A 55463-nucleotide genomic window follows, 5' to 3' on the forward strand; every position below is an offset into this window, starting at 1 on the left:
GCGAATGGCGGTATGCGGGCAACCGCCGGTCTCGACGCCCATGATGCGCTCCTGCGGCAGCGCGCCCGCCACCGTCAGCAGCCTGGCGTCTTCCTTGGTGTAGATGTCGTTGGTGATGGCGCAGAGATCGTAGGTGTCGCGCATGCGCTTGCAGAGCACCTCCATCAGCGCGGTCTTGCCGGAGCCGACCGGGCCGCCGATGCCGACACGAAGCGGGCCATGGGGAGAGCGCGACATCTTCTAAAATCCCTTGAGCAGCAAGACAGGTTAACCGGCCGGAGCGGCGCGACAAAGCGGCGAATGGTCGTGCAAGTCGCGCGCCGCGCTCACGAGCGGAACAGCCGCGAATATTGCGTCTCATGACGCAGCGAGGCGATGTCGGAGCGCAGGGCGCAGCCGCCGAGATCGTCGAGCGTCGCAGGCTCGGCCACTGCCGCCGCCGCTTGCACGGCGGGCACCAGCGCAGCCGTGATCTTCTGCCCGTCGGTCTGGCCGACGATGCCGAGCCGGACGGAGGCCGAGACCAGATTGGCGACGAAGGCGAGGCCGTATGCGTCGAGCGAGGCCAGGAGCGGCACCCCGTGGCCGGCGCTCGCAACCGCGACGGCGACCGGATAGGCGACATCACCGTTCCAGACGGATTTGAGACGATCGATGGCGGCGCAGGGCCAGGCGGCACGGACAGCGGCGACGAAGGCATTGCCCTGGGTCACCGTCTCGAGCCGGCGCTCGGCGGAGTTCGCCAGCGCCAGAGCGAGTTCCGCTATCTCGACCAACGCGGCGTCGTCGCTGGTCCCGACCGCGCGCGCCGTGCAGGCGAAGAGGATCAGGTCGTTACGCAAGGAGCCATGGGCGACGAGCGCATCGAGCCAGTCGCGCAACGTCGCCGCGTCATGTAGATCGCCGCTTTCGAAGGCCCACTCCAGGCCGTGCGAATAAGCGAAGGCGCCGACCGGGAAGGACGGCGACAGCCAGACCATCAGGGGCAGATGGGCTGCCATATATGCGCTGCTCGATGCCCGCGCCGCTCAATGATCGTGCGTGTGGCCCTTGTGGCCGTGCTCGGCGCCATGCTTGTGGCCGTGGTCGTGATGGCCATGGTCGTGGCCGCAGCCGCAGGCGTCGCCATGCGCGTGGCTGTGGGCGTGAGCTTCGGCATGGCTGTGCGCATGGGCGTGATCGTGATCGTGATCATGGGCCGCGTGATCGTGGCCATGATGGGCGTGGTCGTGATGGGCGTGGCTGCCATGATCGTGGCTGGGATGGTCGCAATTGGCGAGGTCGTGGTCATAGGCGCCGCGCTCGGGCTGGAACGGGCGCATCACCGCCATCATCGCGCAGCCCTGCCCGCGCACCATCTCGGCCAGGACATGATCGTTCTCGATATAGATCGCGTCGGCGCTGATCTCGGCCGGCGTATGGCGATTGCCGATATGCCAGGCGACCCGCATCAGCCGCAACGGGTTTTCGGCCCGGATCTCGAGCAGGCTCTGCGGCGCGGCCTTGACCAGCACGAGCCGGCCGTCCTCGAGCTTGACGGCATCGCCGTCGCCGAGCGCGGTCGCCTTGTCGAGATCGAGCAGGATGTCGAGGCCGCCATCGCCCTTGAGCGCGAGGCGGCGGCGGTTGCGGTCATCATGGTCCAGCGTCAGCGTATCGACGACGCGGTCTTGCCTGACGGCGGCCTTGCGAACGACGGAGGTGGCGCGAAGCATGATGAGACGTCCGTGACAGGTAAGGGTCAGAGGCGGTCGATCGACCGCGGTTCGACCACTTCGATCACCGCAGGCGCCGTGACGCAAGCCCTCGCCGTCTCCAGAAACGCCACGACATGCGGCAAGCGCATGTGCCGATCGATGTCGGCGCGCGTCTCCCAGCTTTCGAAGGAGACGAAACGGCCGGGTTGGGTGACGCTTTCATGGAGGTCGTAGGCGAGGCAACCCTGTTCATGGCGGGTCGCAGCGATGCACTGCTCGGCGGCGGCAACAAACACGTCGCGCGCATCGAGGCGCACCTCGGCACGGGCGATGACGATAAAGGGATCAGACACTCAGACAGGCTCCGAAACGCAACGGGCATGGATGCCTGTCTACGCCGCAAGCCCCTCGGCGGATGCAGACAAGCTCCGTTTCGGGCTACCCCGCACCGCTGCGCCCTTATCGGGGCAGCGACTTCACCTCGGTGTCGAATTTCTTCAGCAGGCGCGATCGCTCGGCCGGGGAGCCCCAGCGCGCGGTGTCGTAATCGATCAGCTTCATCTCGGAGAATTTCGGCGCGTCGGGCGAGAGTGCCGAATTCCGGTTCGAGGGAATCGAGTTGATCTTCAACTTGGCGTTGATGTTCTGCGCCTCGGGCGACAGCGTGAAATCGACGAATTTGCGCGCGGCTTCGGGGTTCTTGCCACCCTTGATGATCGAGACCGAGCCGGTCTCGTAGCCCGTGCCCTCGCAGGGAGCGACGGTCTCGATCGGCGCGCCCTGCAGCTTCTGCGTCAGCATGTCGTGGATGAAGGCGATGCCGACGGCGGTCTCGCCGAGCGCGGTCGCCTTGACAGGCGCGATGCCCGACTTGGTGTACTGGTTGATGTTCTTGTGCAGGGCCTTGAGGTATTCGAAGCCCTTCTCCTCACCCAGCCGCTGCACGGTGGTGGCGAGGAAGACATAGGCGGTTCCCGACGAGTTCGGATCGGCGATCTGAACCTCGTCGCGGAGTTTCGGATCGAGCAGATCGGCCCAGCATTTCGGCGCCGCGATGCCACGCTTCTTGAGAAGTTCGGTGTTATAGCCGATGCCGAGCGCACCGAGATAAATCCCGCTGGTGCGGAATTTCGACTGCTCGGCGTGGCGCTGTGCCCAATCGAGCAGTTCCGGCAGCTTCGGCGACTTGTATTCGTCGAGCAGGCCTTCGTCGGCCGCCTGCAGATGCGGCTCGCCCGGCCCGCCCCACCAGACATCGCCGCGCGGATTGCCGGCTTCCGCCTTGACCTGCGCATAGACCTCGCCCGTGCTCTTGCGCACCATCGCGACCTTGATGCCGGTCGACTTCTCGAACATCGATGCACCCTCGCGGCACTGCTCCTCGAGGATCGAGCAATAGACCGTGACCTCGCCCTGAGCAGACGCCGGCGACGCGGCGGCGAAGCCGAGCGCAAACATCGCGGAGGCGGCAAGGAGCCGGGCGGCGCAGCGTCGATCCATGGCGTTCATCCCAGTTGGCATTGTTTTGCCGACTAGAAAGCTGGCGCCCTCGACCGTGTCAATGCCACGGTTTCGTCAGCTGTCCCGTGTCCCGTCCGGCAGGGCATCGATCGCTTCATCCGCGCCCTGGTCGCGCTTCAGCACGCCCTCGCGCAACACCTTCGTCGCGGCCTCGGCCTTCTTCTCGGGCGAGGTCGTCAGCGGGGCCGTTTCCGGTGTCGCCGTCAGCCCGACCTTGTTCGGCTTCTGGCCGTCGTTACGAGCGCTGGCCGCGAAGGTGGCGAGCGCCTCGGGTTGCTGTCCCTTCGGACCGGCGGGTTTCTCGTTGGCCATGGCGAACCTCCCCTGTTCTGGCAGAGGAGGAACGTGCGGCCTACCAAGCTGTTCCGTGCCGCCGGGCTCAGAACAGGAAGTAGCGCTGCGCCAGCGGCAGCTCCTTCGCCGGTTCGCAGACGAGTAATTCGCCGTCGGCCACGACCGCGTAGGTCTCCGGATCGATCTGGATGTCGGGCGTGGCGTCGTTATGGATCATGCTCTTCTTGGAGATGCCGCCGCGGGTGTTTTCGACCGCGACCATCTCCTTGTCGGTGCCGAGCCGCTTCTGGAGGCCGTTGGCGATCGCGGCCTGCGAGACGAAGACCAGCGAGGTCGAGGTCACGGCCTTGCCGAAGGCGCCGAACATCGGGCGGTAATGCACCGGCTGCGGCGTCGGGATCGAGGCGTTGGGGTCGCCCATCGGCGCGGCCGCGATCATGCCGCCCTTGATGACGAGATCGGGCTTGGTGGCGAAGAAGGCCGGCGACCACATCACGAGATCGGCGAGCTTGCCGATCTCGACCGAGCCGATATGGCGCGAGATGCCATGCGAGATCGCCGGATTGATCGTGTATTTCGCGACATAGCGCTTGGCGCGGAAATTGTCGGCGCCAGTGCCGATATCCTGGGCGAGAGCGCCGCGCTGGACCTTCATTTTGTGAGCGGTCTGCCAGGTGCGGGTGATGACCTCGCCGATGCGGCCCATGGCCTGTGAATCCGAGGACATCATCGAGAGCGCACCGAGATCGTGCAGGATGTCCTCCGCCGCGATGGTCTCCTTGCGGATGCGGCTCTCGGCGAAGGCAAGGTCCTCGGGGATCGAGGGCGACAGGTGATGGCAGACCATCAGCATGTCGAGATGCTCGTCGAGCGTGTTGACGGTGAAGGGCCGCGTCGGGTTGGTCGATGACGGCAGCACGTTCTCCAGCCCCGCGACCTTCATGATATCGGGCGCATGGCCGCCGCCCGCGCCTTCGGTGTGGAAGGCGTGGATGGTGCGGTTCTTGAAGGCCTTGATCGTATCCTCGACGAAGCCGCTCTCATTGAGCGTATCGGTGTGGATCATCACCTGGACATCGTAGTCGTCGGCAACCGAGAGGCAGTTGTCGATCGCGGCCGGCGTCGTGCCCCAGTCCTCGTGCAGCTTGAGTGCGCAGGCGCCAGCCTCGACCATCTCGACCAGCGCTCCCGGCAGCGCCGCATTGCCCTTGCCGGCGAAGGCGAGGTTCATCGGGAAGGCGTCGGCGGCCTTGATCATCTGGCCGAGATGCCAGGGGCCCGGCGTGCAGGTCGTCGCCAACGTGCCATGGGCGGGGCCCGTGCCGCCGCCCAGCATCGTGGTCAGCCCGCTCATCAGCGCATCCTCGATCTGCTGCGGGCAGATATAGTGGATGTGGCTGTCGAAGCCGCCGGCCGTGATGATCTTGCCCTCGCCGGCGATGACTTCGGTGCCGGGTCCGACGATGATGGTTTCCTGCGGATCGAAATTGCCGAAGCCGGCCTGGATATCGGGATTGCCCGCCTTGCCGATCGCACAGATGCGCCCTGCCCTGATGCCGATATCGGCTTTCACGATGCCCCAATGGTCGAGGATCAGCGCATTGGTGATGACGGTGTCGACCGCGCCGTCGGCATTGCGGACCTGGGACTGGCCCATGCCATCGCGGATGACCTTGCCGCCGCCGAACTTCACCTCCTCGCCATAGGTGGTGAAGTCCTTCTCGACCTTGATGACGAGTTCGGTGTCGCCAAGCCGCACCGTGTCGCCGGTGGTGGGGCCGAACATCGCGGCATAGGCATTGCGCGGATAATTGAAGGGCATCGTCTCGTCTCCTCGAGGCAGGCCAGTCTTGGAGGCAGATCAGGGTTTGGGCGGCTCAGAGCTTGGGGCTACTCAGAGCTTTCCCATCACCTCCTGGCGAAAGCCGTAGACCTCGCGCTTGCCGGCGAGCGCGACCAGCCTGACCTCGCGGGTCTGGCCCGGCTCGAAGCGCACCGCCGTTCCCGCGGGAATGTCGAGCCTGAACCCCCTCGCCCGGTCGCGCTCGAAGGCAAGCGCCGGATTGGCTTCGAAGAAGTGGTAGTGGGAACCGATCTGGATCGGCCGGTCGCCGGTGTTCGACACCGTCAGGCTCAGGCTCTCACGGCCCTCGTTCATGATCAGGTCGCCGGGCAGCGTCGTGACCTCGCCGGGCTTCATCGCATCAGAAGCGCCGCGGATCGGTTCGTGCACGGTGACGAGCTTGGTGCCGTCGGGAAAGGTCGCCTCGACCTGGACGTCGTGGATCAGCGCGGCGATGCCGTCCATGACCTGGTCGGCGCTGACGACATGGGCGCCGGCCTGCATCAGCTCGGCGACGGACCTGCCGTCGCGCGCGCCCTCGACGACGAAGTCGGTGATCAGCGCGACGGCTTCCGGATAGTTCAGCTTGACGCCGCGCTCCAGCCTGCGCCGTGCCACGATGGCAGCCATGGCGACGAGCAGCTTGTCCTTTTCGCGCGGCGTCAGATTCATTGCTTGCCCTTCTCTTCGTCGTCGGAGATCTCGTCTTCGGAGACCTCGTCCTCGCCGTCTTCATCCTGATGCTCGTCTTCGTCGTCCTCGACGCCGAAATCGGCATATTCATAGGCGAAGACGATCTCGCCCGTCGCCGGATCGAAGGCGCTGGAGGTCGAGTCCTCGAACGCCTCGATCAGCATCTCGGCATCGTCGGGGCCGTCGACGTCGAAGCGGCGCACCGCATCCTCGCCTTCGCCACTGAGCGCCAGTTCAATGGCCCAGCCCCGCGCGCCGGTGTCGTAGATGCATTTCAGACCCTGGATCGCCAGCATGATGCTCTCCTCAAGTTGACCAGGTGCGCGGCAGCGCACGGCCGGTCAGTTGCCCGAGCAGCGTGACGAGCACGCGACGCAGCGCCTGGGCATCGGGGGAAAGCAGGCGGATCACCAGAAGGTCGGAGACGATGCCGGCGCCGAGCTCGACAGCGTCGGCAGGCTCGTCGGCGGCCAGCGCGCGGATCTGCTCCAGCCTGTCCTGAAGAGCAGAGCCGGCGGCGATGATCGTGGCGGCGGCGCGGGCACCGGCGCCAACCGCCCGCCGCGCCAGCGTCTCGGCAATCGCACCCTCCAGCCGCACATCCTCGGCGAAGACGAGCCTGCCCTCACGGCGGATGCGCCAGCGGTCGCGCAGCGCGCCGCGCAGCATTGCCTCGCCCATGGCGCTGCGGCCGAAAAAGACGGTTTCGCAAGCGACCAGCCGGGCATCGGAGGCAAGATCCACCGTGAGGCTGCGGGCAAGCCGTGCGCCGGAAAACAGGATGCTCTCCTGCGGCAGCCATGCGAGAGCGGCTCCAACCCCGACCGTCAGGCGCGTCTCGATGCGCGTATCAGAGGCCTGGCTGCGATAGATCTTCTCGGCCGCCTGGGTCGTGATGACCGCGTCGCTTCCGGGGTCGAGCACCGCCTCGACCCGCATGGCGTCGCCGCCGGCCATGCCGCCGCCGGTGTTGATCAGAACGGCCTCGCTGGTCGCGTCGAAGGTTGTCGGGAAGCGGGCGCGATAGCCGCCGGATTCCGCGAGATCGAGCCGGTGGGTCTGCATACCGACGCGCCCGAATCGCAGCCGGACCCCGCCTGCGGCGCGGACATAGGCTGGGAGAAGCGGGTCACTGGCTGCCGGAAGAGGCGGCGCGAACATGAAGACATCCGGACGGACGGGGCGGGATGGGCGAAACCCCGCCAATCTTCCGCGCGCCCGTTTGCCGGGCAAGGGCTTCGGTTGCGTCTCGCGCCCAAATTATAGGCAACCGCGAAGCGGCAACCGCGCTCAGCCGCGCCCTGCCAGGAAGGCCTCGATCTCGGCGCGATGCGGCGCACCGGCACGCCCGCCGAAGCGGGTGCATTTGATCGCAGCAGCCGCCGAGGCAAACCGGATCGCGGCACGCTCGCCTTGCCCTTCCGCCAACCCCAACGCGAAGGCGCCGTGCCAGACGTCACCCGCGCCGAGCGTATCGACGGTCTCGACCGCGAAGGCCGGTGCGTGGACGAGTTCGCCGTTCTCGACGAAGAGCGCGCCCTCCTTGCCCAGCGTGACGGCGAGCCAGGTCGGCATGTCCCGCGCCACCCGGGCGAGGCCGGTGCGCGGGTCCTCCTCGCCCGAGAGCTCACGCAGCGCCTGGGCGCTGAAGGCGACATGGCTCGCCGTGCCGACGAGATCGGGATGGGGCGGCTTGCGGTCGCCGTCGAGGACGCCTGGCACGCCGGCTTCGCGCGCCAGCCGCAGCGCGGCAAGCGCCCCTTCGCCCCAGCGGGTGTCGGCGAGCACCGCGCCCGCACCGTCGGGCAGTGCGGACGGCAGCCAGCCGGTCTCCTCCGGCATCGCCGGGTCGGAATAGGAGATGACCATACGCTCGCCCGCGGCATCGACCAGGATCGCCGAGACCGGCGAGCGCAGGCCGGGCAGGCGCCGGGCGAAGCGCGTTTCCACCCCCTCGCCCGCCAGATCGGCGACGATCTGGTCTCCGGCCAGGTCGTCGCCGAGGCGCGTCGCCAGCCAGCAGCGGCCGCCGAGCCGGGTGATCGCGACGGCTGCATTGCTGGCGCAGCCGCCACCGACGACAGCGAGGTCCCGGGAGCGGTATTTCTCGCCGCGGGTCGGCATGGTCTCGACCTTGTAGACATAGTCGAGCGTCGCGATGCCGAGGCAGAAGACGCCGGTCATGCGCGGGACGGCGGAAGTTCGGGCCCGAAACGGACGCCGTCGATATCGGTATGGATGAAGTCGTTGCCCTTATAGGCGAGCTTGAGACCGGCCGTCCGGGCAGCAGCATAGGCGAAGCAATCGCCCATGTTCAGGCGGGCTGGATGGCCCGTGAGATGATGGTAGCGGGACGCGCAGACATGGGCTGCCCTCATCGCCGGCGCGCCAAGGTCCACAATCTCGCCCTTCACGTCCTCGATGAATTCAGTAACGGCGGCGAGAGCCTCATCAAACGTCGCTCCCTGCCCCGCCAGCCGGGCCGAGGCCTCGAACACGGCCAAAGCGGAGCATCTGATCCTCGGGGACAAGGCGATCGCTTCGAGCGCGGCGTTCCCCTCCTGCTCCCTGAGCAGGACGGCCAGGATCACCGAGGCATCGAGAAACATCAGGAGTCGCCATACTCGCGGTCGAAGAACTCCTTGTGGGACAGTCCATCATCCCTGAGATCGAATTTCGCGAGACGAGCGCGCGCCTTCTCCGCGGCCTCGAAGACGAGTTTGCGCCTTTCGGCACGCCGCTCCAATTCAAGGCGCACGGCAAGACCGATCGCGCCTTGAAGCGTCAGACCATCCTGTTCGGCGAGTTCGCGGACATCGCGATCGATCTGCGTATCCCGGACGAGGATTCCCATGACCAGCTCCATGATATCAGAATTGATATCATGGGCTGATATCAGGCGCAATCGATCCCGATCACCACACCCCGGTGTTCGGCATGCTCGACCACGGCTCTGCCGGCGGCTTCGGATCGCCCTTCTGGAGGATCTCAATGGAGACGTTGTCGGGCGAGCGGACGAAAGCCATGTTGCCGTCGCGCGGCGGGCGGTTGATCGTCACGCCGGCCTTCATCAGCCTGTCGCAGGTGGCATAGATGTCGTCGACCTCATAGGCGAGGTGGCCGAAATTGCGGCCGCCGGTGTAGACCTCCGGATCCCAGTTATAGGTCAGCTCCAGCGTGGGGCGGCCGCGGCTGCCTTGCTCGCGAACGCTCTCGGCCTCGTCGGACCCGGCGAGGAAGACCAGCGTGAAGCGCCCCTTCTCGTTCTCGATGCGCCGGGTTTCGACCAGACCGAACTTGGTCACGTAGAAATCGAGCGAGGCATCGAGGTCGGTGACACGCACCATGGTGTGGAGATATCGCATGCTGAAGTTCCTCTCAGGCCAGCCTCGAGGGGCCGGGTTCGTTCTGGCAGGGGCCCGCCGAACCGTGTCGGGTTGATCCTACCGCTGAATCGGGCGAAAGCATCGCCGCTCCCGAACACAATTCCAAGAAGCAGGCGCGCAGGACAGGCCATGACCGCAATGCACGACGGCACGGAGACGGCGCGCATCCGCGCTACGCCGGCCGAGATCGCGCAGATCAAGCAGCGCGCCGCCATTCTCTCGGTGATGGCGACATTGCTGCTGACAGGCGCCAAGATCGTCGGCGCGATCCTCTCCGGCTCGCTGGCGCTGCTGACGGATGCGCTCCAAGGCCTGATCGATGTCGGCTCGACGCTGTTCACCTGGTTCGCGGTGCGGGTTGCCGACAAGCCGGCCGATGACGAGCACCATTACGGCCATGGCAAGGTCGAGGCGCTGGCGGCGCTGGTCGAAACCGCGATCCTGTTCACGCTGGCCGGCGCAATCCTCTGGGAGGCCGGCAGCCGGCTCTGGGCCGGGCTCGTCGAGCACGTCCAGGTGACGCCGCTGGTGATCGGCATCATGCTGCTCTCGATGACCGTCGACGCGATCCGCTGGCGCTCGCTGACGAGGGTCGCGAAGGAGACCGGCAGCGAGGCGCTCTCGGCGGAAGCGACGCATTTCTCGGCCGATTTCGTCGGCTCGGCGCTCGTGCTGGCGGGGCTCGTAGGGGTCTGGTACGGCGTGGCGCGCGCCGACACCATCGCCGCTTTCGCGGTCGCCGCGTTCACCGCGCTCTCGGCCTACAGGCTGGGGCGCCGCACGCTCGACACCCTGCTCGACGCCGCCCCCCGCGGCGCGAGCGAACGTTTGCGCGAGGCGGCCGAGGCCGTGCCGGGCGTCGTCGGCGTCAACTGGCTCAAGATCCGCCCCACCGGCGGACGCATCAATGGCGAGATCGGCATCAGCGTGTCGCGCACACTGCCCCTGGAACGTGTCGCGGCGATCCGCGAGGCGCTGGGAGCCGCGTTCCAGGCGATCGAGCCCGGTGCCGAGATCGCGGTCACGACCGATCCCGTGCAGGTCGACGACGAAACCGCCCTCGAACGCGTCCTGCTGATCGCGCTCAAGCTGAAGATCCCGGTGCATCACGTCACCGTTCACAGCATCGGCCAGCGCCTCTCGGTCAGCCTCGACATGGAGGTCGAGGCCAGTCTTCCTCTCGGCCAGGCGCATGAGATCGCGAGCCGCCTCGAGGCCGCGATCCGGGCCGAATTCGGCGGCGAGACCGAGGTCGAGACCCATATCGAGCCGATGGAGACCAGCACGCATAGCGGGCACGACGCCGCCTGGGATACGGTCGAGGACATCGGCAAGGCGCTGGCGGCCGAGGCTACGCAGCTCGGCGGGCCGATCCACGACATCCACGGCGTCAGGGTGCGCCAGACCATGAATGGACTCGTGGTGAACTATCATTGCCGGGTCGATCCGGCGCTCGACGTGGCGTCGGTTCATGCTGCCGTAGACCAGATCGAGCGTGCGGTCCGGATCGCGCGGCCGCAGGTCTGCCGCCTCGTCAGCCATGCGGAACCGGCGATCCGGGGCGCCGCAAGCTAGCCACAAGCCCCGCCCTTTCAGCGCGCCCACCGGCAGGTTACAGACAAGGCGAGCTATCCAGCCCGCCCAGACGCCCTTTTGCCCACACGCCGCTTGCCAGAGTTTTCCATGCGCGCCGAAGATACCCCGCTGATCCGCCTCGAGGACTATCGCCCGTCCGACTGGCTGATCGACACGGTCGATCTCGACATCCGCCTGCACCACAACAGGACGCGGGTGCGGTCGCTGCTGAGCCTGCGGCCGAACCCCGCCGGTCGGCCGGATGCGCCGCTCGTGCTGGACGGCGACGAACTCTCGCTCAGCGCGCTGCGGCTCGACGGGCTTTTGCTCAATGACGGCGCCTACACCGCGACGCCGCAGGCGCTCACCCTGCATGCGCCGCCGCGCCGCCGCTTCACGCTGATGATCGACACCGAGGTCGACCCGTCCGCGAATACCAAGCTGATGGGGCTCTATCGCTCCTCGCGGGTCTATTGCACGCAGTGCGAGGCGGACGGCTTTCGCCGCATCAGCTATTTCCTCGACCGCCCCGACGTGATGTCGGTCTATACGGTGAGGCTCGAGGCGGCGAAGATGTCGGCGCCCGTGCTGCTGTCGAACGGCAACCTCGTGGCGGCCGGCGAGATCGCCGGGGGTGAGCGCCATTTTTCGGTCTGGCACGACCCGCACCCCAAGCCCGCCTATCTCTTCGCCCTGGTCGGCGGCGCGCTCGACCATGTCCGGCAGGACTACGTCACGGCCGATGGCCGCAGCGTCGAACTCGCCGTCTATGTCGAGCCCGGCAAGGCCGACCGCGCCGGCTGGGCGATGGATTGCCTGGTGCGCTGCATGCGCTGGGACGAGCGCGTCTTCGGTCGTAACTACGATCTCGACGTGTTCAACGTCGTCGCGGTCTCGGACTTCAACATGGGGGCCATGGAGAACAAGGGCCTCAACATCTTCAACGACAAATACGTTCTCGCCGATCCGCAGACGGCCACCGACGGTGACTACGCCTCAATCGAGGCGATCATCGCGCATGAGTATTTCCACAACTGGACAGGCAACCGCATCACCTGCCGCGACTGGTTCCAGCTCTGCCTGAAGGAAGGCCTGACCGTCTTCCGGGACCAGGAGTTCTCGTCGGACGAGCGCTCGCGGCCGGTGAAGCGCATCGCCGATGTCCGCACCCTGCGCACGACGCAGTTCTCCGAGGATGCCGGCCCGCTCGCCCATCCGGTCCGGCCGCGCGCCTACAAGGAGATCAACAACTTCTACACGCCGACGGTCTACGAGAAGGGCGCGGAGGTGATCCGCATGCTCAAGGTCCTGATCGGCATCGAGGCCTTCCGGGCAGGCATGGATCTCTATTTCGCGCGTTGCGACGGCAAGGCGGCGACGATCGAGGAATTCCTCGCCTGCTTCGCGGAAGCCTCGGGCAAGGACCTGACCCAGTTCGCGCGCTGGTACGAACAGGCAGGCACGCCGACCATCATCGCCTCGGGACGCTACGATGCGGGGGCCCGGAGCTTCACGCTCGACCTCGCCCAGACCACAGCGCCGACGCCGGGCCAACCCGACAAGCAGCCCGTGGTGCTGCCGGTCACGCTCGGGCTAATCGGCCGGGCGGGCGACCTGCCGCTGAGGACGACGTCGGCGGCCTATGCCGGCGACGGGCTGATCGTACTCGACCAGCCATCGCTCTCGGTGACGTTCAGCGATCTGGACGAACAACCCATTCCCTCGCTGCTGCGGGGCTTCTCGGCGCCGGTCAGGCTCGAGCTCGATCTCGCGGATGCCGACCTGCTGCGGCTGTTCTCGGCCGACAGCGATTCGTTCAACCGTTGGCAGGCCGTGCAGACCGTGGCGAGCCGCGCGCTGGTCGGCGCCGGCCGCAATACTGCCAAGCGCGACGCCCTCGCCGCGACCGCCGGCGAGCTTGCCGAGGTGCTGATCCCCTTCCTGCGGGATCAGGCTCCGGCCGACCCGGCCTTCGCGGCGCAGGTGCTGCGCCTGCCGGCCCAGGCCGACATCGCCCGCGAGATCGGCCAGGCTGTCGATCCCGATGCGATCCATGCCGCCCATCGCGGCCTCTCGGCAGAGATCGGCCGACGGCTCGGACCGCATCTTCTCGCCTTGCACGAGACCCTCGACACGAAGGCGCCCTATCGACCCGATGCGGCCTCCGCAGGCCGGCGCGCCTTGCGCAACGAGGCGCTCGGGCTGATCGCGCTGACGTCGCCCGAGGCGGGCGCGCGCCTCGCCGAGGCGCAGTTCGCCGCCGGCGACAACCTGACCGACAGGCTGGCGGCACTGGCGGCGATGACGCTGGTGCCGGGTGAGTCCCGCGAGGAGCTGATCGGCCGCTTCGCGAAGAGCTATGCCGCCGAGCCTCTGGTCCTCGACAAATGGCTGATGGCGCAGGCTCTGATCCCGGAGGCGGGCACGCTCGACCGCGTCAGGGGCCTGATGCAGCATCCCGCCTTCTCGCTCGGCAACCCCAACCGCATCAGGGCGCTGATCGGCGGCTTCGCGGCCAACCTGACGCAGTTCAACCGGCCCGATGGCGAGGGCTACGGCTTCGTGGCCGAGATCGTGATCGCGCTCGACCGCACCAACCCGCAGGTCGCCTCGCGCCTGCTCGGTTCGTTCAAGAGCTGGCGCATGCTGGAGCCCGGCAGAAAGGCGCTGGCGGAGGCCAAGCTCGCCATGGTGGCGCAGACGCCTAACCTCTCGCGGGACGTCGCCGACATCGCCGAGCGCGCCCTCGGCTGAAGAGGTTAATGCGCACCTGTCCAGAAGGTTAACGTTTCATTACCCGCGCAGGATTCATTGGATAGAGCGATACAACCGGAGCGCGAATTCGCGCATCTGGATTCAACTCAAAGCTAGACAAAGCCGCTCCCGCGGATTCAACTGAAAGTGATTCGCGGGGATGCGGCACGTCTCCCGATCTACTCACGGTAAAGTATCCGAAGGGGGACGGGCATGACGCGTGCCAACGCGGGCTGCGCAACTGTGCGCGCAGACACGATTCTGGGGGTCGCCAGATCGCTGACGCATCCGCTCTATCAGCGGTTCGAGAGCCTCGAACCGACTCTCCGTACCGTGATCCCGGGCCTCGTCGCCCTCTTCATCGTCATCCTGGCGGCAGGCGCCGCGCTCCAGACCTCCGCCATGCGCGAGGATGCGCTGCTCGACGCCGCCGGCGACATGGATCTGGTCTCGGCCCTGCTGGCACGCGACCTCGACAACGGGGCCAGCACGGGCAAGGCTCCCGCCGCGGTCCTCGCCGCCCTCGCCTCCCGCCACCTCGCTGCCCATGGCCGGATCGTCCATGTCAGCGCCGAGGACGGCCATGTCGTCGCCAGCGAACCCGTCATCGGGCAGACGCAGCGCACCCTAGTCGATTTCCTCGGCCAGACCCAGCCGCTGACGGCCTTCGGCGACCGCGCCGGCGTGATGCGGATCACGCTCCCCGGCGGCATGGAGGTCTTTGCCACTGTCCGGAATCTCGCCTCGCCGCTCGGCCAGGTCGCCGTGCTGCAACCTGTGTCGCGCGCGCTCTCGACCTGGCAGCAGCGCCGTGGCGGGCTCGCCCTGCTCTTCGCCGCCGCCGGCGTCGTGCTGACCGCCATCACCGTCGGCTTCGTCCTGCAATCCAGGCGGGCGCGCGCCGCCGACGAGGACTGCGACTGCGTCCGCGAGCGCATCGACACGGCGCTCAACCGCGGCCATTGCGGGCTGTGGGATTGGGACCTCGCACGGGGACGAATCTACTGGTCGGATTCGATGTACGCCATGCTCGGCTATGACCGGGCCGGCCAGTACATGTCATTCGGCGAGGTCAGCGGCTTCATCCATCGCGACGACGTCGATCTCTATGCGCTCGCCGACGCGATCAGCCGCGGCGAGGCCACCCATCTCGACCAGGAATTTCGCGTCCGCGACAGTTCGGGCAACTGGATCTGGCTCAAGGCCCGAGCCGAGCTCGTCACGGATCGCCGCACCCACTCGCAGCATCTCGTCGGCATCGTCGTCGACATCTCCGAGCAGCGCCGCATGGCCGAGCGCACCGCGACATCCGATGCCCGGCTGCGCGACGCCGTCGAGGCGATCTCGGAGGCCTTCGTGCTCTGGGACGCCGATAACCGCCTCGTGCTCTGCAACGCCAAATACCAGCAGCTTCACCGGCTCCCGGCAGAACTGGCCCAGGGCGGCGCCAGCCATGACGAGATCATGATGCTGAGCGCACAGCCGAACATCGACCACGAGCCGATGCGCTCGCTGCGCAGCAGCGACGGGGCTTCGTCCTATGAGGCGCGCCTGTCCGACGGACGCTGGCTCCAGATCAACGGCCGGCGCACCAAGGATGGCGGCTCGGTCTCGGTCGGCACCGACATCACCAAGCTGAAGCAGCAGGAGGAGCGGCTGACGCAGTCCGAGCACCAGCTCCTGATGCATGTCACGGACCTCAAGGCCTCGCGCCAGAAGCTGGAGACGCAGGCACAGCAGCTCGCCGACCTGGCCGAGCGCTATCTCGAGCAAAAGGCTGCGGCGGAAAGCGCCAACCGCGCCAAATCCGAATTCCTGGCGAATATGAGCCATGAGCTGCGCACGCCGCTGAACGCCATCATCGGCTTTTCCGAGATCATGCAGAACGGCATGTTCGGGCCGCTCTGCGAGAAATACACCGACTATGTCCAGGATATCCGCTCCAGTGGCGGCTACCTGCTCGGCATCATCGACGACATCCTCAACATGTCGCGTCTCGAAGCCGGCAAGGTGCATCTGGAGACGTCCGACATTTCGCTCGGGCTCGTCATCGACGAGGTGGTTCGCAAATCGCAGGACGAGATCGACCGCAAGCGTCTCCAGCTCAGCATCGAGGGTACGCGCGACGCCCATCTCGAGGCCGACCCGCACGCGCTCTACCAGGTCCTCGGCAACCTGCTCGACAACGCGGTCAAGTTCACACCGGAAGACGGGCAAGTCGCCATCCGCATCCGGCAGGTCCCGGGCGCGCTGAACATCTTCGTCGAGGATACCGGCATCGGCATCCCCAAGGAGAAGATCGACCGCATCGGCCGGCCCTTCGAGCAGGTCGAGGGCGATTTCACCCGCAGCTACAAGGGCTCGGGGCTCGGCCTCGCCATCGCCCGTTCGCTGACCGAGCTGCATGGCGGCTCGCTGCGTCTGCGCTCGGCGATCGGCGCGGGCACCATCGTCATGGTGCATCTGCCGCTCGCCGGCGGGGTCGGACGCATCACGGCCCGGGCAGCGTGAGGCTGCCGCACGCCCTCAACCAGCGCGGGCGGCGTTCAGGACACGGGTGAAGATCGCCCGGACGCCAGCGCGAACCTCGTCGAGTTCCGCCCGCAGCACCTTGGTATCGGGACGACCGACGGCCGTCGCGATGCGGTTCATCACGCGGGCGGGCACGGCGGCGGGATCGAAGGCCTCCTCCACCGTGAAGCGCTGCCAGAGCTGGACATCGCCGATCAGGCGCGTCGCCTCCTCCAAAGCAGCGGCATCGGCCGCCGCCAGCAGCCCCGCCGCGCGGGCCGCGGCAAAAACCGAGGCCGTATCGCGCACCAGCAGGCCGGGATGGTCGCTGGAATAGGCGAGCACGAGGAACTGGGCGAGGAAATCGAGATCGGTCAGGCCGCCGAGCGCGAGCTTGAGATCCCAAGCGTTCTTCTCGCCCTTCTCCTTCGCGATCAAAGCGCGCATTTCGGCGACGGCGGCGGCGACCCTGGCTGGCTCCCGGCGGCGGCTCAGGATCGCCCGGATCGAGGTTTCCACGCGACCGGCCAGTTCAGCATCGCCCGCCACGACGCGGGCGCGGGTCAGCGCCATCTCCTCCCAGATCTCGGCCTCACCCGCGTGATAGGCCTCGAAGCCGGAGAACTGGGTCGCGGCCGGGCTCTTGTTGCCGGAGGGGCGCAGCCGCATGTCGACCTGATAGAGCGTGCCGCGCCGTGTCGGCACGGTCAGCGCGGCGACGAGGCGCTGGGTGAAGCGCACATGCCAGGTAACGGGATCGAGGCTGCGGCGGCCATTGCTCGGCTCGGCCTCGTCCGGCCGGTCATAGAGCAGCATCAGATCGAGATCGGAGGATGGCGTCAGCTCGCCGGCCCCGAGCCGGCCGAGGCCGAGCACGACGGCCTGCCCGCCCTCGATGACGCCGTGATCGGCGACGAACGCCTCGCGCGTATCGGCGAAGGCGACCCGCAGGCATGCCTCCGCGACCGCGCAATAGGCCTGCGCCGCCGTTTGCGCCTGATAGACACCGGACAGGAGACGTGCGCCGACCAGGAAATTCTCCTGCCGGGCGGCGTCGCGCAAACGGTCGAGCCCGTCCTCGACGCTCGGCGGCGGCGAACCGACGACGCTGCGGATGCGGGCCACCAGCGCGTCGCAATTGAGCGAGGCCTGGCCGAAGGCCGGGTCGATGACACCATCGAGGACATGAGGATGGAGTTCCGCGACCTTCGCCAGGCGCGGCGCGCTGCCGAGGATTTCGGCAAAGAGCGTGAGCAGCGAGTCCTGCGAGCGCAGCAGCGTCAGGAGCTCGATGGCGGCCGGCATCCGCACGAAGGCATTGTCGAGATGGGCGAGCGCGCCGTCAGGATCGGCCGTGCGGCCGAGAGCGACCAGCAATGCCGGCGTCAGTTCGGTCAGCACCTCACGGGCGCGGGCGCTGGTGACGGCGGGGCGGCGGCCGAAATGCCAGCCGCGGACGGTCTCCGCGGCCGTCAGCGCCTGGCGGAAGCCGAGCTTCTCCAGGGTCTCCAGCGTCGCCGGATCGGGTTCGGAGCCGGTGAAGCTCAACGTACCGGCCTCGCTCGCCAGGCTCGGCCCTTCTTCGAAGAGCAGGGCGTAATGGCCCTCGACACGCCTGGCATGGAAGGTCAGCGCCTTGCCGAAGGCGGCCGTCGAGCGATAGCCGCAGAAGCGGGCGAAGGCCTCCAGATCTGCAGCCTGCTTGGGCAGGGTCTGGGTCTGCTCGTCATTCCGCATCTGGAGGCGGTGCTCGATGGTGCGCAGCCAGCGATAGGATTCCGCCAGTTCGTCGCGGGCCTGCGGCGTGATCCAGCCTTCCTGGGTCAGTTCGCCCAGCATCTCGAGCGTGCGCGGGCCGCGCAGGGTCGTGCGCCTGCCGCCGAAGACGAGCTGCTGGGTCTGCACGAAGAACTCGATCTCGCGGATGCCGCCACGCCCGAGCTTCACATTGTGGCCGGCGACGGCAATCGTCTCATGGCCCTTCACCGTCTGGATTTGCCGCTTCATCGCGTGGATGTCGGCAATCGTCGCGAAGTCGAAATATTTGCGCCAGATGAAGGGGGCGAGATCGGCGATGAAGCGGCGCCCGAGCGCGAGATCGCCCGCGACGGGACGCGCCTTGATCATGGCAGCGCGTTCCCAGTTCTGGCCGACCGTCTCGTAATAGGCATAGGCAGATGGCAGGCCGACGGCGACATGGGTCGAGGCCGGGTCCGGCCGCAGGCGCAGGTCCACGCGGAAGACATAGCCGTCCGGCGTGCGCTCCTGGATGATGCGCGCGATCTGCTGGGTGAGGCGGACATAGAAGCTCGTCGGCTCGGCAACGCCGGCAGCCTCCGCCACCTCCGGATCGAAAAAGACCACAATGTCGATGTCGGAGGAGTAGTTCAGCTCGCCAGCGCCATGCTTGCCGAGCGCCAGCACGACCAGCCCCGACCCCTCGCCCGGCACCGCCGCATCAGGCAGCCGGATGCGGCCAAGATCGGCGGCGGCGCGCAAGACATGCTCGCTCGCCAACCTGACCGCCATGTCGGCGGTAGCGGTCAATGCAGCAGTGACCGTCTCGACATCCCAGACGCCGCCGATGTCGGCGAGCGCGATCAGGAGAGCCATCGTCCGGCGGAAGCGGCGGAGCAGGCGCATCAGCTCGGCACTGTCGGTCGCGGCCGTGCCCCGCCCGGCGATCCTGGCCAGGAGCGTGTCGCGATGCGCCTCCGGCGCGCTCGTCAGGCAGGTGAGCAGGCCGGCCGGGTCCTGCCGCATGATCTGGGTCAGGAAGGACGCGTGGGCGAGGATGCCGGCAACGAGCGCGGCCGAACGGGGATATTCGGCGAAATGGGCGACGAGTGCCTGCGCCGCCGCGTCGTCATGCAGACGCTCGATCAGGTCACGCGTCAGAACAGCCCCGGCGCGGGCGCGCGCCGGAAGCACCGGCGCCAACTCCAACCTGTCACAGAGCCGCCCCGTCATCGCGCATCCCCTCAGAGGGATGGCAAGCCAGCAGGGTTTGCCTGCCCTGTCGAGGCGGGACGCTCCGACGAGGTGAAGGTGTCCACAGGCTTGGCCGCTGCGGCCATCGTTTCCCCGACATTGAGCTCGGCAGCGCCAGGATCGATGGTCCCGCTCTCGGCCAGCGGCAGGGCGATGACGACGCGCAGGCCGGGTGCGTTGTCCTCCAACCGCATCTGGCCGCCATGCAGCCGAACGACGCCGGCGGCGAGCGACAGGCCCAGGCCGAAGCCCGGCTTGCTGCGGCTGGCATCGAGCCGGACGAAGCGGTCAAGGACGCGGACACGATCCTCCTCCGGGATGCCCGGACCGTGATCCGATACCGACAGCAGGACCTCGCCGTCCGCCTGCCTGGCGGCGACCGTGACCACGGTCTGACCGCCCTCGCCCGACTGGCCGTATTTCAGCGCGTTGTCGATCAGGTTCGCCAGCGCCTGCCCGATCAGTTCGCGATTGCCCTCGACGCGCAGGCCCGGCGCGACCTCCGTGACCAGCGACAGCCCGGCCTCTTCGGCCAGCGGCTCGTAGAGTTCGGCCATGCCGGAGACGATCTCCGAGAGGTCGAGCCTGTCCATGCTGTCCTGGATGCGGCCGGTTTCCAGCCGCGCGATCATCAGCAGCGCGTTGAAGACGCGGATCAGGTTGTCGGCCTCGTCGATCGAGCCGTCGAGCGCGGCGCGGAGTTCGTCCGGCGACTTCGCCGTCCGAAGCGCCTCCTCGGCCCGGTTGCGCAGCCGGGTCAGCGGGGTCTTGAGGTCGTGGGCAATGTTGTCCGAGACCTGCTGCATGCCGGCCATCAGCTCGCCGATGCGCTCCAGCATCGCGTTGAGGTTAAGCGCCAGCCGGTCGAGTTCATCGCCGGTGCCCGAGATCGCGAGCCGGCCCTTGAGGTCCCCCGCCATGATGGACTGTGCCGTGCCGGTCATGTCGTCGATGCGCTTGAGCACGCGCCGCGCCACGAACCAGCTCGCGAAGCAGCCGAGCACGAAGACCAGCAGCAAGGACCAGCCCGCAGCGCGCCGGATCACGATGCCGAGCCGCTCGCGCTCCTCGACATCGCGGCCGACGAGCAGGCGAAACCCGCCCGGCAGGATGAAGATGCGCACGATCGCGCGGCTCGGCGTGTCGACCGCATCGCTCGAGCGGGCGTATTCGATCTCGGTCTCGCCGGGACGGTCGAGCGTGCCCGGCGGCAGCGCCTCGACATTGCCGGCAATGCGCTCGCCGACCGGCGTGGTGACGAGGTAAAGCGAGGCGCCCGGCGCGCGCGAGCGGCGCTCGATGACGTTGACGAGCCGCCTGATGCCGCCGAGGCGCTGCTGCTCGGCCAACCCCTGGATCTCGGCGTCGATGGTCGAGCGGATCTGGTCGTCGAGCAGGCGCTTGGCGTTCCAGGCGACATAGCCGAGCAACAGCCCGGCGAAGAGCGCGAACACGACGAGATAGACCGCCGTCAGCTTGAAGGCGGTCGTCCGGAACAGGTTCGGCAGGAAACGCTGCGCCTGTCGCGGCGCGATGGCGGCGCCACCGGCCGAGGGATCAGCGTGCCGTGTCACGGACCATGTATCCCGCGCCGCGGATGGTGTGGATCATCGGGTGCTCGAAGCCCTTGTCGACCTTGGCGCGCAAGCGGCTGACATGCACGTCGATGACGTTGGTCTGGGGGTCGAAATGGTAGTCCCAGACGTTTTCGAGCAGCATGGTGCGCGTCACCACCTGGCCGGCATGCTTCATCAGATATTCGAGCAGGCGGAACTCGCGCGGCTGGAGCAGGATTTCAGTGCCGGCCCGCGTCACGCGATGGGCCAGGCGGTCGAGATCGAGATCGCCGACGCGATAGACCGTGGGCTCCGAGGCCGGCGCGCCACGGCGGCGGGCCAGAACCTCGACCCGGGCGAGAAGCTCGGAAAAGGCATAAGGCTTGGGCAGGTAGTCGTCGCCGCCGGCACGCAGGCCCTTCACGCGGTCGTCGACCTGCGCCAGGGCGGAGAGGATCAGCGCCGGGGTCGCATCCTTCTGCTCGCGCAGCGAACGGATCAGCGAGAGGCCGTCGAGGCGGGGCAGCATGCGGTCGACGACGAGCACGTCGTAGCCGCCGCCCTCGGCCATGGCATAGCCCTGGAGGCCATCCCCGGCATGGTCGGCGACATGACCGGCCTCACGAAAGGCCTTGGTCAGATAGGCCGCAGCCTCGGCATCATCTTCGACGATCAGGAGTCGCATAAGCTAAGCCTAGCCCAGAAAACACAAAAACGGCAGGCCGGAAGATACGCATCCGGCCTGCCGCGGTGAAGGCTGGTCTCCCGGCGGGGGGCGACAGACTGCCGGGAGAACGCAAGCCTACCTGATCAGGCCGCCGGCTGGCGACCAACCTCGAAGCTGATCTCGCGCTCCTTGCCGTCGCGCCAGACCATGATCTTGGCCTTGGAGCCCGGCGCATACTTGGCGATCTTGCGCGAGAGGTCGCGCGCATCCTTGATCTGCTCGCCATCGACCGAGATGATCGTGTCGCCACGCTTGATACCGGCCTTGGCGGCGGGACCGTCCTTCTCGGCGGCGGCAACGAGGGCGCCATGGGCATCCTTGAGACCGATCGCGTCGGCGACTTCGCTGGTGACCGGCTGGATCTGCACGCCGATGAAGCCGCGCGAGACCTTGCCGTCCTTCTTCAGCGCCGCGACGACCTGTTCGACGGTCGAGGCGGGAACCGCGAAGGCGATGCCGACATTGCCGCCCGACGGCGAGAAGATCGCGGTGTTGACGCCGACGACTTCGCCCTTCTGGTTGAAGGTCGGGCCACCCGAATTGCCGCGGTTCACGGCCGCATCGATCTGCAGGAAGTCGTCGTAGGGGCCCGAGCCGATGTCGCGACCCTGGGCCGAGACGATGCCGGCCGTGACGGTGCCGCCGAGGCCGAAGGGATTGCCGACCGCCAGGACCCAGTCGCCGATACGCGGCTTGCCGGAGGCGAGCTGGACGAAGGGGTAGTTGCCGCTCTCGGTGACCTTGAGCAGGGCCAGGTCGGTGCGCGGATCGGTGCCGATGACCTTGGCGTTCAGGGTCTTGCCGTCATCGGTGACGAGCTGGACCTCGGCCGCCTTCTCGACGACGTGGTTGTTGGTCACGACATAGCCGTCCTGGCTGATGAAGAAGCCAGAGCCCTGGGCCATGGCCTGCTGGGCCTTGGGCCGCTCGGGACGCGCGCCACGCATGCCCTGCTGCTGCTGCTCGAAGAAGCGGCGCAGGCCAGGCGGCAGATCGTCGAGGCTGCCCTGGCCGTCGTCGTCGGCGGCACCATCACCCTTGATCTTGACGCGGACGGAGACGACGGCGGGCTTCACCTTCTCGACCATGTCGGCGAAGGACGGGAGGTTAGTCTGGACGCCCGAGAGCTGGATCGGCTGGGCGAAGGCGGGATGATCGAACTTCAGCGCGCCATCGGCGAGACCGGCGGCAAGGCCGATGCCAAGCGTCGCAGCGCCGGCCAGCAAAGCGCCGCGCTTCAGGATGGACCGCGAGGGAGTCTTGGTGGTGGTCATGGGAGAACCTCGAATTCAGCGGCAGGGCCTTCCCTGCTCGTGACGAGGACCATGACGGGCGGCGCCTTACGCCGATTTCGCCCGAAGATGACGTTTTCGTAAGGTAACGATTTGTTTCTGCCCGGCTGGGCGGCGCGGCTCAGGGCGCGTCGTCGCCCAGAAGGCGCTCGACCCGGCGGCGCTCATCCTCCGAGAGCGGCGCCGCGCTGGCCGGCGCCGCCATTGCCCTGCCCCGACGCCACATGAAGCCGAGCGCCGCCAGCAGGATCAGGAAGGGCGCAGCCCAGAGCAGCGCCGTCCGGACGTCGAAGGGAGGGCGCAGCAGAACGAAATCGCCGTAGCGCGCCACGACGAAATCGCGCACGGCGCGGTCGCTGTCGCCGGCGACGAGCCGCTCGCGCACGAGCACGCGCAGATCCTTGGCGAGCGGCGCGTCCGAATCGTCGATCGACTGGTTCTGGCAGACGAGGCAGCGCAGCTCCGAGGAGATCGCGCGGGCACGCTGCTCCATGGCGGCATCGGGCAGGATCTCGCCGGGCTGCACGGCAACCGCCGGACAAGTCAGGGCAAGGCCGACCAGCGCAGCGAGGACGATGCGGGGCATGGCGGCGGGACGCATCGCGCTCACTCCGCCGGCTGCGCGGCGACGCGGGCCGGCATGGCGCGCCTCGGCGCCCCCAGCCGGAAGCGCCGGTCGGTCAGCGAGAGCGCGCCACCGAACGCCATCACGATCGCACCGATCCAGATCAGCAGGATCAGCGGCTTGTCGTAGAGCCTGACAGCGATGCCGCCATCGCCTTGCGGCTCGCCCAGCGCGACATAAGCCTGGCTCAGCCCGTCGGTGCGGATACCAGCCTCCGTCGTCGGCATGGCGCGGGCGGTATAGACGCGCTTGGCGGCTTCGACCGGGCTGAGCTCGCGATTGCCTGAGAAGATCTGGAAACGCGCGACCTCGGCGCGGAAATTCGGCCCGCTGCGCGGCAGGACCGATTCCAGCACCACGGTGTAGCGGCCGCTGGTCAGGCGTTCGCCGGGTTTGAGCACGCCGATCGCCTCCGTGCTCCAGGCGGCGGCGGCAATGCCGATCACGCTAAGGCCGACGCCGGCATGGGCGAACGCCGTGCCCCAGGCCGAGCGCGGCAGGCCTTTGGCCCGCGAGAGCACCGCCGGCCAGCCGCTGGCGCGGGCGACGATGCGCTCGCCCAGATCGAAGGCAGCGCCCGCGACCAGGAAGACGCCGAGGCCGATGCCGAGCGGCGCCAACACAGGGCCTCCCGATGTCAGGGCGATCATGGTCAGCGCCACCAGAATGGCGAGCCCGAAGGCGACCGCATTGCGCTGTGCCGCCCCGAGCAGATCGCCGCGTTTCCAGGCGAGCGACTGGCCGAGCGGCAGGACCAACAGCAACGGCACCAGCACGGGAACGAAAGTAGCGTTGAAGAAGGGCGGGCCGACCGAGATCTTGTCGCCGGTCAGCATCTCCAGCACGAGCGGATAGAGCGTGCCGATGAAGACGGTGGCGCAGGCGGTGGCGATGAAGACGTTGTTGACGACGAGCGCGCCCTCCCGCGAGACCGGGGCGAAGAGGCCACCCTGCCGCAGGAGCGGCGCGCGCCAGGCAAACAGCGCCAGCGATCCACCGACGAAGAAGATCAGGATTCCGAGGATGAAGAGACCGCGGGACGGGTCGCTCGCAAAGGAATGCACCGAGGTCAGCACGCCGGAGCGGACGATGAAGGTGCCGAGCAGCGAGAGCGAGAAGGTCAGGATCGCGAGCAGGATCGTCCAGACCTTGAGCGCGTCGCGCTTCTCCATCACCACGGTCGAATGGATCAGCGCGGTGCCGGCGAGCCAGGGCATCAGCGAGGCATTCTCGACCGGGTCCCAGAACCACCAACCGCCCCAGCCCAGTTCGTAATAGGCCCAGTACGAGCCCATCGCGATGCCGAGCGTCAGGAAGACCCAGGCTAGCAGCGTCCAGGGCCGCACCGCCCGGGCCCAGACCGCGTCGATGCGGCCGTCGATCAGCGCCGCGACGGCGAAGGCATAGGTGATCGAGAAGCCGACATAGCCGACATAGAGCAGCGGCGGATGGATCGCGAGACCGAGGTCCTGCAGGATCGGGTTGAGGTCCTGCCCATCCGGCGGGGCCGGCAGCACCCGGCGGAACGGGTTCGAGGTCAGCAGGGTAAAGGCGAGAAAGGCGACGGTGACCATGCCCTGCGCGGCCAGCGTGCCGGCCCGCAGCCGCACGGGCAAGGAGCGGCGCGACAGCGCGACAAGCGCGCCGAACAGCGTCAAGATCAGCACCCAGAGCAGCATCGAGCCTTCGTGGTTGCCCCAGACGGAGGTGAATTTGTAGATCAGCGGCTGCGTCGAATGGGAATTGGCAACGACGTTCTCGACCGAAAAGTCCGAGCGCACATAGGAGACGACGAGCGCGCCGAAGGAGAACGCGACCAGCAGGAAGCAGGTGATCGCCGCAGCAGAGCCGACGCTGGCCAGCGCCCGGTCATGACGCGCGACGCCCCACAGCGGCACCAGCGACTGGACGACGGCGACGCCGAGCGCGAGCGCGAGCGCGAAATGACCGATCTCGACGATCATGCGCGCCTCACGGCTTGGCCTGTGAAGCTGGGGGAGCCTGCGGCGCCTGCGCGCCGCCGCCGCCCGGCTGCCAGTGCCCCTGCTTCTTCAGCGTATCGGCGACTTCGCGCGGCATATAGGTCTCGTCGTGCTTGGCGAGGACGGAATCGGCGCGGAACCGGCCCGCGCCCTCGAACACACCTTCGGTGACGACGCCCTGCCCCTCGCGGAAGAGATCCGGCAGCAGGCCTTCATAGCTCACCTTGATCGCGGTGCGGCTGTCGGTGATCGAGAAGACGACGCGCTGGCCCGGCCCGCGCGCGACGGAGCCCTGCTCCACCAACCCGCCGAGGCGCATGCGGGTGCCGGGCGCGACGCCCTTCTCCGCGATCTCGGTCGGGCCATAGAAGAACACGATCGTGTCGCGCAGCGCGAACAGGACGAGCCCGGCGGCGAGGCAGAGCACGGCACCCGCCGCGCCGATCAGCACGAGCCGCCGCTGCTTGCGGGTCAGACGTCGCTTCGCGGCAACCGGCCGCAATGGCTCGGCGGCGGTCATGGTGCGGTCTCCTTCAGCGAAAGTTCGTCCGCGAGCGCATCGAGTGCCGCCAGGGCCGGCTCATCCTGCACCAAACGCTGGCGCGCTGTCGCGAGAGCCTCCCGCGCCGCCGGCTTGTCACCCAGCACCGTCTGCGAACGGATCAGGCGCGTCCATTCCGGCAAGGTGCCGCCGCCGACCTTGAGGCGTTCGGCCAGGCCGTCGACCATGGCGCGGATCGCCACCTGCCGTTCGGCGGGCGGCAGCGTCGCGATCCCGCCGGCACCGCTGGTATCGGTTTCCAGCCGCTCGAGGCGCTGGCGCACGGCCTGCGTCCAGGGAGCATCGGGCACAGCATCGCCGAGCAATGCGCGCAAGGCAGCGATAGCGGCGGGTGCATCGCCATCCTGCTCCTGGCCGATGGCGAGGAAAAAGCGGGCACGGGCATTCTTCGGATCGAGCCTGACCGCCTCGGCCATGCTGTCGCGGGCAGCGGCCGTGACGACGCCGCCGGCGGCCAGCGTGCGCGCTTCGCCCAATCCGGCATGCGCCTCGGAATTCGCCGCGCCATGGCGGATCGCGGCCGCAAAGGCCGTGGCGGCATCATCATAGCGGCCCTGGCGCATATAGACCGGCGCGATCACCGACCAGCCCTTGCCGTCGGAGGGATTGGCGGCGAGATGGGTCTCGATGCGCGTCAGCGCCAGCGCGAAATCCTGGCGCGACGGATCTGCCTGAAGCCGTGCGGCGAGGGGCTGGTCCGGGTTTCCCGGCGAGCCATAGGCGCCGTAGACCAGCAAGGCCAGAAGCGGCACGCAGGACAAGGCGAGCGCCGAGCTGGCGCGACGGCGGCGCAGCGACGATTCCGTCTCGCCGGCGGGACCTGCCTCGTCGCCGGATGCGCGCAGCAGGCGTCGCGCCGCTTCGGCGCGCGCGGCCTCGGCCTCGCTTTGTCCGATCAGCCTGCGGGTGAGATCGCGGTCGATCTCGGCAAGCTGGGCACGGTAGAGGCTCGTCGCATCGGCGCCATCGGCGAAGGCCGCCGCCCGGCCATGGCTGAGCGGCCAGAGCAGGGCGAAGATCGCCGCCCCCGTCATGACCGCGAAGATGATCCAGATCAGCATGGCAAGCTCTTAGCCAAAGATGGCCGCGGCTTCATGTCCGAAGATGGCGACAAAGGGTCACGCAGGGCGATCATGGCTCAGACGGAGGGCAGTGCGAGGCGGACCCGCAAACCGCCGAGCGGCGAGCGCTGCAGCGCGATTTCGCCGCCATAGAGCTTGGCGAGGTCGCCCACGATCGAAAGGCCGAGCCCCGAGCCCGGCGTGGCCTCGTCGAGGCGCCGGCCGCGCTTGAGGACATCCGCCATCGCCTCGTCGGGCAGGCCGGGGCCATCATCGTCGATCAGCAGGACAACCCGGCCTGGTGTGTCGTATTGCCCCTTGTCCAGCGAGACTTCGACCGTCGCCTCCGCCCATTTGAAGGCATTGTCGAGGAGATTGCCGAGCATTTCCTCAAAATCCTGCTTCTCGCCGCGGAAGCGGGCGCGAGGGGGCACATTGTGGCTGCCGGCGATGCCCTTGCCCTGCGAGATCTTGGTGAAGGTCCGGATCAGGGCATCAAGCGACGGCGCCATCTCGGTGACGCCGCCGAGCGCGCCGGAGAGGGCCGCCGCGCGGGCCCGGTCAAGATAGTACTGGACCTGGTCGCGCATGATCGCGGCCTGGGTCTTCACGGTCTGGGGCAAGTGGCCGTCGCCAGCCTCTGCCTCGTTCAGCATAACGCTGAGCGGTGTCTTGAGGGCGTGGGCGAGGTTGCCGACCTGCGTGCGTGCGCGGTCCAGGATTTCGTGATTGGCGTCGATGAGCTGGTTGAGTTCGCCCGCGAGCGGCGCGAGATCGGGCGGATAGCGACCGACGATGCGCGGCGTCTCGCCGGTGCGGACCATGCCGACGGCGGCGCCGAGGCGCACGAGCGGGCGCAGCCCGAACCGCACCTGGATGATGGTGGAGGCGACGAGCGCCAGGCCAAGCAGGAGAAAGGTCATGGTCAGCGCCAGGCGGAAATCCCGGATGTCCGCGTCGATCTCGTCGGACGGCGCCGCCACGGCCACGGTGAAGCGGCCATCCTCGCCGACGTCGATCTCGCGCTCGAGGATGCGCAGCGAGCGGTCGTCAGGGCCGGAGACATAGCTTTCGCGCAGGCCGCGCGCATTGGGCACGATCGGCTGGTCGAGCAGCTTGGGCAGTTGCCCGCCGACGAGCGAGCGCGAGGCACGGATCGTCGGCCGCTCTCCGTCGAGCCGGATGATCTGCCAGTACCAACCCGACAGCGGCAGGTCGAAGCGCGGCTCGCCGAGATCGCCGATCGCCTGGCGCTCGGTCTCGGGCGGGGCGGCGAGGTCGGCGATCAGTTCCTTGATGTAGACGCTCAGGCGCTCGTCGAAGCCACGCTCGGCCGAGCGGCGATAGAAGGTCGTGAGGCCGAAGCCGGCCAGCATCAGGACCAGCGCGCAGCAGATCGCCGCCGAAATGAAAAGCCGCGCGCCAAGCGAATAGCGATGCGACCGAATCGGCATCGCCGGGGATCAGACCTTCTCGGGCGCGGCTGCGATATAGCCCAGGCCGCGGACGGTCTCGATGACCTCGACGCCCAGCTTCTTGCGCAACCGGCCGACGAAGACCTCGATCGTGTTGGAATCGCGGTCGAAATCCTGGTCGTAGAGATGCTCGACCAGTTCCGTTCGCGAGACCACGCGGCCCTGATGATGCATCAGATAGGCCAGCAGCCGGTATTCGTGCGAGGTCAGCTTGACCGGGTTGCCATCGACCACCACCCGGCTTGCGCGCGTATCGAGCCGGACTGGCCCGCAGACGAGTTCGGAGGTGGCATGACCAGCGGCGCGGCGCAGCAGCGCCCGCACTCGGGCCAGCAGCTCCTCGACGTGGAAGGGCTTGGTGACATAGTCGTCGGCGCCGGCGTCGAAGCCCGCAACCTTGTCGCTCCAGCGATCGCGTGCGGTGAGGATCAGGACCGGCATCGCCTTGCCGGCCCGGCGCCAGCCCTGCAGCACGGCGACGCCGTCGACCTTCGGCAGGCCGAGATCGAGGATGACGGCGTCGTAGGGCTCGGTCTCGCCTAGATACAGCCCCTCCTCGCCGTCGAAAGCCTTGTCAACGGCGTAGCCGGCATTCTCCAGCGCGGTGACGATCTGGCGGTTGAGGTCCTTGTCGTCCTCGACGACGAGCAGTCTCACGGTCGGTCAGCTCCTGTTGGCGATGGGCAAAGCGTGGTTTTGGTCAGCGGATGGTCGCGACCTTGCCCGACTGTCCTTCGAGCGTCACGCGGGCAACACGTCCGTCACGCTTCAGCGTCGTCACCACATAGACATACTCTTCGCCTTGCCGGCAAAGCCGGATGCGCACGACCTCGCCCGGCGCGGCGTGACGGGCATGGCGGGAGGCCTGCGCCGGCTGCATGACGCGGCCTTCCGCGACGGCGTCGCGCGTCTCGTCGGCGGACAGACAGGAGATCGGCTCCTGACTGTCGATCTGGACGATCGGCAGCGGTGTCGCCAGCAGGGCCAGGGCGAAGATGGGTTCGACGGGCATCATCGACATCGGCTAATCCCGCACGCGTGAACGCGCCATGAATGCTGCGACGCGTCAGACTATGTCACCGTACCGGCACGCGTCCACGCCATTCATGGCCGCGCCCCGCCACCGCGCTGATCTGGGCGATCACAATCGCGAATTCGGCCTGGGGCGCGCCGAAATCGGCCAATTCGAGAGCAGCCGGGTAGGTCCAGGCGGGGGTGCTCGTTCGTGTCCGGCGCAGCTCCGTGTCACCGTTGTGGACCATGATCTCGTAGAGTTCCGCCTCTTCGCCCAAGGGCACCTCGGCCAGATCCCAGGAATCGCCGTCGATGCGCGTGCGCCTGATCCAGCCGATTTCGACCGCAGCGGCCACGCGCCGCGCCCGGGGATGTACCGGAGACAGCGGCGCGAGCGCTGCGATGCTGGCGGTGGCGGTAATCTCGACCATGGAGGGATCGCCGAGGTCGCGCTGCACGGGCCCGATGCGATAGCGCCGCTCCTGCCCGAGATCGGCCAGATCGTCGGTGAGCGACACGGCAGCCCCGTCGAGGACGACAACCCGCGAACCGATCGGCAGGCTGCGCCCGGCGGCGGCCTCGGAGCCGGCGATGCCGCGCAGGAATCCCGACAGCCGGAACTGCCGCGTTCCGACCAGCTCGACATGCGCGACGGTCACGATCTCGACCGTGCCGTCCGCGTCGAGAAGCGCCAGCGCGTTGGCGCCCGCGAGCGCCACCTCCGGCGCGACGGAGGAAAGGATGCCGCCCCGCAGACGGAGATCGAGCACGGCATGGGGATCCGTCCGCCAGATCGGGCCGGGCGGCAGGACCGTCAGGGTCTCGCCGACGATCGAGGGCGCCTCGATCAGGCGCAGCAGGTCGAACTGGCCGGCACCATCGGCCTGCCAGACGGCGAGCGCGCCCGGCCAAGGCGATGCGAAGGCCGCCAGCGACAAAAGCGGCGGCGGCGGCACCCGGACGATCGGCAGCGCGAAGGGGACGACCATCGGCCGGCCGGGCAGCGCCGGCGCTGTCTTCGGCGGCCTCGGCAGGCTCGGCGCGCCGCTGCTGCGGTAGATCGCCGGCTCGACGGCGCGCGCGGCGGCCTTCCGGGTCGGGCCGTCATCGATCCGCGTCAGACGGAAGAGACGCTCATCCCCGTCGACCGGGAGGGCCACGACATCCCCTGGCTCGAGATCCAGGCAGCGCGGCGAGAGGTCGAGTTCCAGCGTCTCGCGGCCGGCCCAGACCTCCTGAAGCCGTTGATCTGCAAGGCGCTGGCCTTCTGCAGGCCGGGTCACGATCGCGGTCTCGACGCCGATCTCGCGGCGGGCGGCTCCGGCCAAACGGCGCGAGCGGGCCGCCGCCGCGCGATAGTCGCTTTCGGCGTCGCTGAAGCCCAACCGCAATTCGAGGGGCAGTTCGCTCTCCTGGGCCCGGCGGAGCTCATAGGGGCGGCCATCGCGGTCGAGCACCCAGTCATCCTGGCCAAGACGGCGCGCGACGGTCCCGGCCCGGCCGCGAAAGACGAGCTTGCCCGCGCTCATCGTCGCGTCGAAGCCGAAGGCCTGGCTTAGGGGCTCGAGTGCCTGCCGCGGCGAAAGCGGCCGGTCCAGCACATAGCCGTCGAGGAAGCCGTCGACCGAAATGGCGTCAGCCGCGGGCAGGCCGAAATCGGCCAGGACACGGCGCAGGAGCCGGTCGACCGGCGTACCCTCGATCCGGCCGTTGAGCCAATGGCCGGTGTCGTAGCTCGCACCATCGGCCCAGACCCCGCCGAGATCGGGAAAGGCCGGAAACGGCCGGGCATCATAGCTCCAGACATAGATATTGGCTGGATCGACCATGCGGATGCCGGTCACCGGATGAACCGGGTTGCGGCTGGCCTCGAAGCCTTCGCGTGCCGGATCGAAACCGGAGATGATCGCCTCCAGGCCCCGCGCCTGCACCAGATCGTCGCGTGCACCGCTGGAGAAATACGGATAGCCGCTCTCGGCCGATTTCGCATCGGGGAAGACATTGGGCGCATTCGCGCCCTTGTCGACGGCCGGCATGCCGATCTCGGTCAGCCAGATCGGCTTGGCGCCGGGCACGAAGGCGGTCGCCGTGATCTCGACGCCGCCGGCGCGCTCGACATGGGGATAGCTCCACCAGCCGAGGAGATCCTTCTGCCGGAACACCCATGGCTTGCCATGGGCACCGTCCGTGATCGGCAGGCGCGTCTGCGCAAGGCGCCCGGCTGCATCGGCATAGTACCAGTCATAGGCCTCGCCGGCGTTCAGACGGCCGCGAAGATAGCCGGGATCGCTCGGCCCCGTCGCGATGCCTGCATCGGCGTGGTCGCTGGTGTCGCGCCAGTCGGAGAGCGGCGGGTAAAAGTCGATGCCGATCGCGCCGATCGTAGGCGATGCCCAGAGCGGATCGAGCGGAAAGGCGACATCCTGCCCGCCATTGCGGGTATGGGCCCCGTATTCAGTCCAGTCGGCGGCATAGGTCAGCGTCGCCGAGGGCAGCAGCGTCCCGACTTCGCCTGCAAGACTGACCAGCCCATCCACCATCGGATAGCCCGCCGCGCCACGCACCCGCGTCAAGCCCGGCAATTCCGAGCCGAGCACGAAGCCGCTGACGCCTCCCGCCACCTGGGCGAGCATGGCGTAATGCAGGATGAAGCGGCGGTAGCTCCATTCATCCGGGCTCGCGCAGACGATCCGCTCGCCATCGATCGACATATCCGCGGCGCCGACCGTGCCGAGGAAGCTCGCGACCTGCCCGTCCGCTGCGGCGGTTCCGTCGACGCTGCCGGGGCTTTCGGGGGCCGGCGCGCAGGTGATGCGGCCGCGCCAGGGGTAATGCGGCTGGCCCGGCGCGCCACTGGCGGGGTCCGGCAGCGCGTTGCCGGCCGGGACGTCCATCATCACGAAGGGATAAAGCACGACCTCGAGGCCATAATCGTCACGCAGGCGGCGGATGAGCCGGATCACGCTCTCATCCGAGGGCGTTCCGCCAAAGGCCGGCCGGCCGCCGAACTCGCTGACGACGCGCGCGGATGGTCGCATCAGCCCCGCAACGGTCCATTCGGCCCCGGTCGTCGGTTTGTGCGCGATCTCGACGCGGGGCGAGAGCGTACAGGCACCGGCGCGCAGATCGTCGCCGAACCAGGTGACCACGAGGGAGACGCGCCGGAGGTTGGGACAGAGCGCAGTGAGGTGCCCGAGCGCGGTATCCACGTCCGAGCCGCCATAGAGCTGGTGGCGGGTCAGGCTCCCGGTCACGCCGGGCTCGGGCTCGTGGCTGACCGCGCGGGTCTCGTAGACGAATTCGCTCGCGCCGGGGATCAGCGTGACGGCGCGGATCATGCCGCCGAGCCCATCGACCGCGCGCACCACCTCGAAGGCGAATTGCGGCACGCGGTTGCCGTAGTCGCCCAGCGGAAAGCGCTCGAACACGACATAGGCCAGGCCGCGATAGGCCGGCGCCGCACCAGCCTCCTTGGCTGCGATCAGCGGATCGGGCTCCTGCGCCTCATGACCGTGATGGACGCGCATGCCGACCGTGGTGACATCGAGTTCCCGACCGTCGACCCAGATGCGCCGGACGAAGGCGATCTGCCCCTCGCACAATCCGATCGCGAGATTGGCGTAGTAGCTGTACGTCGTCTCGACGGTCTTCTGGCGCGGGCTGCCCTTGCCGCCGCCCTTGCTGCGCGTCACCGTGACCTTGATCTCCTCCTCGAAGCGCGTCGCCCAGATCAACTGGCCGCCGATGCGGGCGCGGCCATAGACGCGCGGGATCGCCGCGCCTTCGCTGGCGGCCAGCCCGTCGATCTCGGTCAGGCGCGGTCCTTCGACCACCTTCGTGCTGCCGCCTCCGCCGAGGACGGACTGGTCGATGCGGGCGCCGGCGATGCCACCGATCGCCTGGCCTATGACGGCGCCGATCGGGCCGCCCAGAGCCGTGCCGAGCACGCTGCCCGCGACCTGCAGAAGAAGCGTCGCCATCAGTCGGTCACTCCGGGAAAGGAGAAGCGGTGGCTCAGATGCCGCCGCCACCACGGCGAGAAGGCAACTTCGCCGACCTGCGCGCTGTCATGGGCATGGATGATGCGGTCGGGCGCACTCAGGATGGCGCAGTGCTTGGCCGGGAGATGCGCGCGCCAACGGAACAGCAGGACATCGCCCGGCCGTTCCAGGTCTCGCCCGACCGGTACGAGATGGCGCAGCGCCGCCGTGGCGAGCGTTTCCATTCCGAGACTTTCCGCCCAGCTCGGCGAATAGGGCGGCAGGGTCTCCGGCTCGGTTCCGTAGAGGTCCCGCCAGACGCCGCGCACCAGCCCGAGACAGTCGCAGCCGACATCGCGCAGCGAGGCCTGATGGTGATAGGGCGTACCGAGCCAGAGCCGGGACGCCGCGACGATGTCGGCCCGCGAGATGGCGGCCGTCATCGGAACAGGCTCCCGCCGTCGAGCGTCCCGTCGCCGGGCCTGACGCCTCCGATGATGAAGTCGTTGCCCGGGATATGCGGGAAGCCGCGGAAATTAATGCTGTTGCCGAATTTCGACTGGCAGGTCGCGAAGCTCTTGTCGCAACCGGGCGAGACGGTGAAGGCGTCGCCCGCAGCGATCGGCGCAGGCGGCGCCTGCCAGAGCTGGAGCGCGACCAGACCGCCGGCCGCGCCATGGCGCTTCACCTCGGTCGCGAAGCCGACATTGGCGCCGGCGGTGAAGACGAGACGGCCGCCGGTGAAATGCCCATCCGCGAAGCCCACGAGCGCCGGGGCGGTCAGACCGAGGCGACCGTCGCTCGTCACGACATTGGCCGCGACCGCCGCCAACGCCACGCCGCAGCGCCCATCGCCGAGATCCGCCGAGCAGGAGCGCATGTAGAGTCGGCCGCGCTCCTCGTCGAACGCCTTGGCGAGCCCCCGCACCTCGGCGGTGAAGCCGGTGTCGCCGCGTCGGATTTCGCCGACGAAACCTGTTTCCAGCAGCACGCGCTGCGAGACGTCGGCCCAGTTCGTCAGCCAGATCGAGACGCGGGCGTCGTCGTAGAGCCCGCGCGCGAGGTCGGCCTCGTTCAGGCCGGTCGCCGCGAAGGCGCCCGAAACCTCGCCGCCGCCGATGGCGAAGCCGAGTTCGGCCGAAGCCTCGGCCGCTTCCAGGCCTGTCGCGGCCGCGAAGACGATGCCATCGAAGCTCAGGGGCCCGTCGTGATCGGTAAAGCCGAGCACGGCGCCATCGCGGCGCGTCAGGCTCCAGCAGCGGCAGAGCGTCGTCGCGCCCTGGACGAGATGGGCGGCAAGGGCTTCAGGAATGTCGCGCATCGGGCTGTCCTTCTGGGATGATCCTGCCTCGCGGAAAGATTTCGCCTCAGGGCTTGATCTCAACGATGGGGATCTTGGGGATTTCGCCGGCCTCGAAGGCGGAGAGATCGACCTCGATCGCGTCGATGTCGAAGCGCACCGGTACGTCGAAGAGGAAGCCGGCCGTCACCATGGCGCCCGGTCCCGGCAGATGGCCGGCGGCGAAGGTGACGCGTCCGGTCGCGGCATCGCAGGTGACATGGCCGGGGTCGTCGGCCGGGACGCCATCGACCGCGACGGCGACCTCGCCAGGCACCGGCTTGGTGATCGGCCGGCGATAGGTCGCGATGCCGGTGCCGTAGTGCTTGCAGAGCTGGAAGGTCCCGGTGACGCCATCACCGATGCCGATCGCCTGATCGGTCGCGGCCGGCGCCTGCGAGGGCGGGCAGCTCTTCCAGTCGAGCCTGTCACGCCAGCGGAAGCCGTACAGGCGCCCGCGCCGCTCCTCGAAGAAGGCAACGACGGCGGCCAGCGCATCGAGCGTGCGGATGCCGACGCCGGCGTCGTAGCGCCGCCGCGAATGGGCCCAACGGCTGTTGCGCACCTCGCGGCCCGAGGCCAGCGTCACGATCTGCGTCAGGCGCTCGGGCCCGCCGCGCGCGCCGCGGGCGATGTCGGTCGGGAAGCGGATCTCGTGGAAATCGGTCATCGCCTCAAGCCCTCACAAGGCGCGGCCGCCGCGCGCCACGGCGCGCGCGATCGCCGCCGCAACCTGCGCCTCCGAGCGGCGGAAGCTGTCGGCATCGGGGGTCGAGACCTGCACGACCACGCTGAGCGGACGGGCCGCCTCGCCGGAGGACCGCACGCCGAGGCGGCCATCGGCGCCGCGCGACAGCGGCAGGATCGCCTCCGCGCCGCGCTCGCCCATCAGGCCGAGGCCGCGCCCCAACGGAAAGTATGAGGGCGAGGCGATGACGCCACCCTCGGCGAAGGGCGCGACCGGCAAGGCTGCGCCACCTCCGAACCCGCCCAGGCCGAGACCGCCGGTGAACAGCCCCGTCAGGCTCTTCACTCCGGTGCCGAGCAGGCTGGAGAGCCCCGTCTGCAGCGGCTTCAGCGCCGATTTCAGCAGCGTCTCGGTGATCGAGCGGCCGACGCTGCGCAGCACATCCTCGAAGCGCTTGCCCTCGACGATGCCCTTGGCGAAGGCGTTGGTGATCGACTTGCCGAAGCTGTCGGCCGATTTGCCGAGGCTTTGCGTCAGCGAGCCGAGCTGCCGCATGTCGGTCAGGCGTGAGGAGAGCACGATGTCGTCGTCGGGCATGGCGGATCTCGCAATCGGAAAACGAAGGACGCCGGCTCAGGCGTCGGGATGGGCGGCCATCAGGGCCCGAAGCGCATCGCGTGCGGGCACCTCTGACATGTGTTCGGTCCGATGGGCCCGGAGCGCCGCGCCGATCTCGCGCGGGGTCGCGGCCCAGAAGGTCTCGGGCGGCCAGCCGAGCCGGCCGAGCCCGAAGGCCATGACCTCGCGCCAGGGAAACGGGACGGCCGCCGCCGGCGGGATCAAGCCGCCGGCGGCTGAGGAGGGCGTGGCCCGGCGCCGGCCTCCGTCGCAGATTCGTCGGCCGGATCGCCGAAAGTCGCGTCGAGCAGGGCGATCGCGGCCCTGATCGCGCCGTTCAGGCCGCCGTCGAAGGCGAAGCTCGCCACCTGATCCTCGCTGACGCTGCTGCCGGCGCCGCGCAGGCCGGCCGTGAGGATGCGCGTCACGTCCCGCGCCGAGAGCCTGCCCCCGGAGAAGCGCTCGCCCAGCGCCGGCAGGCTGTCCACGCTGAACGCATGCTCGAGTTTGGCAAGCGCCCCCAGGCTGAGGCGCATCGGCAACGGCTCGCCCTCGACCATCAGAACCGTTTCGCCGCGATAGCGGTTGACCATGCCAGCCCCCTTCACAGCGCCACGAAGGCGAGCTGACCGGCCGATTCCAGCGAGAGGTCGAAGGTGACCTCGCCGGCATGGTCGCCACGATATTCCAGGCTCGAGAGCTGGAACGGCCCTGTGATCGTGCCGAAATCGGGCACGATCACCTGCCAGTCGCGGATCGTGCCGTCGAAGAAGAGCTGGCGCACCAGCGCGTCGGAAGCCTCCTCCTTGAAGATGCCGGCACCACTGATTGCGGCGCGCCGCATCCCTGCCCCCGCCAGCAATTCGCGCCAGCGGCCGGCCGATTCGGAATGCGTCACATCCACCGTCTCCGCGTTAAAGGCGATCTGCCGGGCGCGCAGCCCGGCGACCGTGACGAAGCCGCCCTCCGCATCCTCCGCCTTGAGCAGCAGGTCCTTGCCCTTCTGTGCCGACATACGGCGTCTCCTTCATCCGGTGTTGGTGAAATCAGAGGGTTTCGGTCACGGCACGGAAGTGGATCGCGACGAAGGCGAGCCCGGACGCGCCGTCCCGCGCCAGCCGGCTGGAGTGCCAGCGCAGATTGACGAGCCCGTGCCCGGCCGGCGCGAGCGGTGCGTCGTTCAAGGCCGCGACGACCAGCGCCGCGGCCTCCAAAGCCTGCCGGGAGGAACTGCTTTCTCCGGCCCAGACGGTGAGCCCGAGATTCTGTTCGCAGCCCCGGTCGCTGCCGGTCGACCAGTCGCGCGCCTCGACATCGCCATGGACGATGTAGAGGCCGCTCGCAGCGCGGGGCGCCTCGTCATGGATGCGGCCGGGGCCGATCAGCGCCGTGAGGGCTGAATCCGCCTGCAGCCGGGCCTGGATCGCGGAGCGCAATGCGAGGATCGCGTCGCTCATGGCGTGCTCTCCAGGACGTGGCAGACGAGACGGCGCCGGCTGCCATCAGGATCGGCAACCGCGCGGATGTCGAAAAGGCGCTCGCCGTCGCGCAGGCGCTGGCCGGCATCGACGCCCGTGCGCCAGCGCATCGTGACGCGGTGCGTCGCGGCCTGCTCGGACCGACCCCGGCGCCAATGCTCACCACCCGAGAGCCATTCGACCTGCGCCCACAGCGCTGCGACGGTCTCAAAGGCCTGTGTCGCCCCGCCGATCCCGTCCGGCGTCGCGACCGCGGCCTCGAGCACGAGCCGGCGCCGCAGCGTACCGACGGGCACGCCCTCGCCGTTGATGTCCGCCATGGTCAGAGCCTCGCGCGGCGGAACGGCGCGATCAGCGCCATGATCTCCGGCGGCAGCGCCTCGGCATCGCGCCCGACGACATCGCCGCGGCGCTCGAACCAGCGTCCCGCCAGCCGCAGCACCGCCTGCCGCAGCAGGACCGGCACCGCGACCGCGGTCGCGCCGAAGCCGGCGACGACGTCAATCTCGATCGCGCCGCGCGAACGGCCGATCTCGGGCACCTCCGCCACGACCCGCACGACCGGCGGATCGGCGGCCCTGTCGAGTTGCAGCGCCTCGGCGGCGACCGGCTGCGCTACACCCAGCACGTCATAGACACGTGCGGCCGTGATCGCGCCGACCGGCGAAAGCGGCAGGCGAATCTCGCCGCTCTCGGGCCAGCGGTCGATCACGATGCGCCAGGTCTGGTCGACCAGGAGCCTGCCGGACGCGGCCTCGACCATCAGCCGGGCGGCTGTGATCAGCGTGCCGAGCAAATCGTCCTCCGCCGTCTGGTCGAGCCGCAGGAAAAGCCTAGCTTCGGAGAGTGAAACCGGCTCCTGCGCCGGCGGGGTCAAGGCAAGCGGCGTCATGATCGCTCCGATTCAGGGTTCAATTGCAGGGGCCGACGCGCTATCCAGCGCCTCCTGTCCTGGGAGGAGCGCCGATGCGCGTCGGATATCTGATCGCCTTGGCCGGCCTCGCCTGCGGCATGACGCTGGCCGCGAAACCCGCGGGCGCTGTCGTCGGCGGCCGCGATGGCGGGCCGGCGGCAGGCTCGACGCTGATGGTCCTGAATGCGCGCGGCGGCGTCTGCACCGGCATCGTCCTGTCGGCGCGCGCGATCCTGACGGCGGCCCATTGCGCGGCCGGCGGCACGGATCTGCGCATCCATTGGAAGGACGGCGGCGGCGAGCCCGTGCTGATCGCGCCGACCGCCGTCGCCCTCCACCCCGAGTTCAATGCCAATGCGGTAGCGGCGCGGCGGCGCTCGATCGACCTTGCTCTCATCCGGCTGGGCGAGCCGCTTCCGGCCCGTTTCACGCCCGCCGTGCTCGTCGATGGTGCGCAGCCGCGCGCCGGCGCTCCGGTCATGCTGGCAGGCTATGGCGTCTCGCGGGAGGGCGAGGCTCGAAGCACCGGCGTCTATCGCTCCGCCACCCTCGCCGTGGTCGAGCCCTATGGTCCGGGACGGGTCCTGCTCTGGGCAGCCGATCAAGCCGGAGCCGGCAAGCGCCCGGGGCCCGGCGCCTGCCAGGGCGATTCAGGCGGGCCGATGACCGGCAGCGATGGCGGCATCGTCGCCGTCACGAGCTGGTCGACCGGACCTGCCGGCAAGAGTTGCGGCTTGTTGAGCCAGGGTGTGCTGGTCTCGCCGCAGCGCGCCTGGATCGACGGGACGCTCTCGAGATGGGCCGAGCGTGCGTCCTGGACGAACGGTCGCTGACGGAAAGGCTGGACTGCGCCGCAGCAGCCCATAGATTAGGCGTGTTCGTCCATCTGGTTCGCATCATGTCATCGCGCGCGTTCGCCTTCATTCTCGCCACTGCTCTCGTTGCCGGCCTGTCGCCGGCGCTTGCCGTCGTCGGTGGCACGACTTCGCAGGATGTGCGGGGCGCGCGAGCCTCGACACTGCGTGTCGAGACCAGCCGGGGCGAACTCTGCTCGGGAGCGGCGATCGCGCCGGAACTGGTCCTGACCGCGGCGCATTGCCTGATGGGCGGCGGCTCGGTCAGCGTCGTCAGCCTCGATCCGCGCTTCCGTGCACGCCGGCATGCCGTCATCGCGGTGCTTCCGCATCCGAGCTTCGTGCCCGGGACCACGCCGCGCACCCAGCCCGGCACCGATCTCGCGATGTTGCGGCTGGCGGCCCCGTTGCCCGCCGATATCCAGCCGGTCACGCTCGGCGGAGGACTTTGGCAAGGCGAGACCGTGACCATGGCCGGCTTCGGCCTCTCGGTCGAAGACAACAAGAAGACGGCGCGGCGCCTGCGCGAGACCAGGCTGGTCAACGCAGGCAACTACACCACGCAGAACACGGTCAAGGTCGCCGTCGATGCCGAAGCCAAGGGCGAAAGCCCGGGCGCCGGCGCCTGCCGCGGCGATTCCGGTGGTCCCGTGCTGCGCGGCAACGCCCATTCGCGCGATCTCGTCGGCATCGTGAGCTGGTCGAGCGGGCCGCTGAATTCGCGCGCCCGGCGCATCTGTGGCGGCTTCACCGCGATCACGCCGGTCAGCGAACATCGCAGCTGGATCACGGAGGCTGCGGCGCGATTGCTCGCGATGGGGCCGAACCCGCGCCAACTCGAGCGCGAACCTCCGGCCGCCGGCTATAGCTGGTGGTTCTCGCGCTGAGGACGGGGCGCGAACGCCCCGCCCGTCCGCATCGGCTCACTTGCCGGCTCAGACCGCGAATTTCAGGCCCTTGATCGCCGCGAAGTCCTGCACGCCGCCGCCGACGCGCTTGGTCGTGTAGAACAGCACATAGGGCTTGGCGGAGTAGGGATCCCGCAGGATGCGGACGCCGGCCCGGTCGACGACGAGATAGCCGCGCCGGAAGTCGCCGAAGGCGAGCGAGACCGCGTTGTTGGCGATATTGGGCATGTCCTCCGCCTCGACCAGCGGGAAGCCGAGCAGCGTCGCCGGAGCCCCGACCGAAGCCGGTGGCTGCCAGAGATACTGGCCGGTCGTGTCCTTGAACTTGCGCACCTGGGCTTGCGTCTTGCGGTTCATCACGAAGGAGGCGTTCTGGCGATAGCCGGCCTTCAGCGCATAGACGAGATCGACCAGGATGTCGGAGGGGCTGGACGCGGCAAAGGCGCCGGCGACGCCTGTGTTGAGCACGCCGAGACTGCCCCAGCTCCAGACCCCGTCGGCCGCCGTCGGATAGGCCAGGAAGCCCTTGGGCTTGTCGATGCCGTCCCCGTTGACGAAGGCCGCGCCTTCCTGCTCGGCGAAGGCGCTCTCCACCTCCTCGGCGATCCACTGGTCGATGTTGACGATGGCGTCGTCGAGCAGGGTCTGGGTCGCAGCCGGCATGGCATAGAGCTCCATGGCCGGGAAGGAGAGTTCGGCCAGTGCCGGGGAGCCGGTCTGCGGGCGGGCGGACGTCTCGGCGACCCAGCCGGAGGCAGGGCCCGTGGTTGAGAAAGCCTTCTTGTAGGTGCCGGACGAAATCGTCCGGACGGTGGCGATGGCGCGGATCGGGGACACCGTCGCCAGCCGCCGCAGGATCTCGCTCTCGACGCCCGACGGCGCGAGATAGCCGCCATCGGGGCCAGAGCCCGCCGAGAGCGCCTTGCCCTCCAGCCGCTTCAGACCGCCGGCCTCGCCGCTGCGGATGTAGGATGCGAAGGCAGCCTTGTGCTCTCCCACCAGCGGATCGCGCGGCTCGTCGCGGCCGAGCGCCGGGCGGCTGCGGTCGAGCGTCAGCCGGTCGATGCGGCGCATCGCGTCGTCGAGCGCGGCATCCATCCGCGCCATCTTTTCCTCGGTCAGCGGGTCCGCGCCATGGCGGGTCTCGATCTCGGCGAGGCGCTCGTCATTGCTGACGCGGTAACTTTCCAGCATGTAGCGCAGATCGTCGAAGGCCAGCGACAGATCGGCGCCGGCGGCTTTGCTCTCGGGAGCGTGGTTGGCAGTGGTCATGGTCTCTCCTCGGGTGGAACGGGTTCAGGAGCGGGCAAAAGCGGCTTGGCCAGAGGCGGCTCGGGCAGAGGGCGGCGTGCAACGCAGTGCCTTGACGGCGGTGACGCGCGCCTGCGGCAGCATCGGAAAGGTGACGATCGAGACCTCCCAGAGATCGACCCGCTCCAGCCGGCGCAGGCCGCTGCGCGGCTCGGTGCGGGCCTTTTCCGAGCGGAAGCCGATCGAGAGCCCATCGACTGCGCCCTCCCGCATCAGCGCATGGATCTCGCGGGCACGGGCCACGGCCAGCGAAAGCTGGCCGCGAACGAAGAGCCCGCGCCCATCCTCGGCGAGCGCGACCCAGCGCCCGATCGGCTCGGCCGGATCGTGCTGCCAAAGCAGCTTGACGCCCCCCGGACCGCGCCGAACGAGGCTGTCGCGGAAGGCCCCGGGCTCGACCACGTCCTTGCCGAGATCGGCGATGCCGAACAGGCTTGCATAGCCCTCGAAGAGACCGTCGGGCCTGATCCGCGCCGGCGGCAGGGGCAGGAACTTGGATTCGCGTGCGAAGGGCCCGGTCGCAAGAGCGCTCCTCATCATCGGGCGCCCTCCCCGCCCTTTCCGGCTCGGGCCTTGCCGAAACGCGCCGCGCCGCCTTCCAGCCGGGCCAGGTTGCGCACGAAACGGCTGAAGATCTCGGTGTTCGCAGGCCCGCGCTGCGGTTTCTGCGGCGGCGACCGGCCAGAACTGGAGGATGGCGGCGGCGACGGCTTCTTTTCTCCGGAACGCGTCATGGCTGGTCCCCCTCGTGACGGGCGTTGAAGCGGTTGAGTTCGCGTACGAATTCGTCGAAGCGACGGTTGGCGGCAGTCAGTTCACGCAGCACGAAGAAGGCGAAGGCCGAGGCCGAGGCGGCCCAGAGCAGCAGGCCGAGATGGCCGACATCGGCGCGCCCGACAAAGGCGGCGACGATCTGTTCGAGCAGGTTCATGAGCCCGTCCCTCCGGCCGCCGGCGCCCGGCCGTAGCCGACCGCCTCGCGCTTCTCGTCCTCGCCGAGGAAGGTCGCGGCGGAGAGCCTCCGCCAGAGCGATTCCCGCTCCTCGGCGAGCGCCTCGATGGCATCGAGATCGGGCTCCAGCGTCAGCTCGCCGCCGAAGGCCGGACCAAGCCATTGCGCCAGCGACTGCGCCGTGCGCCGGACCAGCGGAATCGCGGTCTGGCGCCAGAAGGCGCGATTGGCCTCGGCGAAATTGGCATGGGTGTTGTCTCCCGGCAGGCCGAGCAGCAGCGGCGGCACGCCGAAGGCGAGCGCGATCTCGCGTGCCGCCACGCCCTTGGCGGCGACGAAGTCGAGTTCTGCCGGCGTCAGCGAGAGTGGCTTCCAGTCGAGCCCGCCCTCGAGCAGCAGCGGGCGGCCGGCATTGCGTGCGCCCTGGAAACTCTCTTCCAGTTCGGCCTTCAGGCGCTCGAACTGCGCCTCACTGAGACTCGCACCGTCCGGGCTGTCATAGACCAGCGCGCCCGACGGCCTCGCCGCATTGTCGAGCAGGGCCTTGTGCCAGTGGCTGGCGGCGTTGTGGATGTCGAGCGAACAGGCGGCAGGCTCGATCGGCGAGAGGCCATAATGGTCGTCGACCGGGTGGAACAGCGTCAGGTGCAGGATCGGCGGCACGCCGCCCTCGTCTTGCCGGAAGCGGATGGTGTCGCCGCCGACCGTATAGTCATAGGCTTCCGGCCAGCCGTCGCGGCCGGGTACGATCCGCATCCGGTCCGGCCGCAGCGCATAGAGTTCTCGTGGCTCGTGGCCTGCGCTGGCCGCCTCGACATAGGCGTTGCCAGCGACAAGCAGATGGCCGAACAGCGTCTCGCGGAAGGCGATGCCGCCCTGGCGCGGATTGGGCCTGTCGATCAGGGCCAGTGCAGGGTGCTCGGGCACCTCGCGCGCACCAACCTTGGCGACGAGCGGAGTCTGGGCCGCCGCCTCCGCGATCAGCCGGACACAACGATGCACGACCGGGTTGCGCTCATAGCCCTCGCGGGCGAGCGCCGCATAATCGCGCGGCGTCCAGACCGGACGCCCCGCCTCGTGCAGGGCGATCAGCGGCCCGACGCGCGAGCGCTTGCGTTCCGGCGCGGCGGGGCCGCGCAGGTTGCGAAGGAAGTTGAGCATGGAGGTCTCGCTGTTGGGTGCGTTGAACGCGTGTCGTCATGCTCGGGCTCGACCCGAGCATCTCCCGCCGAGAGATTCTCGGGTCTGCGAGGAATTTATCCCTGGTCCAGCCATAGCCCGGGCCCGAGGGCTCCGCCCGAGAATGACGCTGTCAGATTCCCCTCACCCGCGGCCGGCCCTTCGGGCCCAGCATGAGATGGGTCAGTGCCCAGACCAGCGCGTCGAGCCGGTCCGGCGAGCGGCCGGAGCTGAGGCCGCCCGGCCCGAAATCGCACATCTCGTCCTCAAGCGCGGGGAAGGTGCCGGCATGGCGTACTCTCCCCTGCGCATAGAGTGCGGCGACTGGCTCGGCCCGCAGATATTTCCCGCGCGTCGCCCTGACTGCGGTTACCGGCACGCCCGCATCGACCTCGCCGATGACGGAGGTCGCCATCTCGCCGCCCTGGTTGACCTCGACGACCAGCGCATCGGCCTCGAAACGCCGGTAGAGCGCGACGGCCTTTGCCGCCCATTCATGCGGGCGGGCGCCCGACACCGTGCCGTCCTCCAGCACATGGCCGAAGCCATCTCGATCGATGCCGGCCACGACCAAGCCGCAGGCATCCGCCCGCTGCGAGGACGAGGCGGGAGGATCGACCGCGACCACGATCCGCGCCAGGGTCGGCGCCGCGGCTTCGCGGCAGGCCTCGATCATGGCGCGCGTCCAGAGCGCGTCGGCGCTCTCCTCGACCAGTTCGCCATCGAGTTCCTGCCGGCCGAGCCGCGTGCCGCCATAGGTCTGCGTCACGCTGCGGATGAAGTCGGCCGCCAGGTTGAAGCGGTTCGCGCTCGTACCCGCGCGGCTGAGCGCGACATGCGGATCGGTCAGGAGACGCTTGATCAAGGGCACCGGGCGCGGCGTCGTCGTGACGATCTGGCGCGGCCTGTCGCCGAGGCGAAGCCCGAATTGCAGCATGTCCCAGCACTCCTGAAGGTTTGGCCATTTCGCCAGTTCGTCGGACCAGGCGGCACCGAATTGCGGGCCGCGCAGCCCTTCCGGGTCTTCCGCCGAGAAGGCCTGCGCGATCGCGCCGTTGGGCCATTCGAGACGCCGCCGCGACGGCGACCATGTCGGTCGTTCCCAGCGCGTGTGGATCGAAAGCAGTCCGGAAACACCTTCGATCATCACATCGCGCACCTGCCCTTGCGTTTCGCCGACGAGGGCGATGCGGCCGGAGAACGAGCTCGCGAAGGGTGACAGGCCGAGAGCCATGCCCTTGATCCATTCCGCACCCGTGCGGGTCTTGCCCGCGCCACGCCCGCCCAGCACCAGCCAAACCGCCTTGTCGTCGGCACCCAGCGCAGGCTTCTGGTCCAGCCTTCCCCAATAGATCCAGTCGTCGACGACGACCTCAACCAGATCCGGCGGCAATTCCGGAAGCAGGCGGCGCAACAGCCTCGCCTGCGTCTTCAGCGATAAGGCGCTCCATGCGGCGTGCCAGCTCGCGGCGCAGTTCGGCGACATGGCGCAATCCGGCGGTAGACGAGAGATCATCGTTCGACTTGTCCTCCCGGCCCAGTGTGGCCGCCTCGAGCGCCACCAGCTCGCGGACGGTGCGGGCGAGAACCGCCAGCGCCTTGGCATCGGCCTCGCTCGCCGCCGCTCCCTTCGGCAGTTCGTCGAGACGCGCCTCATGCGCGTCGAGCTGACGCTTGGCGGCCCGCCACAGCTTCGTCACCACGGCCTTGCGGCCAACGGCCAAGCGCTTGCCCTTCGCGGCCGGCAGCGCCAGCGCATCGTCGTCTTCATCGGTCATGGACATCTCCGGCGGCCAGACATGCCAAAGCCGCCGGCTGAGGGGCGCGGCGGCTTGCTTCGTCTGGTCACAGTTCGTGAGCGTTCCCGATGTCTATCCGATCAGCGTCACGGTGTCAAGGATTAATTTCCTACAGCTCTGAAGGGCAGATCGGCCGCCGTCAAACCTGTTCCTTCTCGACCCATTTGTAGGTCGCGGCCGGGACATATTGCTCCATCCTGTCGAGCAGGGTCGCGGGCTGCGTATCGGTGATCGCCATGGCGCGGTGGGTCTGCTTGAGGAAACCCGCCTCCACCGTGTTGTCCAGGAACGCCGCCAGCGGATCGTAGAAGCCCGCGACGTTGAGGAAAGCGAGCGGTTTGTCGTGGATACCGAGCTGGCCCCAGGTCCAGATCTCGAACAGCTCCTCGAAGGTGCCGATGCCGCCCGGCATGGCGATGAAGCCATCGGACAGCTCCGCCATCCGCGCCTTGCGGATATGCATGGTCTCGACGACCTCCAGCCGCGTCAGCCCGTAATGGCCGACTTCCTTCTCACGAAGGGCGCGGGGGATGATGCCGTGGACCTCGCCGCCGGCCGCCAGCGCGGCGTCGGCGACGATGCCCATCAGCCCGACCGCGCCGCCGCCATAGACCAGAACCATGCCGCGCCGGGCGATCTCCGCGCCCATGGCGCGCGCGGCATCTGCATAGACAGGTTCGTTTCCGGGATTGGACCCGCAGAAGACACAGACCGATTTCATGAAACAGCCTTTTCGGCACCGAGCGCCTGCATGATCCGCGCCCAGGAACGCTGGCCCTTGTGGAAGGACGAGAGGTCGTATTTCTCGTTGGGCGAATGGACACGGTCGTCGTCGAGTCCGAAGCCGACCAGCAGCGTGTCCATGCCGAGCAGGCGCTTGAAATCGCCGACGACCGGAACCGAGCCGCCCGAGCCGATGGTCACGGCCTTGCGGCCCCACTCCTCGGTCAGGGCGGCGCGCGCGCTGGTGAGTGCCGGCGAATCCAGCGGCACCGCGATCGCAGGCGAGGCGCCATGCTCGATGAAGCTTGCGGTGACGTCGGCCGGGAGGCGTGCACGCACGAAAGCCTGGAAGCTGGCTGCGATCTTCTGCGGATCCTGCTTTCCCACCAGGCGAAACGAGATCTTGGCGAAGGCTTTGCCGGCGATCACGGTCTTGGTGCCTTCCCCGGTATAGCCGCCCCAGATGCCGTTGACGTCGCAGGTCGGGCGCGACTGGATCTGCTCGATCAGCATGCGGCCCTTCTCGCCGATCGAGTGTTTCAGGCCGATCTGGCCGAGGAACTCCGCTTCGGTGAGGTTGAGATCGGCCCAGTCCGCCTTCTGCTGGTTGGTCGGTTCCTCGACGCCCTCATAGAAGCCCGGCAGCGTGATCTTGCCGGTCTCGTCATGCAGGGCAGCCACGATGGTCGCCAGCACATAGATCGGATTGGCAGCAGCTCCGCCGAACAGCCCCGAATGCAGGTCCCTGTCGGCGCAGGTGATCGTGACCTCCTGATAGACCATGCCGCGCAGCGAGGCGGTGATCGCCGGGGTTTCGCGATCCCACATGCCGGTGTCGCAGACGAGGGCGAAATCGGCCTTCAGCTCCTCCGCGTTCTCGCGGACGAAGGCCGGCAGGTTGAGCGAACCCGATTCCTCCTCACCCTCGACCATGATGGTGACGCCGATGGGCAGATCGCCGGTCTCGGCAAGCGTCGCCCGCATCGCCTCGACGAAGGTCATGACCTGGCCCTTGTCGTCGCAGGCCCCGCGCCCGACGATGACCTTGCGACCGGGCTCGATCTCCCTGACCACCGGCTTGAACGGCTCGGTGTCCCAGAGTTCGAGCGGATCGACCGGCTGCACGTCGTAATGGCCATAGAACAGCACGTGCGGCGCACCGGGCTTCGGGCGATGGCCGAGCACGACCGGATGGCCGGGCGTCTCGCGCAGGCCGGCGGTGAAGCCGAGCGATTCCAGATCCCTGGCCAGCCATTCCGCGGCGCGGCGGCTGTCGGCCGCGTAGGCCGAGTCGGTCGAGATCGAGGGGATCTCAAGCCAGGAGGAGAGGCGCGCGAGCGAACCCTCGAGATCGGCATCGAGACGGGCGAGGATGGCGGGGAGCTTGGACATGGCACTCGGCAAGGCTGGGCTCACGAGCGAACGGGAGCCGATTCAGATGGCGCCATCATGGCAAGGCTTGGCGGGTAAGGTAAGTCAGCCTACCGACCGAGGCCGCGCAGCGTCTCGAAAAGCTGCTGTTCCTGTTCCGCGGCTTGCAAGCGCGTCGCGGAAAGCACTGCGAACACGACCCACATCACGGCTTCATTCGCCATACGCGCCTGTCCAGGCAGAAGGTCTCGCCGGTTGATCCCGAAGTGACCGAAACGACCACATCGTCGTGCAGCGCGAGGCAGATTCGATGTGAAGCGCTCTATTGCACGACCACTTCGTAATTGAGCCTCGCACAACCCGAGCCCCACGTGTCTTTTCCGCATATATAAATGACGTAGTTATCCGACCCTGAGAACCCGGCCCTCGGAATGTAATAGAACGTCACCTCTCCGATCTGTCGCAATATTCCGTTCGCAGGAGGTTTCAGCGCGACGATCTTGTCCATCCTCCAAGTGCCTGCCACCTGATAGGTATGGCCGCATCCCTGTGCGTTCATCGTGGCGTGCAGCGTCACCCGATCGTTGGTATTGAGATACCACTTCGGTCCATTGACGACGCACTCCGCCGCCGCCGGCGAACAGCACACGAGCAGGGTCATAAAAATCGAGCAACGGATACGCGCGACTTCCACAGTTCCTCCTCGTCAGCCGAAACGACCGACCGTACAGAGGATACACCGTTCGCGCACGCTCAGCAGCCTGCCTTAGCGCTTGCCACCCATCATCGAGCCCAGCACGCCGCGCAGGATCGCGGTGCCGACCTGCCGGCCGATCGAAGTCGCGGCCGAGCGCGCTGCCGAGGTGATGATCTTCTCGGTCATGCTCTGCGGCAGGGCGCCACCCCGGCTGCCGGGGCCGGTCTTCGGCCGTGGCGCATTCGAATTGCCGCCGAGCCAGCCGCCGATCGTGTCGAGGATGCCGCCATCGCCCGTGGTCGAGGCCTCGATCGGCTCGCCATCGGGAGTCAGGTTCTTGCGCTTCATCAGCTCTTCATAAGCCGAGTCGCGGTCGACCATCGTGTCGTACTTGCCCTTGAAACCGGACTCGTTCAGCGCCTGCTGGCGGATCTGGACAGTGCAGGGACCGACCTGTGCCATCGGTGGGGCGATCAGGGTGCGCTCGACGATGGTCGGCGTGCCCTTGCCCTCCAGCGTCGAGGTCAGCGCCTCGCCGACCGCGAGCTGCATGATCGCCTCGGCGGTGTTGATCTTCGGGTTCTGGCGAAAGGTCTCTGCGGCGGCCTTGACCGCCTTCTGGTCGCGCGGGGTGAAGGCGCGCAGCGCGTGCTGGACGCGGTTGCCGAGCTGGGCCAGCACGGTGTCGGGAATGTCGAGCGGGTTCTGCGTCACGAAATAGACGCCGACGCCCTTCGAGCGGATCAGGCGGACGACCTGCTCGACCGCCGTCAGCAGCGCCTTCGGCGCGCCGTTGAAGAGCAGATGCGCCTCGTCGAAGAAGAAGACGAGCTTGGGCTTCTCCAGATCGCCGACCTCGGGCAGTTGCTCGAACAGCTCCGAGAGCAGCCAGAGCAGGAAGGTCGCATAGAGCCGCGGATTGGCCATCAGCTTGTCGGCCGCCATGATATTGACGATGCCGCGGCCGTAGCGGTCCAGCTTCATCAGATCGGCAATGTCGAGCGCCGGCTCGCCAAAGAACATGTCGCCCTTCTGGTTCTCCAGCACCAGCAGCGCGCGCTGGATCGTGCCGACGGTCTGCGAGGTCACGTTGCCGTATTTCGTCGTCAGGTCCTTGGCGTTCTCGGCGATGAAGCCGAGGATCGCGCGCAGATCCTTGAGATCGAGCAGCAGGAGCTTCTGCTCGTCGGCGATGCGGAAAGCGATGTTGAGCACGCCCTCCTGCGTCTCGTTGAGATCGAGCAGTCGCGCCAGAAGCAGCGGCCCCATCTCGGAAATGGTGGCGCGGACGGGGTGGCCCTGCTCGCCGAAGACGTCCCAGAACACGGTGGTGAACTGGTCGGGTTCGTATTTCACGCCGATCTCTTCGGCGCGCTTGACGAAGGGTGGCTTGGAATCGCCCGGCGCCGCGATGCCCGAGAGGTCGCCCTTGATGTCAGCGGCGAAGACCGGGACGCCCGCTTTGGCGAAGCCCTCGGCCATGACCTGCAGCGTCACGGTCTTGCCGGTGCCGGTCGCGCCCGTCACGAGGCCGTGGCGGTTGGCGAGCTTGAGCAGCAGGTTTTCTGCCTTCCAGCTTTTGCCGATCAGAATCGCGCCGTCATCCGCCATGAGCCTGCCTGTTGTGCTTTCGATGGGTCAGGGCAAGGGTGTAGCGAAAGGCGCCGGCCGGCGGAAGCCCGATCGCGGCGCAGACTATCGGCTTGATCCAATCGTTGATATATGAACTATCTCGCCGTCACTCGCCGCAACCAATAGGATGAAGACCATGCAGGACCAACACCATGGATGAACTGATCTCCCGCGTGATCGCGGCCTCGGGCCTCAATGAGGAACTCGCCCGCAAGGCGATCGGCATCATCCTCGCCTTCCTGCAGAAGGAAGGCCCCCCGGCCGAGATCGGCGAGCTGATGAGCGCGCTGCCGGGTGCGCAGGACCTCGCCAATGCCGAGGGCGGCGCCAAGGGTGGCTTGATGGGCATGGTCGGCGGTCTGATGGGTGGTGGCGGCGGCGTCATGGCGCTGGGCGGCCAGTTGATGGGCGCCGGCCTCTCGATGGGCCAGATCCAATCCGTCTCGAAGGAGATGTTCGCGGTCGGCCGCGAGAAGGCGGGCGAGGACGCGATGGGCGCAATCGTCGGCGCCATCCCGGGGCTCGGCCAGTTCGTCTGAGCATCCATATCGCAAGGCAAGAGCACAACGCCGCCGCGAGGCGGCGTTGTTGTTTCGGGCCCCAGCCAGCGCGGCGCAGGTTTGCGCAGGCCCGGTGCGACGAAGTAGGAATGGTGATGCGTCGCCAGCCATGGCAATGACCGCCTCGCGACTGCACAAGCGGCAAGAGACGAGGATCGGCGCGCATGAAATCGGCCCCAGCATCCGACCTGCCCTTCATGGACGCCTTTGCCGCGCCCTCGCAGGAGGCATGGCGCGCCGCGGTCGACAAGGTTCTGAAGGGCGCCGATTTCGAGAAGCGGCTGGTCGGCAAGACCGCCGACGACATTCGCATCGAGCCGCTTTATGAAGCCGCCTCCCCGGCGCTCAGGCCGTTGCGCGGCGAGGCCGGCCGCTGGCATGTCGCCGTCCGCCTCGACCACCCCGAACCGGCGGAGGCGCAAAAGCTCGCTCTCGCCGATCTCGAAGGCGGGGCGGATTTCCTGTCCATCGCCTTTGCCGGCGCACGCGCGGCGCGCGGCTACGGGCTCGTCGCCGACGATGTCGCAGCACTCGACGCCAGCCTCGACGGCGCGATGCTCGACCTCATCCGGCTGCGCCTGGATCCGGCTCCGCAAGGCCGCGTCAATGCGCTGCTGCTGGCGGCCCTCGTCGAAAAACGCGGTCTCTCGCCCGACACGCTAACGATCGATTTCGGGCTGGACCCGATCGGACTTCTGGCTAGCCAAGGTTCCCTCGCGGCACCCTGGCCGGAGATCGGCCGCCGGCTCGCCGATACGGTCCGTGCTCTGAAGGCTCGCGGCTTTGCCGGACCATTCATCACTGCCGATGCCCGGCCCTGGCACGAGGCCGGCGCCAGCGAGGCACAGGAACTCGGCGCGATGCTGGCGACGGCGATCGCCTATCTGCGCGCTCTGGAGAATGAGGGCTTCCCGCTGGAGGAGGCGCGGGACGCGATCTCCTTCGTTCTCGTCGCCGATACTGACGAATTCCTGACCATCGCCAAGTTCCGCGCGGCGCGCCTGCTCTGGCAGCGCGTGCAGCAGGCCTGCGGCCTGTCGCCGAAGCCGATGATCCTGCATGCCGAGACGGCCTGGCGCTCGCTGACCCGGCGCGACCCCTGGGTCAATCTGCTGCGCGGCACGATCGCGACCTTCTCGGCCGGCATCGGCGGCGCGGATTCCCTGATCGTGCAGCCCTTCACCGCCGCGCTCGGCCTGCCGGACGGCTTCGCCCGCCGCGTCGCGCGCAACACGCAGCTCGTTTTGCTGGAGGAGGCCAATCTCTGGCGCGTCGCCGACCCGGCTGCAGGTGCCGGCAGCTTCGAAGCGCTGACGCTGGCGTTGTGCGAGCAGGCCTGGGGCGTGCTGCAAGGGCTGGAGCAGCGAGCCGCGGACGGCCTGCCCGGCATCGTTGCGGCCCTCGCCAGCGGAACCGTGCAGGCCGATCTCGCCAAGCAGCGCGAGGCACGGGCGAAGGCGATCGCCACCCGCCGCGAACCGATCACCGGCACGAGCGAGTTCCCCAATCTTAAGGAAACGCCGGTCGCCGTGCTCGCTGTCGCACCCGTCGGGCGGCCGACGCCGAGGACAGAGCTGCGCAAGGCTTCAGAGCAGGATCAGGGCGATCTCATCGACCAGCTCGCGGGGGGCGCGACGCGCGATGCGGCACTGAGTGCGCCGGAGGACAGCGTGCAAGCCCAGGCCCTGCCCTCGCAGCGGCTGGCCGAGCCTTTCGAGGTCCTCCGGGACAAGGCGGATGCCGCCCCGCAGCGCCCGGTCGTCTTTCTGGCGACGCTTGGGCCGATCGCCGATTTCACAGCGCGCGCCGGCTTTGCGCGCAATCTGTTCGAGGCCGGCGGACTGTCGGCACCAAGCGGCGGCGGCTTTGCGAAGGACGGCGTGACCGACATAGCGGCCCTCGTCGCAGCCTGCACCGCATCGGGCGCCCGCCTCGCCTGCCTCTGCGGTTCGGACGCCGCCTATGCGGCTGAAGGCCGTGCCGCGTCGCAAGCGCTGACCACAGCCGGCGCGACCGTCTGGCTGGCGGGTCGCCCCGGCGACATGGAAGCAGAGCTGAACCAAGCGGGTGTCACCTCGTTCATCTATGCGGGTGGCGATGTCATCGAGGCGCTCACGCGCGCCCATGCCATCGTCGCTGCCTGAACCGGAGCATGCCGTGACTGCCATCGCCCTGACCATCGCCGGCTCGGATTCCAGCGGGGGAGCCGGCATCCAGGCCGACCTCAAGACCTTCGCGGCGCATCAGGTCTATGGCGCCAGCGTCATCGTCGCGCTGACGGCCCAAAACACGAAGGGCGTCAGCGCGATCCATGCGGTGCCGGCCGATTTCGTCGCCAAGCAAATGGATGCGGTGTTCGAGGATCTCGACGTCGCGGCCGTCAAGATCGGCATGCTGGCGACGGCCGAACTGATCGAGACCGTGGCCGCCGGGCTGAAGCGGCACAAGGCGCGCCATATCGTGCTCGACCCGGTCATGGTCGCGGCCTCGGGCGCGAGACTGCTGGAGAACGAGGCGGTCGATGCAATCCGGCGCCATATCTTCCCGCTCGCGACCCTGATCACGCCGAACCTGCCGGAGGCCGCCGCCCTGCTCGGCAGCAGCGTCGCCGAGACCGACGATGCCGTCGAGAAGCAGGCCGACAGGCTGGCTGCGCTCGGTGCCGCCAATGTCCTGATCAAGGGCGGCCATGGCAGCGGCGACAGCAGCAGCGACCTGCTGCTGCTCGCAGGCGGCAGCCGCCAGCGCTTCGATGCGCCGCGCATCACGACCCGCAACACCCATGGCACGGGCTGCACGCTCTCGTCTGCCATCGCATCGGGGCTGGCGAAGGGGCTTCCGCTGCCGGAAGCGGTCGGCCACGCGAAGAGCTATATCTCGGCGGCGATCGCCGCTGCCGACGAGGTTCCGGTTGGCCACGGCCACGGACCGGTGCATCATTTCCACCATTGGTGGGACCGAACGGGCGGGAGCAAGCCATGACAGCCATCCCCGATTTCGCGACGCTGTCCTTTGCCGACGGCCATGCCCCGGCTCCGGTCGCGCCACCGTCCGGCGATGATTGGCTGACGCCGGAAGGCATTCCGGTGAAGCCGATCTTCACGGCGGACGACCGCGACGGCCTGCCTTTCGTCGAGACGCTGCCGGGCATCGCGCCCTATCTGCGCGGCCCCTACCCGACCATGTATGTCAACCAGCCCTGGACGATCCGGCAATATGCGGGCTTCTCGACGGCGGAGGATTCCAACGCCTTCTACCGGCGCAACCTCGCGGCGGGCCAGAAAGGCCTGTCCGTCGCCTTCGATCTCGCGACCCATCGCGGCTATGATTCCGACCATCCGCGCGTCGGCGGCGATGTCGGCATGGCCGGCGTCGCGATCGACTCGATCTACGACATGCGCACGCTGTTCTCGGGCATCCCGCTCGACCAGATGAGCGTGTCGATGACCATGAACGGCGCCGTGCTGCCGGTGCTGGCGCTTTACATCGTCGCGGCGGAAGAACAGGGCGTGCCTGCGGCGAAACTCTCGGGGACGATCCAGAACGACATCCTCAAGGAATTCATGGTCCGCAACACCTATATCTACCCGCCCTCGCCCTCGATGCGGATCATCGGCGACATCTTCTCCTACACCTCGGCCAACATGCCGAAGTTCAACTCGATCTCGATCTCCGGCTATCACATGCAGGAGGCCGGCGCGACGCAGGACCTCGAACTCGGCTACACGCTGGCCGACGGCGTCGAATACATCCGCGCCGGCCAGCGGGCGGGCCTCGGCGTCGATGCCTTTGCGCCACGGCTGTCCTTCTTCTGGGCCATCGGCATGAACTTCTTCATGGAGGTGGCGAAGCTGCGCGCGGGCCGGCTGATCTGGGCGAAGCTGGTCAAGGATTTCGGCGCGACCAACGAGAAATCGCTGCCGCTGCGGACGCATTGCCAGACATCCGGCTGGTCTCTGACGGCGCAGGATGTCTTCAACAACGTGCCGCGCACGATGATCGAGGCGATGGCGGCGACGCAGGGCCACACCCAGTCCCTGCATACCAATGCGCTCGACGAGGCCTTGGCCCTTCCGACCGACTTCTCGGCCCGCATCGCCCGCAACACCCAGATCGTGCTGCAGCAGGAGAGCGGCACCGGCCGGATCATCGATCCCTGGGGCGGCTCCTATTATGTCGAGCGGCTGACCGCCGAACTGGCGAAGAAGGCCTGGGCCCATATCCAGGAGGTCGAGGCGCTCGGCGGCATGGCCAAGGCGATCGAAGCCGGCATCCCGAAGCTGCGCATCGAGGAGGCCGCCGCCAAGACGCAGGCGCGCATCGACGGCGGCCAGCAGGCGATCATCGGCGTCAACATGTTCAAGCCGAGCAACGAGGCCTCGATCGACGTGCTCAAGGTCGACAACGCCTCCGTGCGGGCCCAGCAGTTCGACAAACTGCGGAGGCTCAAGGCCGAGCGCAGCGAGGCCGATGTCCAGGCCGCGCTGAGCGCCCTGACCAACGGCGCGAAGGGCGACGCCAACCTGCTCGACCTCGCCGTGAAGGCGGCGCGCGCCAAGGCGACAGTCGGCGAGATTTCGATGGCGATGGAGCAGGTCTTCGGGCGCCACCGGGCCGAGATCAAGTCGATCTCGGGGGTCTACAAGCGGGAGGTCGGCACGATGAACCCAGCCGTCATGCGCGTGCAGATGATGACGCATGCGTTCGAGGAGGCCGACGGACGCCGCCCGCGCATCCTCGTCGCCAAGATGGGGCAGGACGGACATGACCGCGGCCAGAAGGTGATCGCCTCGGCCTTTGCCGATCTCGGCTTCGACGTCGATATCGGGCCGCTTTTCGCCACGCCGGACGAGGCGGCGCGGCAGGGCGTCGAGAACGATGTCCACATCATCGGCGTCTCGTC

General features: G+C 68.3%; 56 protein-coding genes (2 of these 56 running past the window's edge). 9 read left to right on the forward strand and 47 right to left on the reverse strand.

The features are described from left to right. The 14 genes from ureG to C8D03_RS00905 all read right to left on the reverse strand — a co-directional run. Window positions 1-237: the beginning of an urease accessory protein UreG gene (ureG, locus tag C8D03_RS00840; RefSeq protein ID WP_108044567.1), read on the reverse strand. 396 nt of this gene lie to the left of the window's left edge; 237 of the gene's 633 nt are visible here — the first part of the coding sequence; the start codon lies at window positions 235-237; its stop codon lies off the left edge, out of view. Between the two features lie 89 nt (window positions 238-326). Then, window positions 327-1001, reverse strand: coding sequence for an urease accessory protein UreF (locus C8D03_RS00845; protein WP_108044568.1), 675 nt, complete (start codon window positions 999-1001; stop codon window positions 327-329). A 27-nt stretch (window positions 1002-1028) separates the two neighbouring features. Then, complete coding sequence (locus C8D03_RS00850; RefSeq protein WP_108044569.1) at window positions 1029-1715, reverse strand: urease accessory protein UreE; 687 nt, start codon at window positions 1713-1715, stop codon at window positions 1029-1031. Between the two features lie 26 nt (window positions 1716-1741). Then, a complete protein-coding gene (locus tag C8D03_RS00855; RefSeq protein ID WP_248308302.1) occupies window positions 1742-2050 on the reverse strand; it encodes a putative quinol monooxygenase in 309 nt (102 codons plus the stop codon). A gap of 106 nt (window positions 2051-2156) precedes the next feature. Next, window positions 2157-3197: an ABC transporter substrate-binding protein gene (locus tag C8D03_RS00860; protein ID WP_248308303.1), complete on the reverse strand. Its 1041-nt coding sequence runs from the start codon at window positions 3195-3197 to the stop codon at window positions 2157-2159. Between the two features lie 75 nt (window positions 3198-3272). Beyond that, the gene (locus tag C8D03_RS00865; RefSeq protein ID WP_108044571.1) at window positions 3273-3530 is read right to left on the reverse strand and encodes a hypothetical protein; all 258 of its coding nucleotides are present in this window, start codon (window positions 3528-3530) and stop codon (window positions 3273-3275) included. Window positions 3531-3597: 67 nt separating this feature from the next. Further along, window positions 3598-5334, reverse strand: a complete 1737-nt coding sequence (gene ureC, locus C8D03_RS00870) for an urease subunit alpha (RefSeq protein WP_108044572.1) — start codon at window positions 5332-5334, stop codon at window positions 3598-3600. A 72-nt stretch (window positions 5335-5406) separates the two neighbouring features. Beyond that, window positions 5407-6027 carry an urease subunit gamma gene (locus tag C8D03_RS00875; protein WP_108044573.1) on the reverse strand — a complete coding sequence of 207 codons (621 nt, stop codon included), beginning with the start codon at window positions 6025-6027 and terminating at the stop codon, window positions 5407-5409. Beyond that, window positions 6024-6344 (reverse strand): hypothetical protein, encoded by a 321-nt coding sequence (locus tag C8D03_RS00880; protein WP_108044574.1) that lies wholly within the window; start codon window positions 6342-6344, stop codon window positions 6024-6026. Before C8D03_RS00880 ends, C8D03_RS00875 begins: the two co-directional genes overlap by 4 nt. Before the next feature lie 10 nt (window positions 6345-6354). Beyond that, window positions 6355-7209 (reverse strand): urease accessory protein UreD, encoded by an 855-nt coding sequence (locus C8D03_RS00885; protein WP_108044575.1) that lies wholly within the window; start codon window positions 7207-7209, stop codon window positions 6355-6357. Between the two features lie 129 nt (window positions 7210-7338). Then, entirely contained in the window at window positions 7339-8232 is an 894-nt protein-coding gene (locus C8D03_RS00890; RefSeq protein ID WP_108044576.1) for a PfkB family carbohydrate kinase, read from the reverse strand. Further along, window positions 8229-8657, reverse strand: coding sequence for a type II toxin-antitoxin system VapC family toxin (locus tag C8D03_RS00895; protein WP_108044577.1), 429 nt, complete (start codon window positions 8655-8657; stop codon window positions 8229-8231). Before C8D03_RS00895 ends, C8D03_RS00890 begins: the two co-directional genes overlap by 4 nt. Continuing rightward, a complete protein-coding gene (locus C8D03_RS27075) occupies window positions 8657-8914 on the reverse strand; it encodes a type II toxin-antitoxin system VapB family antitoxin (protein WP_108044578.1) in 258 nt (85 codons plus the stop codon). Before C8D03_RS27075 ends, C8D03_RS00895 begins: the two co-directional genes overlap by 1 nt. Before the next feature lie 49 nt (window positions 8915-8963). Beyond that, entirely contained in the window at window positions 8964-9413 is a 450-nt protein-coding gene (locus C8D03_RS00905; RefSeq protein ID WP_108044579.1) for a VOC family protein, read from the reverse strand. Between the two features lie 150 nt (window positions 9414-9563). On the opposite strand from C8D03_RS00905, the gene C8D03_RS00910 reads away from it, so the two are divergent. The 3 genes from C8D03_RS00910 to C8D03_RS00920 all read left to right on the forward strand — a co-directional run bounded on the left by C8D03_RS00910 (window position 9564) and on the right by C8D03_RS00920 (window position 16274). Continuing rightward, entirely contained in the window at window positions 9564-11009 is a 1446-nt protein-coding gene (locus C8D03_RS00910) for a cation diffusion facilitator family transporter (protein WP_248308305.1), read from the forward strand. A gap of 108 nt (window positions 11010-11117) precedes the next feature. Continuing rightward, entirely contained in the window at window positions 11118-13763 is a 2646-nt protein-coding gene (gene pepN, locus C8D03_RS00915) for an aminopeptidase N (RefSeq protein WP_108044581.1), read from the forward strand. 213 nt (window positions 13764-13976) lie between these two features. Further along, complete coding sequence (locus tag C8D03_RS00920; protein WP_108044582.1) at window positions 13977-16274, forward strand: PAS domain-containing sensor histidine kinase; 2298 nt, start codon at window positions 13977-13979, stop codon at window positions 16272-16274. A gap of 15 nt (window positions 16275-16289) precedes the next feature. Here C8D03_RS00920 and C8D03_RS00925 read toward each other — a convergent pair whose 3' ends face one another. From C8D03_RS00925 to C8D03_RS01025, 22 genes are all read right to left on the reverse strand, one after another. Next, entirely contained in the window at window positions 16290-19244 is a 2955-nt protein-coding gene (locus tag C8D03_RS00925; protein WP_108044583.1) for a bifunctional [glutamine synthetase] adenylyltransferase/[glutamine synthetase]-adenylyl-L-tyrosine phosphorylase, read from the reverse strand. Window positions 19245-19255: 11 nt separating this feature from the next. Further along, on the reverse strand, window positions 19256-20800 hold the full coding sequence (locus tag C8D03_RS00930) for a sensor histidine kinase (protein WP_108051031.1): 1545 nt from the start codon (window positions 20798-20800) through the stop codon (window positions 19256-19258). Between the two features lie 22 nt (window positions 20801-20822). Then, window positions 20823-21506: a response regulator transcription factor gene (locus tag C8D03_RS00935; RefSeq protein ID WP_108044584.1), complete on the reverse strand. Its 684-nt coding sequence runs from the start codon at window positions 21504-21506 to the stop codon at window positions 20823-20825. A 125-nt stretch (window positions 21507-21631) separates the two neighbouring features. Further along, complete coding sequence (locus C8D03_RS00940; protein ID WP_108044585.1) at window positions 21632-22822, reverse strand: trypsin-like peptidase domain-containing protein; 1191 nt, start codon at window positions 22820-22822, stop codon at window positions 21632-21634. A 139-nt stretch (window positions 22823-22961) separates the two neighbouring features. Beyond that, on the reverse strand, window positions 22962-23426 hold the full coding sequence (locus tag C8D03_RS00945; protein ID WP_108051033.1) for a cytochrome c-type biogenesis protein: 465 nt from the start codon (window positions 23424-23426) through the stop codon (window positions 22962-22964). Window positions 23427-23446: 20 nt separating this feature from the next. After that, window positions 23447-25429, reverse strand: a complete 1983-nt coding sequence (locus C8D03_RS00950) for a heme lyase CcmF/NrfE family subunit (protein WP_108044586.1) — start codon at window positions 25427-25429, stop codon at window positions 23447-23449. Between the two features lie 7 nt (window positions 25430-25436). Then, entirely contained in the window at window positions 25437-25922 is a 486-nt protein-coding gene (gene ccmE, locus C8D03_RS00955) for a cytochrome c maturation protein CcmE (RefSeq protein WP_108051035.1), read from the reverse strand. Window positions 25923-25963: 41 nt separating this feature from the next. Further along, on the reverse strand, window positions 25964-27070 hold the full coding sequence (gene ccmI / locus C8D03_RS00960) for a c-type cytochrome biogenesis protein CcmI (protein ID WP_108044587.1): 1107 nt from the start codon (window positions 27068-27070) through the stop codon (window positions 25964-25966). A gap of 77 nt (window positions 27071-27147) precedes the next feature. After that, a complete protein-coding gene (locus C8D03_RS00965) occupies window positions 27148-28524 on the reverse strand; it encodes a sensor histidine kinase (RefSeq protein ID WP_108044588.1) in 1377 nt (458 codons plus the stop codon). A 9-nt stretch (window positions 28525-28533) separates the two neighbouring features. Next, window positions 28534-29202, reverse strand: coding sequence for a response regulator transcription factor (locus C8D03_RS00970; protein ID WP_108044589.1), 669 nt, complete (start codon window positions 29200-29202; stop codon window positions 28534-28536). A gap of 43 nt (window positions 29203-29245) precedes the next feature. Then, window positions 29246-29566, reverse strand: a complete 321-nt coding sequence (locus C8D03_RS00975) for a PepSY domain-containing protein (RefSeq protein ID WP_108044590.1) — start codon at window positions 29564-29566, stop codon at window positions 29246-29248. 55 nt (window positions 29567-29621) lie between these two features. Further along, window positions 29622-33539 (reverse strand): baseplate multidomain protein megatron, encoded by a 3918-nt coding sequence (locus C8D03_RS00980; RefSeq protein ID WP_108044591.1) that lies wholly within the window; start codon window positions 33537-33539, stop codon window positions 29622-29624. Beyond that, complete coding sequence (locus tag C8D03_RS00985; RefSeq protein ID WP_108044592.1) at window positions 33539-33982, reverse strand: NlpC/P60 family protein; 444 nt, start codon at window positions 33980-33982, stop codon at window positions 33539-33541. The genes C8D03_RS00980 and C8D03_RS00985 overlap by 1 nt, the downstream gene beginning before the upstream one ends. Then, window positions 33979-34860 carry a DUF2163 domain-containing protein gene (locus C8D03_RS00990; protein ID WP_108044593.1) on the reverse strand — a complete coding sequence of 294 codons (882 nt, stop codon included), beginning with the start codon at window positions 34858-34860 and terminating at the stop codon, window positions 33979-33981. The genes C8D03_RS00985 and C8D03_RS00990 overlap by 4 nt, the downstream gene beginning before the upstream one ends. 46 nt (window positions 34861-34906) lie before the next feature. Further along, window positions 34907-35548, reverse strand: coding sequence for a DUF2460 domain-containing protein (locus C8D03_RS00995; RefSeq protein ID WP_108044594.1), 642 nt, complete (start codon window positions 35546-35548; stop codon window positions 34907-34909). Between the two features lie 12 nt (window positions 35549-35560). Continuing rightward, entirely contained in the window at window positions 35561-36163 is a 603-nt protein-coding gene (locus C8D03_RS01000; RefSeq protein WP_108044595.1) for a phage tail tape measure protein, read from the reverse strand. A 36-nt stretch (window positions 36164-36199) separates the two neighbouring features. Then, window positions 36200-36409, reverse strand: coding sequence for a phage tail assembly chaperone (locus C8D03_RS26315; RefSeq protein WP_465246420.1), 210 nt, complete (start codon window positions 36407-36409; stop codon window positions 36200-36202). Further along, window positions 36406-36777: a gene transfer agent family protein gene (locus tag C8D03_RS26320; protein ID WP_181300571.1), complete on the reverse strand. Its 372-nt coding sequence runs from the start codon at window positions 36775-36777 to the stop codon at window positions 36406-36408. Before C8D03_RS26320 ends, C8D03_RS26315 begins: the two co-directional genes overlap by 4 nt. 11 nt (window positions 36778-36788) lie before the next feature. Then, entirely contained in the window at window positions 36789-37199 is a 411-nt protein-coding gene (locus C8D03_RS01010) for a phage major tail protein, TP901-1 family (RefSeq protein WP_108044597.1), read from the reverse strand. A 31-nt stretch (window positions 37200-37230) separates the two neighbouring features. Beyond that, window positions 37231-37641 (reverse strand): DUF3168 domain-containing protein, encoded by a 411-nt coding sequence (locus C8D03_RS01015; RefSeq protein WP_108044598.1) that lies wholly within the window; start codon window positions 37639-37641, stop codon window positions 37231-37233. Then, the gene (locus C8D03_RS01020; protein WP_108044599.1) at window positions 37638-37982 is read right to left on the reverse strand and encodes a phage head closure protein; all 345 of its coding nucleotides are present in this window, start codon (window positions 37980-37982) and stop codon (window positions 37638-37640) included. Before C8D03_RS01020 ends, C8D03_RS01015 begins: the two co-directional genes overlap by 4 nt. 2 nt (window positions 37983-37984) lie before the next feature. Next, window positions 37985-38554: a head-tail connector protein gene (locus C8D03_RS01025; RefSeq protein ID WP_108044600.1), complete on the reverse strand. Its 570-nt coding sequence runs from the start codon at window positions 38552-38554 to the stop codon at window positions 37985-37987. Between the two features lie 74 nt (window positions 38555-38628). Here C8D03_RS01025 and C8D03_RS01030 point away from each other — a divergent pair, with 74 nt between their 5' ends. Continuing rightward, window positions 38629-39408 (forward strand): S1 family peptidase, encoded by a 780-nt coding sequence (locus tag C8D03_RS01030; RefSeq protein WP_108044601.1) that lies wholly within the window; start codon window positions 38629-38631, stop codon window positions 39406-39408. A 65-nt stretch (window positions 39409-39473) separates the two neighbouring features. Beyond that, window positions 39474-40316 (forward strand): S1 family peptidase, encoded by an 843-nt coding sequence (locus tag C8D03_RS01035; protein ID WP_108051037.1) that lies wholly within the window; start codon window positions 39474-39476, stop codon window positions 40314-40316. A 48-nt stretch (window positions 40317-40364) separates the two neighbouring features. Here the strand turns inward: C8D03_RS01035 and C8D03_RS01040 are convergent, their stop codons facing one another. From C8D03_RS01040 to C8D03_RS01090, 11 genes are all read right to left on the reverse strand, one after another. After that, a complete protein-coding gene (locus tag C8D03_RS01040; protein WP_108044602.1) occupies window positions 40365-41609 on the reverse strand; it encodes a phage major capsid protein in 1245 nt (414 codons plus the stop codon). A gap of 24 nt (window positions 41610-41633) precedes the next feature. Continuing rightward, a complete protein-coding gene (locus C8D03_RS01045) occupies window positions 41634-42188 on the reverse strand; it encodes an HK97 family phage prohead protease (RefSeq protein WP_108044603.1) in 555 nt (184 codons plus the stop codon). Beyond that, the gene (locus C8D03_RS01050; protein ID WP_108044604.1) at window positions 42185-42382 is read right to left on the reverse strand and encodes a hypothetical protein; all 198 of its coding nucleotides are present in this window, start codon (window positions 42380-42382) and stop codon (window positions 42185-42187) included. Before C8D03_RS01050 ends, C8D03_RS01045 begins: the two co-directional genes overlap by 4 nt. Next, window positions 42379-42579 carry a hypothetical protein gene (locus C8D03_RS01055; protein WP_108044605.1) on the reverse strand — a complete coding sequence of 67 codons (201 nt, stop codon included), beginning with the start codon at window positions 42577-42579 and terminating at the stop codon, window positions 42379-42381. The genes C8D03_RS01050 and C8D03_RS01055 overlap by 4 nt, the downstream gene beginning before the upstream one ends. Continuing rightward, window positions 42576-43760, reverse strand: coding sequence for a phage portal protein (locus C8D03_RS01060; RefSeq protein ID WP_108044606.1), 1185 nt, complete (start codon window positions 43758-43760; stop codon window positions 42576-42578). Before C8D03_RS01060 ends, C8D03_RS01055 begins: the two co-directional genes overlap by 4 nt. A gap of 151 nt (window positions 43761-43911) precedes the next feature. Then, window positions 43912-45192, reverse strand: coding sequence for a DNA-packaging protein (locus C8D03_RS01065; protein WP_465246421.1), 1281 nt, complete (start codon window positions 45190-45192; stop codon window positions 43912-43914). After that, window positions 45152-45556, reverse strand: a complete 405-nt coding sequence (locus tag C8D03_RS01070; RefSeq protein ID WP_146170026.1) for a hypothetical protein — start codon at window positions 45554-45556, stop codon at window positions 45152-45154. Before C8D03_RS01070 ends, C8D03_RS01065 begins: the two co-directional genes overlap by 41 nt. 160 nt (window positions 45557-45716) lie before the next feature. Then, the gene (locus C8D03_RS01075) at window positions 45717-46298 is read right to left on the reverse strand and encodes an LOG family protein (RefSeq protein ID WP_108044609.1); all 582 of its coding nucleotides are present in this window, start codon (window positions 46296-46298) and stop codon (window positions 45717-45719) included. Beyond that, the gene (locus tag C8D03_RS01080) at window positions 46295-47692 is read right to left on the reverse strand and encodes a dipeptidase (protein ID WP_108044610.1); all 1398 of its coding nucleotides are present in this window, start codon (window positions 47690-47692) and stop codon (window positions 46295-46297) included. Before C8D03_RS01080 ends, C8D03_RS01075 begins: the two co-directional genes overlap by 4 nt. 301 nt (window positions 47693-47993) lie before the next feature. Continuing rightward, window positions 47994-48365 (reverse strand): hypothetical protein, encoded by a 372-nt coding sequence (locus C8D03_RS01085; protein ID WP_146170028.1) that lies wholly within the window; start codon window positions 48363-48365, stop codon window positions 47994-47996. Window positions 48366-48437: 72 nt separating this feature from the next. Next, window positions 48438-49979, reverse strand: coding sequence for a helicase HerA-like domain-containing protein (locus tag C8D03_RS01090; protein WP_108044612.1), 1542 nt, complete (start codon window positions 49977-49979; stop codon window positions 48438-48440). Window positions 49980-50152: 173 nt separating this feature from the next. On the opposite strand from C8D03_RS01090, the gene C8D03_RS01095 reads away from it, so the two are divergent. The 4 genes from C8D03_RS01095 to scpA all read left to right on the forward strand — a co-directional run. After that, window positions 50153-50539: a DUF2267 domain-containing protein gene (locus tag C8D03_RS01095; RefSeq protein WP_108044613.1), complete on the forward strand. Its 387-nt coding sequence runs from the start codon at window positions 50153-50155 to the stop codon at window positions 50537-50539. A gap of 185 nt (window positions 50540-50724) precedes the next feature. Then, window positions 50725-52704: a methylmalonyl-CoA mutase subunit beta gene (locus C8D03_RS01100; protein ID WP_248308306.1), complete on the forward strand. Its 1980-nt coding sequence runs from the start codon at window positions 50725-50727 to the stop codon at window positions 52702-52704. Between the two features lie 13 nt (window positions 52705-52717). After that, window positions 52718-53542, forward strand: a complete 825-nt coding sequence (gene thiD / locus C8D03_RS01105) for a bifunctional hydroxymethylpyrimidine kinase/phosphomethylpyrimidine kinase (protein ID WP_282568535.1) — start codon at window positions 52718-52720, stop codon at window positions 53540-53542. Further along, window positions 53539-55463, forward strand: the 5' portion of a protein-coding gene (scpA, locus tag C8D03_RS01110; RefSeq protein ID WP_108044615.1) for a methylmalonyl-CoA mutase. The gene runs 241 nt beyond the window's last position; 1925 of the gene's 2166 nt are visible here — the first part of the coding sequence; its start codon is at window positions 53539-53541; its stop codon lies beyond the right edge, outside the window. The genes thiD and scpA overlap by 4 nt, the downstream gene beginning before the upstream one ends.

The organism is Bosea sp. 124 (assembly GCF_003046175.1).
In the GTDB taxonomy this organism is placed as follows: Bacteria; Pseudomonadota; Alphaproteobacteria; order Rhizobiales; family Beijerinckiaceae; genus Allobosea.

Excerpts from the sequence above, each read along its gene's own strand:
- C8D03_RS00845 (WP_108044568.1), bottom strand. The coding sequence starts at position 1,001 with ATGGCAGCCCATCTGCCCCTGATGGTCTGGCTGTCGCCGTCCTTCCCG.
- C8D03_RS00850 (WP_108044569.1), bottom strand. The coding sequence starts at position 1,715 with ATGCTTCGCGCCACCTCCGTCGTTCGCAAGGCCGCCGTCAGGCAAGAC.
- C8D03_RS00860 (WP_248308303.1), bottom strand. The coding sequence starts at position 3,197 with ATGGATCGACGCTGCGCCGCCCGGCTCCTTGCCGCCTCCGCGATGTTT.
- C8D03_RS00865 (WP_108044571.1), bottom strand. The coding sequence starts at position 3,530 with ATGGCCAACGAGAAACCCGCCGGTCCGAAGGGACAGCAACCCGAGGCG.
- ureC (WP_108044572.1), bottom strand. The coding sequence starts at position 5,334 with ATGCCCTTCAATTATCCGCGCAATGCCTATGCCGCGATGTTCGGCCCC.
- C8D03_RS00875 (WP_108044573.1), bottom strand. The coding sequence starts at position 6,027 with ATGAATCTGACGCCGCGCGAAAAGGACAAGCTGCTCGTCGCCATGGCT.
- C8D03_RS00880 (WP_108044574.1), bottom strand. The coding sequence starts at position 6,344 with ATGCTGGCGATCCAGGGTCTGAAATGCATCTACGACACCGGCGCGCGG.
- C8D03_RS00885 (WP_108044575.1), bottom strand. The coding sequence starts at position 7,209 with ATGTTCGCGCCGCCTCTTCCGGCAGCCAGTGACCCGCTTCTCCCAGCC.
- C8D03_RS00890 (WP_108044576.1), bottom strand. The coding sequence starts at position 8,232 with ATGACCGGCGTCTTCTGCCTCGGCATCGCGACGCTCGACTATGTCTAC.
- C8D03_RS00895 (WP_108044577.1), bottom strand. The coding sequence starts at position 8,657 with ATGTTTCTCGATGCCTCGGTGATCCTGGCCGTCCTGCTCAGGGAGCAG.
- C8D03_RS27075 (WP_108044578.1), bottom strand. The coding sequence starts at position 8,914 with ATGGAGCTGGTCATGGGAATCCTCGTCCGGGATACGCAGATCGATCGC.
- C8D03_RS00905 (WP_108044579.1), bottom strand. The coding sequence starts at position 9,413 with ATGCGATATCTCCACACCATGGTGCGTGTCACCGACCTCGATGCCTCG.
- C8D03_RS00910 (WP_248308305.1), top strand. The coding sequence starts at position 9,564 with ATGACCGCAATGCACGACGGCACGGAGACGGCGCGCATCCGCGCTACG.
- pepN (WP_108044581.1), top strand. The coding sequence starts at position 11,118 with ATGCGCGCCGAAGATACCCCGCTGATCCGCCTCGAGGACTATCGCCCG.
- C8D03_RS00920 (WP_108044582.1), top strand. The coding sequence starts at position 13,977 with ATGACGCGTGCCAACGCGGGCTGCGCAACTGTGCGCGCAGACACGATT.
- C8D03_RS00925 (WP_108044583.1), bottom strand. The coding sequence starts at position 19,244 with ATGACGGGGCGGCTCTGTGACAGGTTGGAGTTGGCGCCGGTGCTTCCG.
- C8D03_RS00935 (WP_108044584.1), bottom strand. The coding sequence starts at position 21,506 with ATGCGACTCCTGATCGTCGAAGATGATGCCGAGGCTGCGGCCTATCTG.
- C8D03_RS00940 (WP_108044585.1), bottom strand. The coding sequence starts at position 22,822 with ATGACCACCACCAAGACTCCCTCGCGGTCCATCCTGAAGCGCGGCGCT.
- C8D03_RS00945 (WP_108051033.1), bottom strand. The coding sequence starts at position 23,426 with ATGCCCCGCATCGTCCTCGCTGCGCTGGTCGGCCTTGCCCTGACTTGT.
- C8D03_RS00950 (WP_108044586.1), bottom strand. The coding sequence starts at position 25,429 with ATGATCGTCGAGATCGGTCATTTCGCGCTCGCGCTCGCGCTCGGCGTC.
- ccmI (WP_108044587.1), bottom strand. The coding sequence starts at position 27,070 with ATGCTGATCTGGATCATCTTCGCGGTCATGACGGGGGCGGCGATCTTC.
- C8D03_RS00965 (WP_108044588.1), bottom strand. The coding sequence starts at position 28,524 with ATGCCGATTCGGTCGCATCGCTATTCGCTTGGCGCGCGGCTTTTCATT.
- C8D03_RS00975 (WP_108044590.1), bottom strand. The coding sequence starts at position 29,566 with ATGTCGATGATGCCCGTCGAACCCATCTTCGCCCTGGCCCTGCTGGCG.
- C8D03_RS00980 (WP_108044591.1), bottom strand. The coding sequence starts at position 33,539 with ATGGCGACGCTTCTTCTGCAGGTCGCGGGCAGCGTGCTCGGCACGGCT.
- C8D03_RS00985 (WP_108044592.1), bottom strand. The coding sequence starts at position 33,982 with ATGACGGCCGCCATCTCGCGGGCCGACATCGTCGCGGCGTCCCGGCTC.
- C8D03_RS00990 (WP_108044593.1), bottom strand. The coding sequence starts at position 34,860 with ATGCGCGACATTCCTGAAGCCCTTGCCGCCCATCTCGTCCAGGGCGCG.
- C8D03_RS00995 (WP_108044594.1), bottom strand. The coding sequence starts at position 35,548 with ATGACCGATTTCCACGAGATCCGCTTCCCGACCGACATCGCCCGCGGC.
- C8D03_RS01000 (WP_108044595.1), bottom strand. The coding sequence starts at position 36,163 with ATGCCCGACGACGACATCGTGCTCTCCTCACGCCTGACCGACATGCGG.
- C8D03_RS26320 (WP_181300571.1), bottom strand. The coding sequence starts at position 36,777 with ATGGTCAACCGCTATCGCGGCGAAACGGTTCTGATGGTCGAGGGCGAG.
- C8D03_RS01010 (WP_108044597.1), bottom strand. The coding sequence starts at position 37,199 with ATGTCGGCACAGAAGGGCAAGGACCTGCTGCTCAAGGCGGAGGATGCG.
- C8D03_RS01015 (WP_108044598.1), bottom strand. The coding sequence starts at position 37,641 with ATGAGCGACGCGATCCTCGCATTGCGCTCCGCGATCCAGGCCCGGCTG.
- C8D03_RS01020 (WP_108044599.1), bottom strand. The coding sequence starts at position 37,982 with ATGGCGGACATCAACGGCGAGGGCGTGCCCGTCGGTACGCTGCGGCGC.
- C8D03_RS01025 (WP_108044600.1), bottom strand. The coding sequence starts at position 38,554 with ATGACGCCGCTTGCCTTGACCCCGCCGGCGCAGGAGCCGGTTTCACTC.
- C8D03_RS01030 (WP_108044601.1), top strand. The coding sequence starts at position 38,629 with ATGCGCGTCGGATATCTGATCGCCTTGGCCGGCCTCGCCTGCGGCATG.
- C8D03_RS01035 (WP_108051037.1), top strand. The coding sequence starts at position 39,474 with ATGTCATCGCGCGCGTTCGCCTTCATTCTCGCCACTGCTCTCGTTGCC.
- C8D03_RS01040 (WP_108044602.1), bottom strand. The coding sequence starts at position 41,609 with ATGACCACTGCCAACCACGCTCCCGAGAGCAAAGCCGCCGGCGCCGAT.
- C8D03_RS01045 (WP_108044603.1), bottom strand. The coding sequence starts at position 42,188 with ATGATGAGGAGCGCTCTTGCGACCGGGCCCTTCGCACGCGAATCCAAG.
- C8D03_RS01050 (WP_108044604.1), bottom strand. The coding sequence starts at position 42,382 with ATGACGCGTTCCGGAGAAAAGAAGCCGTCGCCGCCGCCATCCTCCAGT.
- C8D03_RS01055 (WP_108044605.1), bottom strand. The coding sequence starts at position 42,579 with ATGAACCTGCTCGAACAGATCGTCGCCGCCTTTGTCGGGCGCGCCGAT.
- C8D03_RS01060 (WP_108044606.1), bottom strand. The coding sequence starts at position 43,760 with ATGCTCAACTTCCTTCGCAACCTGCGCGGCCCCGCCGCGCCGGAACGC.
- C8D03_RS01070 (WP_146170026.1), bottom strand. The coding sequence starts at position 45,556 with ATGACCGATGAAGACGACGATGCGCTGGCGCTGCCGGCCGCGAAGGGC.
- C8D03_RS01075 (WP_108044609.1), bottom strand. The coding sequence starts at position 46,298 with ATGAAATCGGTCTGTGTCTTCTGCGGGTCCAATCCCGGAAACGAACCT.
- C8D03_RS01080 (WP_108044610.1), bottom strand. The coding sequence starts at position 47,692 with ATGTCCAAGCTCCCCGCCATCCTCGCCCGTCTCGATGCCGATCTCGAG.
- C8D03_RS01090 (WP_108044612.1), bottom strand. The coding sequence starts at position 49,979 with ATGGCGGATGACGGCGCGATTCTGATCGGCAAAAGCTGGAAGGCAGAA.
- C8D03_RS01095 (WP_108044613.1), top strand. The coding sequence starts at position 50,153 with ATGGATGAACTGATCTCCCGCGTGATCGCGGCCTCGGGCCTCAATGAG.
- C8D03_RS01100 (WP_248308306.1), top strand. The coding sequence starts at position 50,725 with ATGAAATCGGCCCCAGCATCCGACCTGCCCTTCATGGACGCCTTTGCC.